At 41.7% G+C, this 56,115-nt stretch carries 65 protein-coding genes and 1 riboswitch (1 of these 66 cut by a window edge); of the genes, 27 read left to right on the top strand and 38 right to left on the bottom strand.

Annotated elements, in window-relative coordinates; all coding sequences use genetic code 11:
• The first annotated feature begins 140 nt into the window (after positions 1-140).
• Both TV75_RS07425 and TV75_RS07430 read left to right on the top strand, forming a co-directional pair.
• A complete protein-coding gene (locus TV75_RS07425) occupies positions 141-1,469 on the top strand; it encodes a sodium-dependent transporter (RefSeq protein WP_044338111.1) in 1,329 nt (442 codons plus the stop codon).
• A 130-nt stretch (positions 1,470-1,599) separates the two neighbouring features.
• On the top strand, positions 1,600-1,971 hold the full coding sequence (locus TV75_RS07430; RefSeq protein ID WP_044338112.1) for a helix-turn-helix domain-containing protein: 372 nt from the start codon (positions 1,600-1,602) through the stop codon (positions 1,969-1,971).
• 182 nt (positions 1,972-2,153) lie between these two features.
• On the opposite strand, the gene TV75_RS07435 is transcribed toward TV75_RS07430, so the two are convergent.
• Entirely contained in the window at positions 2,154-3,323 is a 1,170-nt protein-coding gene (locus tag TV75_RS07435; protein ID WP_044338113.1) for an aminotransferase, read from the bottom strand.
• Positions 3,320-3,820: an Lrp/AsnC family transcriptional regulator gene (locus TV75_RS07440; RefSeq protein WP_044338114.1), complete on the bottom strand. Its 501-nt coding sequence runs from the start codon at positions 3,818-3,820 to the stop codon at positions 3,320-3,322. The genes TV75_RS07435 and TV75_RS07440 overlap by 4 nt, the downstream gene beginning before the upstream one ends.
• 199 nt (positions 3,821-4,019) lie before the next feature.
• Here TV75_RS07440 and TV75_RS07445 point away from each other — a divergent pair, with 199 nt between their 5' ends.
• Entirely contained in the window at positions 4,020-4,928 is a 909-nt protein-coding gene (locus TV75_RS07445) for an alpha/beta fold hydrolase (protein WP_082051189.1), read from the top strand.
• A gap of 101 nt (positions 4,929-5,029) precedes the next feature.
• Positions 5,030-6,235 carry a MalY/PatB family protein gene (locus TV75_RS07450; protein ID WP_044338115.1) on the top strand — a complete coding sequence of 402 codons (1,206 nt, stop codon included), beginning with the start codon at positions 5,030-5,032 and terminating at the stop codon, positions 6,233-6,235.
• Between the two features lie 135 nt (positions 6,236-6,370).
• On the opposite strand, the gene TV75_RS07455 is transcribed toward TV75_RS07450, so the two are convergent.
• The 3 genes from TV75_RS07455 to TV75_RS07465 all read right to left on the bottom strand — a co-directional run bounded on the left by TV75_RS07455 (position 6,371) and on the right by TV75_RS07465 (position 8,249).
• Positions 6,371-6,901 (bottom strand): superoxide dismutase family protein, encoded by a 531-nt coding sequence (locus TV75_RS07455; RefSeq protein ID WP_044338474.1) that lies wholly within the window; start codon positions 6,899-6,901, stop codon positions 6,371-6,373.
• A gap of 174 nt (positions 6,902-7,075) precedes the next feature.
• Positions 7,076-7,279, bottom strand: coding sequence for a hypothetical protein (locus tag TV75_RS07460; protein WP_044338116.1), 204 nt, complete (start codon positions 7,277-7,279; stop codon positions 7,076-7,078).
• 232 nt (positions 7,280-7,511) lie between these two features.
• A complete protein-coding gene (locus TV75_RS07465) occupies positions 7,512-8,249 on the bottom strand; it encodes a peptidylprolyl isomerase (protein ID WP_044338117.1) in 738 nt (245 codons plus the stop codon).
• A gap of 95 nt (positions 8,250-8,344) precedes the next feature.
• Between TV75_RS07465 and TV75_RS07470 the strand changes: the two genes are divergently transcribed.
• A complete protein-coding gene (locus TV75_RS07470; protein ID WP_044338118.1) occupies positions 8,345-8,743 on the top strand; it encodes a kinase-associated lipoprotein B in 399 nt (132 codons plus the stop codon).
• Positions 8,744-8,788: 45 nt separating this feature from the next.
• Here TV75_RS07470 and kapD read toward each other — a convergent pair whose 3' ends face one another.
• Positions 8,789-9,409 carry a 3'-5' exonuclease KapD gene (gene kapD, locus TV75_RS07475; RefSeq protein ID WP_044338119.1) on the bottom strand — a complete coding sequence of 207 codons (621 nt, stop codon included), beginning with the start codon at positions 9,407-9,409 and terminating at the stop codon, positions 8,789-8,791.
• Positions 9,410-9,654: 245 nt separating this feature from the next.
• Here kapD and TV75_RS07480 point away from each other — a divergent pair, with 245 nt between their 5' ends.
• Complete coding sequence (locus TV75_RS07480) at positions 9,655-10,866, top strand: MFS transporter (RefSeq protein ID WP_044338475.1); 1,212 nt, start codon at positions 9,655-9,657, stop codon at positions 10,864-10,866.
• Between the two features lie 16 nt (positions 10,867-10,882).
• Positions 10,883-12,730 carry a transglycosylase domain-containing protein gene (locus tag TV75_RS07485; RefSeq protein WP_044338120.1) on the top strand — a complete coding sequence of 616 codons (1,848 nt, stop codon included), beginning with the start codon at positions 10,883-10,885 and terminating at the stop codon, positions 12,728-12,730.
• Between the two features lie 36 nt (positions 12,731-12,766).
• Here the strand turns inward: TV75_RS07485 and TV75_RS07490 are convergent, their stop codons facing one another.
• Both TV75_RS07490 and TV75_RS07495 read right to left on the bottom strand, forming a co-directional pair.
• Positions 12,767-13,342: a DUF5366 family protein gene (locus TV75_RS07490; RefSeq protein ID WP_044338121.1), complete on the bottom strand. Its 576-nt coding sequence runs from the start codon at positions 13,340-13,342 to the stop codon at positions 12,767-12,769.
• Between the two features lie 167 nt (positions 13,343-13,509).
• A complete protein-coding gene (locus TV75_RS07495) occupies positions 13,510-13,773 on the bottom strand; it encodes a hypothetical protein (protein WP_044338122.1) in 264 nt (87 codons plus the stop codon).
• A gap of 302 nt (positions 13,774-14,075) precedes the next feature.
• Here TV75_RS07495 and TV75_RS07500 point away from each other — a divergent pair, with 302 nt between their 5' ends.
• From TV75_RS07500 to mnhG, 7 genes are read left to right on the top strand one after another with little or no spacing between them, the layout of a single operon-like run.
• Entirely contained in the window at positions 14,076-16,481 is a 2,406-nt protein-coding gene (locus tag TV75_RS07500) for a Na+/H+ antiporter subunit A (protein ID WP_044338123.1), read from the top strand.
• Positions 16,478-16,906, top strand: a complete 429-nt coding sequence (locus tag TV75_RS07505) for a Na(+)/H(+) antiporter subunit B (protein WP_044338124.1) — start codon at positions 16,478-16,480, stop codon at positions 16,904-16,906. The genes TV75_RS07500 and TV75_RS07505 overlap by 4 nt, the downstream gene beginning before the upstream one ends.
• The gene (locus tag TV75_RS07510) at positions 16,906-17,247 is read left to right on the top strand and encodes a Na(+)/H(+) antiporter subunit C (protein WP_044338125.1); all 342 of its coding nucleotides are present in this window, start codon (positions 16,906-16,908) and stop codon (positions 17,245-17,247) included. Before TV75_RS07505 ends, TV75_RS07510 begins: the two co-directional genes overlap by 1 nt.
• Complete coding sequence (locus tag TV75_RS07515) at positions 17,240-18,721, top strand: Na+/H+ antiporter subunit D (protein WP_044338126.1); 1,482 nt, start codon at positions 17,240-17,242, stop codon at positions 18,719-18,721. The genes TV75_RS07510 and TV75_RS07515 overlap by 8 nt, the downstream gene beginning before the upstream one ends.
• Positions 18,722-18,727: 6 nt before the next feature.
• A complete protein-coding gene (locus TV75_RS07520; protein ID WP_044338127.1) occupies positions 18,728-19,204 on the top strand; it encodes a Na+/H+ antiporter subunit E in 477 nt (158 codons plus the stop codon).
• Positions 19,204-19,488 (top strand): Na(+)/H(+) antiporter subunit F1, encoded by a 285-nt coding sequence (locus TV75_RS07525; RefSeq protein WP_044338128.1) that lies wholly within the window; start codon positions 19,204-19,206, stop codon positions 19,486-19,488. Before TV75_RS07520 ends, TV75_RS07525 begins: the two co-directional genes overlap by 1 nt.
• Positions 19,472-19,834 carry a monovalent cation/H(+) antiporter subunit G gene (gene mnhG / locus TV75_RS07530; protein ID WP_044338129.1) on the top strand — a complete coding sequence of 121 codons (363 nt, stop codon included), beginning with the start codon at positions 19,472-19,474 and terminating at the stop codon, positions 19,832-19,834. The genes TV75_RS07525 and mnhG overlap by 17 nt, the downstream gene beginning before the upstream one ends.
• Positions 19,835-19,900: 66 nt before the next feature.
• Here the strand turns inward: mnhG and TV75_RS07535 are convergent, their stop codons facing one another.
• Both TV75_RS07535 and TV75_RS07540 read right to left on the bottom strand, forming a co-directional pair.
• Positions 19,901-20,269 (bottom strand): DUF2188 domain-containing protein, encoded by a 369-nt coding sequence (locus tag TV75_RS07535; RefSeq protein ID WP_044338130.1) that lies wholly within the window; start codon positions 20,267-20,269, stop codon positions 19,901-19,903.
• An 85-nt stretch (positions 20,270-20,354) separates the two neighbouring features.
• A complete protein-coding gene (locus tag TV75_RS07540) occupies positions 20,355-20,738 on the bottom strand; it encodes a PaaI family thioesterase (RefSeq protein ID WP_044338131.1) in 384 nt (127 codons plus the stop codon).
• Positions 20,739-20,915: 177 nt separating this feature from the next.
• Between TV75_RS07540 and TV75_RS07545 the strand changes: the two genes are divergently transcribed.
• Complete coding sequence (locus TV75_RS07545) at positions 20,916-21,302, top strand: hypothetical protein (protein ID WP_052504460.1); 387 nt, start codon at positions 20,916-20,918, stop codon at positions 21,300-21,302.
• Positions 21,303-21,404: 102 nt separating this feature from the next.
• Here the strand turns inward: TV75_RS07545 and TV75_RS07550 are convergent, their stop codons facing one another.
• The 3 genes from TV75_RS07550 to TV75_RS07560 form a co-directional block, all read right to left on the bottom strand.
• Positions 21,405-21,605, bottom strand: a complete 201-nt coding sequence (locus tag TV75_RS07550) for a hypothetical protein (protein ID WP_044338132.1) — start codon at positions 21,603-21,605, stop codon at positions 21,405-21,407.
• A gap of 171 nt (positions 21,606-21,776) precedes the next feature.
• A complete protein-coding gene (locus TV75_RS07555) occupies positions 21,777-23,093 on the bottom strand; it encodes a Na+/H+ antiporter family protein (RefSeq protein WP_044338133.1) in 1,317 nt (438 codons plus the stop codon).
• 486 nt (positions 23,094-23,579) lie between these two features.
• Positions 23,580-25,085 (bottom strand): leucyl aminopeptidase, encoded by a 1,506-nt coding sequence (locus TV75_RS07560; protein ID WP_044338134.1) that lies wholly within the window; start codon positions 25,083-25,085, stop codon positions 23,580-23,582.
• Positions 25,086-25,242: 157 nt separating this feature from the next.
• On the opposite strand from TV75_RS07560, the gene TV75_RS07565 reads away from it, so the two are divergent.
• Together TV75_RS07565 and TV75_RS07570 are read left to right on the top strand one after the other, a co-directional pair.
• Entirely contained in the window at positions 25,243-25,722 is a 480-nt protein-coding gene (locus TV75_RS07565) for a divergent PAP2 family protein (RefSeq protein WP_044338135.1), read from the top strand.
• Positions 25,723-25,732: 10 nt separating this feature from the next.
• A complete protein-coding gene (locus tag TV75_RS07570; RefSeq protein ID WP_044338136.1) occupies positions 25,733-26,524 on the top strand; it encodes a cobalamin-binding protein in 792 nt (263 codons plus the stop codon).
• Between the two features lie 41 nt (positions 26,525-26,565).
• Here TV75_RS07570 and TV75_RS07575 read toward each other — a convergent pair whose 3' ends face one another.
• The 5 genes from TV75_RS07575 to TV75_RS07590 all read right to left on the bottom strand — a co-directional run bounded on the left by TV75_RS07575 (position 26,566) and on the right by TV75_RS07590 (position 30,133).
• Positions 26,566-27,270, bottom strand: coding sequence for a 3D domain-containing protein (locus TV75_RS07575; RefSeq protein ID WP_044338137.1), 705 nt, complete (start codon positions 27,268-27,270; stop codon positions 26,566-26,568).
• Positions 27,271-27,537: 267 nt separating this feature from the next.
• Positions 27,538-27,855 carry a YuiB family protein gene (locus TV75_RS07580; RefSeq protein ID WP_044338138.1) on the bottom strand — a complete coding sequence of 106 codons (318 nt, stop codon included), beginning with the start codon at positions 27,853-27,855 and terminating at the stop codon, positions 27,538-27,540.
• 212 nt (positions 27,856-28,067) lie between these two features.
• Positions 28,068-28,193: a YuiA family protein gene (locus TV75_RS22490; RefSeq protein ID WP_172655674.1), complete on the bottom strand. Its 126-nt coding sequence runs from the start codon at positions 28,191-28,193 to the stop codon at positions 28,068-28,070.
• Positions 28,194-28,352: 159 nt separating this feature from the next.
• Positions 28,353-28,835, bottom strand: a complete 483-nt coding sequence (locus TV75_RS07585; RefSeq protein WP_437176703.1) for an NUDIX domain-containing protein — start codon at positions 28,833-28,835, stop codon at positions 28,353-28,355.
• Positions 28,836-28,915: 80 nt separating this feature from the next.
• A complete protein-coding gene (locus tag TV75_RS07590) occupies positions 28,916-30,133 on the bottom strand; it encodes an NAD(P)/FAD-dependent oxidoreductase (protein WP_044338140.1) in 1,218 nt (405 codons plus the stop codon).
• An 805-nt stretch (positions 30,134-30,938) separates the two neighbouring features.
• Between TV75_RS07590 and TV75_RS07600 the strand changes: the two genes are divergently transcribed.
• Together TV75_RS07600 and TV75_RS07605 are read left to right on the top strand one after the other, a co-directional pair.
• Positions 30,939-31,937, top strand: coding sequence for an NAD(P)/FAD-dependent oxidoreductase (locus TV75_RS07600; protein WP_044338142.1), 999 nt, complete (start codon positions 30,939-30,941; stop codon positions 31,935-31,937).
• A 261-nt stretch (positions 31,938-32,198) separates the two neighbouring features.
• The gene (locus TV75_RS07605; protein WP_044338143.1) at positions 32,199-32,843 is read left to right on the top strand and encodes an SDR family oxidoreductase; all 645 of its coding nucleotides are present in this window, start codon (positions 32,199-32,201) and stop codon (positions 32,841-32,843) included.
• A 51-nt stretch (positions 32,844-32,894) separates the two neighbouring features.
• Here TV75_RS07605 and TV75_RS07610 read toward each other — a convergent pair whose 3' ends face one another.
• Positions 32,895-33,257 carry a HesB/IscA family protein gene (locus TV75_RS07610; protein WP_044338144.1) on the bottom strand — a complete coding sequence of 121 codons (363 nt, stop codon included), beginning with the start codon at positions 33,255-33,257 and terminating at the stop codon, positions 32,895-32,897.
• A 296-nt stretch (positions 33,258-33,553) separates the two neighbouring features.
• On the bottom strand, positions 33,554-33,835 hold the full coding sequence (locus TV75_RS07615; RefSeq protein WP_044338477.1) for a YuzB family protein: 282 nt from the start codon (positions 33,833-33,835) through the stop codon (positions 33,554-33,556).
• A gap of 286 nt (positions 33,836-34,121) precedes the next feature.
• Between TV75_RS07615 and TV75_RS07620 the strand changes: the two genes are divergently transcribed.
• Complete coding sequence (locus tag TV75_RS07620; protein WP_044338145.1) at positions 34,122-35,189, top strand: NAD(P)/FAD-dependent oxidoreductase; 1,068 nt, start codon at positions 34,122-34,124, stop codon at positions 35,187-35,189.
• 103 nt (positions 35,190-35,292) lie between these two features.
• On the opposite strand, the gene TV75_RS07625 is transcribed toward TV75_RS07620, so the two are convergent.
• Positions 35,293-35,619, bottom strand: coding sequence for a YuzD family protein (locus TV75_RS07625; protein ID WP_044338146.1), 327 nt, complete (start codon positions 35,617-35,619; stop codon positions 35,293-35,295).
• Between the two features lie 197 nt (positions 35,620-35,816).
• Here TV75_RS07625 and TV75_RS07630 point away from each other — a divergent pair, with 197 nt between their 5' ends.
• Complete coding sequence (locus tag TV75_RS07630; RefSeq protein ID WP_034763763.1) at positions 35,817-36,053, top strand: NifU family protein; 237 nt, start codon at positions 35,817-35,819, stop codon at positions 36,051-36,053.
• Between the two features lie 57 nt (positions 36,054-36,110).
• Here the strand turns inward: TV75_RS07630 and TV75_RS07635 are convergent, their stop codons facing one another.
• Positions 36,111-37,070 (bottom strand): 2-hydroxyacid dehydrogenase, encoded by a 960-nt coding sequence (locus tag TV75_RS07635; protein WP_044338147.1) that lies wholly within the window; start codon positions 37,068-37,070, stop codon positions 36,111-36,113.
• 79 nt (positions 37,071-37,149) lie between these two features.
• The gene (yutH, locus tag TV75_RS07640; RefSeq protein ID WP_044338148.1) at positions 37,150-38,151 is read right to left on the bottom strand and encodes a spore coat putative kinase YutH; all 1,002 of its coding nucleotides are present in this window, start codon (positions 38,149-38,151) and stop codon (positions 37,150-37,152) included.
• 289 nt (positions 38,152-38,440) lie between these two features.
• Here yutH and TV75_RS07645 point away from each other — a divergent pair, with 289 nt between their 5' ends.
• Together TV75_RS07645 and sda are read left to right on the top strand one after the other, a co-directional pair.
• The gene (locus tag TV75_RS07645) at positions 38,441-38,941 is read left to right on the top strand and encodes a phosphatidylglycerophosphatase A family protein (protein WP_044338149.1); all 501 of its coding nucleotides are present in this window, start codon (positions 38,441-38,443) and stop codon (positions 38,939-38,941) included.
• A 312-nt stretch (positions 38,942-39,253) separates the two neighbouring features.
• Positions 39,254-39,376, top strand: a complete 123-nt coding sequence (sda, locus tag TV75_RS21420; protein ID WP_156142352.1) for a sporulation histidine kinase inhibitor Sda — start codon at positions 39,254-39,256, stop codon at positions 39,374-39,376.
• Positions 39,377-39,380: 4 nt separating this feature from the next.
• Here the strand turns inward: sda and TV75_RS07650 are convergent, their stop codons facing one another.
• The 3 genes from TV75_RS07650 to TV75_RS07660 form a co-directional block, all read right to left on the bottom strand.
• The gene (locus TV75_RS07650) at positions 39,381-39,632 is read right to left on the bottom strand and encodes a helix-turn-helix domain-containing protein (RefSeq protein ID WP_052504461.1); all 252 of its coding nucleotides are present in this window, start codon (positions 39,630-39,632) and stop codon (positions 39,381-39,383) included.
• Between the two features lie 585 nt (positions 39,633-40,217).
• Positions 40,218-40,982 (bottom strand): TIGR01457 family HAD-type hydrolase, encoded by a 765-nt coding sequence (locus TV75_RS07655; protein ID WP_044338150.1) that lies wholly within the window; start codon positions 40,980-40,982, stop codon positions 40,218-40,220.
• A gap of 648 nt (positions 40,983-41,630) precedes the next feature.
• A complete protein-coding gene (locus tag TV75_RS07660) occupies positions 41,631-42,068 on the bottom strand; it encodes a DUF86 domain-containing protein (protein ID WP_044338151.1) in 438 nt (145 codons plus the stop codon).
• A gap of 135 nt (positions 42,069-42,203) precedes the next feature.
• Here TV75_RS07660 and TV75_RS07665 point away from each other — a divergent pair, with 135 nt between their 5' ends.
• Complete coding sequence (locus TV75_RS07665; RefSeq protein WP_044338152.1) at positions 42,204-42,473, top strand: DUF3055 domain-containing protein; 270 nt, start codon at positions 42,204-42,206, stop codon at positions 42,471-42,473.
• 67 nt (positions 42,474-42,540) lie between these two features.
• Complete coding sequence (locus TV75_RS07670) at positions 42,541-42,843, top strand: hypothetical protein (RefSeq protein ID WP_044338153.1); 303 nt, start codon at positions 42,541-42,543, stop codon at positions 42,841-42,843.
• A 45-nt stretch (positions 42,844-42,888) separates the two neighbouring features.
• Here TV75_RS07670 and TV75_RS07675 read toward each other — a convergent pair whose 3' ends face one another.
• Positions 42,889-43,164 (bottom strand): YutD family protein, encoded by a 276-nt coding sequence (locus tag TV75_RS07675; RefSeq protein ID WP_044338154.1) that lies wholly within the window; start codon positions 43,162-43,164, stop codon positions 42,889-42,891.
• Positions 43,165-43,275: 111 nt separating this feature from the next.
• Between TV75_RS07675 and TV75_RS07680 the strand changes: the two genes are divergently transcribed.
• Positions 43,276-43,995, top strand: coding sequence for a YhcN/YlaJ family sporulation lipoprotein (locus TV75_RS07680; protein ID WP_044338155.1), 720 nt, complete (start codon positions 43,276-43,278; stop codon positions 43,993-43,995).
• Positions 43,996-44,140: 145 nt separating this feature from the next.
• Here TV75_RS07680 and lipA read toward each other — a convergent pair whose 3' ends face one another.
• On the bottom strand, positions 44,141-45,058 hold the full coding sequence (gene lipA / locus TV75_RS07685) for a lipoyl synthase (RefSeq protein ID WP_044338156.1): 918 nt from the start codon (positions 45,056-45,058) through the stop codon (positions 44,141-44,143).
• Between the two features lie 268 nt (positions 45,059-45,326).
• On the opposite strand from lipA, the gene TV75_RS07690 reads away from it, so the two are divergent.
• Positions 45,327-46,286 carry a M23 family metallopeptidase gene (locus tag TV75_RS07690; RefSeq protein ID WP_044338479.1) on the top strand — a complete coding sequence of 320 codons (960 nt, stop codon included), beginning with the start codon at positions 45,327-45,329 and terminating at the stop codon, positions 46,284-46,286.
• 40 nt (positions 46,287-46,326) lie between these two features.
• Here the strand turns inward: TV75_RS07690 and TV75_RS21425 are convergent, their stop codons facing one another.
• The 10 genes from TV75_RS21425 to TV75_RS07735 form a co-directional block, all read right to left on the bottom strand.
• Positions 46,327-46,434: a methionine/alanine import family NSS transporter small subunit gene (locus TV75_RS21425; RefSeq protein WP_082051191.1), complete on the bottom strand. Its 108-nt coding sequence runs from the start codon at positions 46,432-46,434 to the stop codon at positions 46,327-46,329.
• Between the two features lies 1 nt (position 46,435).
• Positions 46,436-47,962, bottom strand: a complete 1,527-nt coding sequence (locus TV75_RS07695; protein WP_044338157.1) for a sodium-dependent transporter — start codon at positions 47,960-47,962, stop codon at positions 46,436-46,438.
• A 321-nt stretch (positions 47,963-48,283) separates the two neighbouring features.
• Complete coding sequence (locus TV75_RS07700; RefSeq protein WP_044338158.1) at positions 48,284-49,849, bottom strand: Na+/H+ antiporter NhaC family protein; 1,566 nt, start codon at positions 49,847-49,849, stop codon at positions 48,284-48,286.
• A gap of 115 nt (positions 49,850-49,964) precedes the next feature.
• A riboswitch (Lysine riboswitch) is annotated at positions 49,965-50,147 on the bottom strand.
• A gap of 79 nt (positions 50,148-50,226) precedes the next feature.
• Positions 50,227-50,991 (bottom strand): sporulation protein YunB, encoded by a 765-nt coding sequence (yunB, locus tag TV75_RS07705; RefSeq protein WP_044338159.1) that lies wholly within the window; start codon positions 50,989-50,991, stop codon positions 50,227-50,229.
• A gap of 59 nt (positions 50,992-51,050) precedes the next feature.
• On the bottom strand, positions 51,051-52,163 hold the full coding sequence (locus tag TV75_RS07710) for an HD-GYP domain-containing protein (RefSeq protein WP_044338160.1): 1,113 nt from the start codon (positions 52,161-52,163) through the stop codon (positions 51,051-51,053).
• A gap of 628 nt (positions 52,164-52,791) precedes the next feature.
• Positions 52,792-53,238, bottom strand: a complete 447-nt coding sequence (locus TV75_RS07715; RefSeq protein WP_044338161.1) for a PH domain-containing protein — start codon at positions 53,236-53,238, stop codon at positions 52,792-52,794.
• 166 nt (positions 53,239-53,404) lie between these two features.
• The gene (locus TV75_RS07720) at positions 53,405-53,656 is read right to left on the bottom strand and encodes a hypothetical protein (RefSeq protein WP_044338162.1); all 252 of its coding nucleotides are present in this window, start codon (positions 53,654-53,656) and stop codon (positions 53,405-53,407) included.
• 409 nt (positions 53,657-54,065) lie between these two features.
• Entirely contained in the window at positions 54,066-54,368 is a 303-nt protein-coding gene (locus tag TV75_RS07725) for a YunC family protein (protein WP_044338163.1), read from the bottom strand.
• 56 nt (positions 54,369-54,424) lie between these two features.
• Positions 54,425-55,777, bottom strand: a complete 1,353-nt coding sequence (locus TV75_RS07730) for a bifunctional metallophosphatase/5'-nucleotidase (protein ID WP_044338164.1) — start codon at positions 55,775-55,777, stop codon at positions 54,425-54,427.
• Between the two features lie 27 nt (positions 55,778-55,804).
• Positions 55,805-56,115 carry the end of a sulfite exporter TauE/SafE family protein gene (locus TV75_RS07735; RefSeq protein WP_044338165.1) on the bottom strand. 514 nt of this gene lie beyond the right edge of the window, so 311 of the gene's 825 nt are visible here — the last part of the coding sequence; its start codon lies off the right edge, out of view; its stop codon occupies positions 55,805-55,807.

Here is a 56,115-nt window from a genome sequence, read left to right on the forward strand (position 1 = left end):
GAAATTGCTCTCAGACACTACTATTATGTCATTTCCCTCCATATTTCTTATATATTGAAAATTTAAAATTCCGGTGTACAGGGGGTGTAAAACATAGTACGATTGAAAAATCTTATTTTTTTGAAAGGAGGATCTTATGTATGGCCAAAAAAGAACAGTGGACTTCTAAGATTGGCTTTATTCTGGCAGCTGCCGGTTCTGCTATAGGCCTTGGTGCCATTTGGAAATTCCCTTATATGGCAGGTGCAAATGGAGGAGGTGTCTTCTTCCTACTCTTTATCCTTTTTACCGTTTTGATCGGTGCCCCCATACTTTTGGCAGAGTTTGTCATTGGAAGACGGGCCGGTGCAGACGCCGTTACATCTTATAAAAAGTTAGCTCCCCATTCCTATTGGCATTGGATCGGCTATTTAGGAACGGTTGTTTCTTTTATCATATTATCCTTTTACAGTGTTGTGGGCGGATGGATCCTTTCTTACTTGGCCCGAAGTGTGACGGGCTCTTTAATCGGGAAAACTCAAGCTGAGTATGGTACCTTATTCGAAAGCATCATAGCAAATCCTAAGGAAGTGCTGATTGCCCAATTCATCTTTATTGTGATCACAATCCTTGTGGTCCAAGGCGGGATTCAAAAAGGGATTGAACGTGCAAGCCGTTATATGATGCCGGCATTATTTATTTTATTTATTATTTTGGTGATCAGATCCCTTACCTTAGAAGGCGCAATGGAAGGTGTCCGCTTTCTATTATTGCCGGACTGGAGCTATTTGAATGGGGAAACGGTGTTACTTGCGCTAGGACAGGCATTCTTTGCCCTTACTGTCGGACTTTCTGTCATGGTGACGTATGCATCTTATCTATCAAAAGAGGATAGTATGCCACGGTCTGCAATCAGCGTATCCGGGTTAAATATCTTTATTTCACTTCTGGCAGGATTGGTCATCTTCCCTGCCGTTTACGCTCTTGGCTTCCAACCTGATGAAGGACCGGGGATTGCTTTTGTTGTCCTTCCAGCCGTCTTTAATGAAATTGCTTTCGGTGGCATTTTCTTAACAGTGTTCCTGATTCTACTGTTGTTTGCAACGTTGACTTCTGCATTCTCCATTCTTGAAATCGGAGTGGCCGCACTGTCAAAAGGAAATCAGTCGAAACGAAAGCCATTTACTTGGTTAATCGGAATCCTTGTGTTTTTTGCGGGTATTCCAAGTGCTCTTTCATTTGGTGTATTCGATGATTTCCTCATTCAAGGAAAGAACTTCTTTGACTTTGCCGATTATATAACGAGCAATTTCGGATTGCCGATAGGGGCATTACTGATCAGTATATTCGTTTCCTACAGATTAAAACGAGAAGATGTTTGGAGCGAAATCCAATCCGGTTCGTCTATATCCCCGGCCCTGTTCAACAGCTGGATCTTTCTTTTGCGTTACATCGTACCAGTAGCCATTCTGCTTGTTTTCATATCTTAAATGAGAGGTCCGTCCCTAAAGACGGGCCTTTTATTTTTAACATTTTGTTCACGGGAAGGCGGGCTATTTTTTTTCAAATGATGATAAACTATAGATATAAGGAAGTTATTCTATGGGGAGGGACTTTAGCATGTCACATTTTGGTGAGAATTTAAAACGGGTACGCGAAGAGCGCAAATTATCTCAACAGGAGCTTGCTTTAAGGGCCAGATTAGGCACCAAGACGATTGAAAAGTATGAATCCGATCTGCAAATCCCTGATACACAAACGATTCTAAAGCTGTCAACCGTTCTTGATATACCAGCTTCCGAGCTGCTTGAACGGGAAGTAAAGGATCATCACCCGACCGGAGTTGATGCTGAAATGGAGCAGCTGATCAAAGAATTGGGTCCCAAACGTACGAAGTTGATCCTCCGCAAAGCAAAGGAATTCTCTGAAGATGATTTCCTGCGTGTGATGCAAATGTTATATGAACTGAAATATGAAAAGAGCCAGCATTAAAAATTTTTTAATAAGTGATGTATAACCAATTAAAAAAGAGGTCATACTGAAAATAAGCTTTCTAAGTATTCCCCCTTTTGTTTTCATTTGTTGGACGATATTAATCGTCCTATTTTTTTTTGCCCAAATAAAATAGGTGCCAGGCACAAATATGTTCTTTTGTGCCTGGCACCCTTCATTTCTTAACTATGATTCTCAACGAACCTCTTCATCCGTTTCACGGCTTCCTGCAGCTGCTCCATACTTGACGCATAAGAACAGCGGATATATCCTTCTCCACCTTTACCGAATACATTGCCGGGTACAACTGCAACTTTTTCTTCCATAAGGAGCTTTTCTGCAAATTCCTCTGAAGACAACCCTGTTTTCTTAATGGATGGAAAGGCATAGAATGCTCCTCCCGGGGTATGGCATGTTAAGCCCAGTTCATTTAAGGAGTCTACAAAATAGTGACGTCGATGACGATAGCTTCGCTTCATTTCCATCACATCATCCATCCCTTTATCCAGTGCCTCGACAGCAGCATGTTGGGCAGGGGTAGAAGCGCACATCATGGCGTATTGATGAATTTTGAGTAATGAGGAAGCGATCTCTTCAGGTGCACAAATAAACCCCAGCCTCCAGCCCGTCATGGCAAACCCTTTTGAAAACCCATTGATCACAATGGTACGTTTTCTCATGTCCTTTAAAGATGCAATTGATACGTGGTGGTGATCATAGGCCAGCTCAGAGTAGATTTCATCTGAAAGGACCACCAGATCATGCTTCCGAATCACCCCTGCCAATTCTTCCAGGTTCTCCCTTTCAAGGACCGTCCCTGTCGGATTATTGGGCGAACAAAGCAAGACGGCTTTCGTCCGTGGAGTGATGGCTGCTTCAAGTTCTTCGGCTGTGACTTTGAAGTCATTTTCCGGCTTGGTTTCAACCGTTACAGGTACTCCCCCTGCCAATTGAACAAGTGGTACGTAGGAAACGAAGCTTGGCTCCACTACAATCACTTCATCTCCCTGATCAATGATTGCCCGCATACTGATATCAAGGGCTTGAGAGGCACCTACAGTCACAATGATTTCATTTTTCGCGTCATAGTCGACGGAGTATCCTTCTTTCATATACAAGCCAATCTTTTCCCGGAGTTCAAGTAGGCCTGCGTTCGCCGTATAAGAGGTGTAGCCTTGCTCCAAGGACAGAATCGCAGCTTCCCGAACCGTCCAGGAGGTAATGAAATCCGGTTCCCCAACCCCGAGCGATATGACACCTTCCATATTTGCAGCCAAATCGAAGAATTTCCGGATGCCGGAAGGCTTTAAGTTTTTCACTGATTGAGATATGTAAGAGGTCTTTGTTGTCATGGTGACACCACAATTCGTTTATCTTCACCATGATCACCAAAAATGGTTCCATCATGCTTGTATTTCTTTAATTGAAAGTGAGTTGTTGTAGATAATACAGAATCCAGAGTGGATAGCTTCTCAGAAACAAAAGTAGCCACTTCGTGCATGGAACGGCCTTCCACCGTCACAGAAAGGTCATACGCCCCCGACATTAGATAGACGCTTTTCACTTCTTTGTAACGATAAATACGATGAGCCACTTCATCAAATCCTACTCCTCTTTTTGGAGCGACTTTTACATCGATCATCGCCGTTACCCCTTCATGGCCTTCTACCTTGGACCAATCCACAACGGAACTGTACCTGACCAGAACATTGTCTTTTTCAAGCTTCTCAATCGCTTCCTCAATTTCATCAGTTGATACTTGAAGCATTTTCCCTAAACTCTCGGTGGAAATTCTGGCATCCTTCTGTAAAATCCTTACTAAATCGAGCTCCATTTCTCTCAGTTGCATTCTTCTTCCTCCTCATCACCACTAAATGGTTTTATTATATCAGAAGTCACTATTATGAAAAGAGGGATCATCACTTTAAGACTATTTTCCCCATTCCATCTATAATTACAATTGAATATGTTACAACTTTCAAATACAGGTGTTAAATGAGTAATTACGGGTAAAATACCTGTAAGCCAGTAGAGGGGAGTGACGAAGTATGCAAGAACAAGATTTCGCAAAAGTGGTTCAGGTGAATGGTGCCAATGTCTACTTTGAACATCATCAGCATCCTTCTGCCTCGGAAACCTTCGTCCTTCTTCATGGATTTCTATCGTCAACCTTTAGCTTTAGAAGGCTTACACCTCTTCTGAAACAAAATTATAATGTCATATCCATCGATCTTCCTCCCTTTGGGAACAGCGAGAAAAACAATCGATTTATCTACTCTTACGACAACCTGGCCAACACGGTCATCGCCTTGCTGGACCACTTGGATGTTAGGAATATCCATTTAACGGGTCATTCAATGGGTGGTCAAATCGCTTTGAACGTGATGAAAAAAGCACCTTCATTAGTCGAAAAAGGTGTTCTCCTATGCAGTTCCGGCTATCTCAAGAAAATGAAGTGGCCTGTCACGATGCTGAGTCACATTCCCTTTTTCCATCTGTATGTAAAGCTGTGGCTTACTCGATCAGGGGTACGAAATAATCTTGAAAATGTGGTACATGATTCAAAAATGATTGATGATGAAATGATGTTTGGGTATTTGAAACCTTTTCTGGAAGATGATATTTTCAAGGCCTTAACAAGGATGATTCGAGATCGTGAAGGAGATTTATCAGGGAACGACTTGCGTAACATCCAAACACCTTGCCTCCTTGTTTGGGGAGAACATGACAGAGTGGTACCGCTCTCCACCGGACATAAGCTCAAACAGGATATCCCTAACTCAAGGCTGGTGGTTTTAAAGGAAACCGGTCATCTCGTTCCTGAAGAAAAACCTGAGGAAGTATTGGAACACATTCATCAATTTGTATCAGCAAGTACAGCAGAGTTTTCCGACGATACTCAGACACAACCACTATACAAAAAAGGACTTTCCCAAGCGCTCATTTCTGAAACGTAGGGAGAAGTCCCTTTTTCTATTAGACCGTTAAACCGAACACGAACCTTTGTACTCCGGATCACCTCTGAACAAATCATTTTCATCTTTTACGATTACATCTTATGATTATACTGACAAATACATATTGGAAAGGGGAATATCCTGTGAGTAAGTTCGAAGAGATCATCAATCGAAAAGGGTCATCCTCCGTCAAGTGGGATCTGACGAAGACAGTATTTGGAAAAGACGATGTCCTTCCCATGTGGGTGGCAGATATGGATTTCCTTCCTCCACAAGAGGTATTGGACGCCCTGCAGGAACGGTTGAAGCACGGAATCTTTGGTTATACCTTCGTCGGCGATGAAACGGCGGCAAGCATTAAAGGCTGGCTACAAAAGCGTCACGGCTGGGACATCGAGAATACGTGGCTGCAGTACAGCCCAGGAGTCGTGCCGGCCATTTCAACCATTATTCAAGCCCTCACCATACCCGGTGACAAAGTACTCATTCAGTCCCCCGTCTATACACCGTTTTTCAGCCTGGTGGAAGACAATGACCGGGAAATAGTCAATGCTCAATTAGAGTATAAGGACGGCAGCTATTCCATCGACTATCATGCCTTTGAAGAAGCACTGAAAACAGGTGTAAAGCTATTTTTACTATGCAATCCACACAATCCGAGCGGACGTGTATGGAGGAAAGAAGAGCTTACAAAAATGGCTGAATTATGCCAGCAGTACAATGTCGTAATTGTCTCGGATGAAATTCATTCAGATCTGGTTTACGACACGCACAAGCATTTCCCATTAGCGTCCCTGAATGACTCGTTCCGGGATATGACGATTACATGCATCGCACCAAGTAAAACCTTTAATCTCGCAGGATTGCAGGCTTCAGCCATGATCACCCCCAATCCGGATCTAAGGGAAAAAATCGCCGCCATTCATAAAAAACAAGGCTTCTTCACTCTCAATACCTTTGGGATTGTTGGAATGGGGGCAGCCTATCGCTTTGGTGAAGAATGGCTGAAGGAAATACTTGCGTACCTGCAGGAAAATGTGAGGGTGACGAAGGAATTCATCCGGAAGCATTTACCAGGGCTTCAAGTGGTGGACGCGGAAGGAACGTACCTGCTCTGGATCGATTGCACAAAGATGGATTTATCAGATGAAGAACTGAAGGAACGTCTATTGAGTAAAGGAAAGCTCGCATTGGAACCCGGAACGAAATACGGGCCTGGCGGGGAAGGTTTTGTACGTATGAACATTGCCTGTCCACGAACGACGCTGATGGATGGGTTGGAAAGATTGCGAAAAGCGTTAAGTTAATAGTAAAAACGGGAAGAGTTGCCGGCAACTCTTCCCGTTTTTTGTTTTTTCAACTTTTCAATTTTGTTGTACCTGGTACAATACAAGTCAGTTGTACCTGGTACAACATATATATTGAACACCCTACGACTTACTCTACTTCTTCTTATCGCTCACAATCTCCCCGCAGGCAATCCGTTTACCGGAATCACCAGAAGGCTGTGTCATGCCATCATCCTTATTTTCATCAATGATCAAAGAAGTACCTTCTTTTGTAAATAGAGATGTCTTTCCTTTTGTCAAGGTGACCCCTCCTGCCATCAGCTTTGCCTTTGTTGTACCGTCATCCTCCACGATGATATTAGGCAGGTCTCCTCCATGGGCCCCTTCAGGATGAAGAAGTCCATGTTTGGTGTCATCCGGATTGAAGTGATTGCCCGCAGAGACAAAGTCCGGACGTTTACATACTCCTTTTTCGTGGATATGAATCCCGTGCTCACCCGGTGGCAAACCTTCAAGATCCAAGTCGACTTCAACTCCGTCTGATTTCTCTTGCAGAATGGCTTTCCCAAGTGAATCCCCGTTCTCATTTTTCATTTCCACTTCGACCTTTTTAGGGTTTTCAATGGCACATCCCCCAAGTAATACGCTCATGATGACCATATATAATAATGATGCTTTTTTCATATCGCTCTTCCTCCAAATCTGCATACTCTTCCTCCATTGTTGACGTTTGAGGGAAAATGTATTCCTTTTTTTGCGCGAAAAGAAGGAACAGGCAGGAGGTGGTATCCGAAGGAAATTGCACAGAATCAGCACAAAAAAAAACACGCCTAGATATTTAAGCGCGTTTCACTCTTATTATTCTGATTCCCTTTTATGCTGCGCCGCTTCCTCTTCCATCTTCTTCGTTTTCAATTCTTCACGTTTTGAAACCTTTATAATTAAACGGAACGTCAATAAGGCAGCTATTAAGAAGATGGCCATTGTAATGCTTGCCGGGATATATTCCGACTTGTCTTCAGGAAAGTATAGAAATAGATTTAATACAAAAGAAGAAAGCATCGTAAGCTCCTTTCAAAAAACAAACTCTTCGTTTATTATATCAACACTGTAAAGGACAAACCAACTTGAAATTGTTCTGTTTTTAACGATTTATTGAACTATCATTCGAACAACCCTCGACAATTTCCGAGGAAATACTTGTATAATCCTGCATTTCTAGCACCTACAGGACCTACATGCTATAAACAAAGAGCGATGGACCTCTAATAGGGTCCATCGCTCTCTCTCATTACTATTTTACAACCTTAATGCTTTCGATGACAATTTCTTCTTTTGGAAGGTCGTTCGCACCAACTTCTACGTTAGCAATTTCATCAACGATTTCCATTCCTTCAACCACTTGACCGAACACGGTATGCTTTTGATCAAGCCAAGGGGTTCCACCATTTTTCATGTAGGCATCAATGATTTCTGATGGGAAACCGGCTGATTTCATTTGCTCTTCAAATTGTGGATCGATGTCATCCTTTTGCACGATGAAGAATTGACTTCCATTCGTATTAGGACCTGCATTGGCCATGGAAAGGGCGCCACGAAGGTTGAATAATTCAGGTGAGAATTCATCTTCAAAGGATTCGCCATAAATACTTTCTCCACCCGTTCCATTTCCATTAGGGTCACCCCCCTGGATCATGAAGTCTTTGATCACTCGATGGAATTTCAGTCCGTCATAATAGCCGTTTTCACTATGAGTGATAAAGTTTTCAACGGTTTTAGGTGCCTGCTCTGGGAATAGTTTTATTTTAATCGTTCCCATTGATGTTTTCATTTCTACTAATTTTTCGTTTTCAGCAACTTCTGTTGTAAGCTGAGGGAATGTCATTGGGTCATCTCCTTTTGTTTCTTCTGTAGTTTTCTTTTCCTCTGTTTGTTGTGTTTCTTCTTTAGTGGCATCTTCCTTCTCTGTTTGTCCACAAGAAGCAAGTACTAAACCTAGTAAACACAGGATCACGATCATCAGACGCTTCATATATGTACCTCCACATGTTACCTTTATAGTAGTTATTTCTCAATTCATTCCGCTTTCATTATAATAGAGTTTGAAGTATTAGAGGAGGTTTTTTTATGAAAAACATACAAATTGGTGATTATGTCACAGCTTTTTATAAAACCGGGAAATATATCGGGGAAGTGACCGGAGAGCGGCCCGGTGCCTATGTAGTGAAGATCCTTTCAGTGTTGAAGCACCCTCGACAAGGGGACCTTCATAATCCTCAGGAGGTTGATGTTCCACTGTTCCACGAACGAAAAGCCCTTGCCCACCGTGAGCAGGCAAACATGCCGGAAAAAATGGTCAAGCCCTTTGATGGCGATATACCAGACTATAATGAATCATTAGTGGCTGCCTACCTAACTCTTAAAAATGAGCTGGAAGCAGACTCTTCCCCTCACGCCCAAAAGAGCCTGGAAACCCTTCAATCCGTTCAGAGAGAATATGAACTGATGTATAGTCTGACATTTTAATCGAAAATGAGGGACGGACCTCGGTAAGGTCCGTCCCTCATTTCGTCATGCAAGCTGATTGTAAAATTTGGAGAGGTCGATTCTGTCCCCTATGGTGGTGGGTTCAGCTTTATCGAGGTATTTTTTGTCTTTTTCGACCAGGTTGTAGATATGGTGGGTGGTGAGAGCATCATCTAATGCTTTATGATGTTTTCCGACTCCTTCTCTCCCGTATTCCTGGACTGCTTTCCATAGTCCCGTTTGGTTTTGATCACCAAAGAAGCGTTTATATTCCATGGACAAGTCGACAAATTGAGCTTGGAAAGGAAATGGAATATCAGACTGGGTACAATTATCCCTCAGTACCTTCATATCCATGTTTCCCCACGTCACTACCTTCTCGACTCCCCTTGCATTTAAACCGTTGAAATAGTCAATCAAGCACTTAAACGATATTCCCGAATCCACTTCCTGCTGATTAATTGATAAGAACCGTTTACAGCGATTGGTTAGTTTGGGAAACGCAGTCGGTTTTACATAAGATGAAAACGTATCGGACACTTTCCCTTTCTCAACCACCACGACACCGGCTTCAATAATTTCAGGAAAAAAACCTTTGGGGACTCTATGTCTTTCCGGCATAGAAAACTCAAAATCTATGAACACAAGCTGATCCGCTTTCGCCACTATACTCCCTCCTCAAAATGTGGATAAGACCCCAATTTATCTAAAAAAAATAGAATTCATAAAGTGGTACACTCGTCACTTTCCCATACTTCTTATTCTTACATTATATCATGCTGGACCTAGAAAATATGACTAATTCCAGGTTTTCAGCGTGAATAAATGTTATTCGGTGGACTGGCGACTGTTTCTTTAATAAAATGAATATTTAGTTATACGAAATAAATATCACATAGAAGGTGTTAACCATTTCAATCAAAAAAAAGAATCTAATGATCATGCTTTTGGCCAATTTCATGGTAGCTGCAAGTGCCACAATGGTCTTGCCGTTTTTATCCCTTTATATTGAAACCTTTGGTACATACAGTCACGAATATGTACAGCGATGGTCAGGGTTTGTTTTCGGGGTTACCTTTTTAACGGCTTTCTTCATTTCCCCTTTATGGGGACGAGTCGGGGACCGTTTCGGGTATAAACCGATCCTCTTGATCACAGGTTACGGAATTGCAGCATCCATTTTCCTGATGGGCCTTATGGAATCGGTATGGGGACTCTTTCTACTTCGAATGGTCATGGGTGCTGTGACAGGCTTCATCCCTACCTCAATGGCCCTTATTTCCTCCCAGACCCCAAAGGAGGAAGCGGGTCGCACATTAGGGACCTTGCAAATGGGAACCGTATCAGGAGGGTTATTCGGTCCGGTCATTGGTGGGATCCTCGCCGATAATGTGGGCTTTTCCTATACGTTTATTTTCACCTCCATTGCCATCGCTGTAGCAGCGACTGTTGTATGGGCAGGCATTAATGAGCAACGGAGCAAAGAGCAGCGTAATCAACGAAACCAGTATTCAAGTAAAGAAGTGCTTCAGCATATTTTCAGTCATAAATTATTAGTGACGGTTATCTTACTGTCATTCCTAATCCAGGTAGCGAATTTTAGCATCCAGCCTCTTCTCGCCCTTTATGTAGACGAACTTACCTCTTCTACGAACCTGGCATTTTTGGCGGGAATTGCTTTCTCTGCTACGGGATTTGGAAATCTACTCGCGACGAGACGATGGGGTCAGCTTGGTGATGATATCGGTTATGAGAAAGTTTTATCGATCCTCCTGATCCTGGCCGCTATTTTCATCGTTCCCCAGGCACTGGCTGTTGAACTGTGGCAGCTCGTCCTGTTCCGTTTCTTGTTCGGAATCGCGATTGGAGGGATGATTCCTTGTGTGACGGCTTACATCCGTCAGGAAGCCCCTGTAAGCATGCAAGGGGAAGTGCTTGGATACAATCAAAGCTTTCGTTTTCTGGGAAACGTGGTTGGACCTGCTTTCGGAGGAATTGTATCAGGATATATTGGTATTTCTTCCGTTTTTTATGTAACAGGTGCTTTATTCTTAGGCGCATTTGGATTATTATGGTGGAGTATACGTCATTCTGAAACAACCAGCCATGTGAGAGATTACTAGAAAAGTAGAGTGAGAAATGAGAGTTTTCGCAGGTTATATAACGGTTATCAGTTTTATGCTCATATTTTTTACCACATTATTTTTTACAACGGATGAATTAAACAAAGTACAAAGCTTTCAAAAGGAACTGGAACTCGCAGTAAGTACAGATACTATAGACCTGAACCGGACGAGCTTGCTCCTCGACCAAAACGGGCGTGTTTTTTCAGAGGTTAACCGTCCCTATCGCTTATATGTTTCGGATGAACAGATTCCTCCCTTTATAAAGGATATTCTTGTCGCGTCAGAAGATCAGCATTTTTATGAACACGTTGGATTTGATGCCGGAGCGATTCTTCGGGCTGTGGTGAAAAATTTAGTGTTTACCCACATTCAACAGGGTGGAAGCACGATTACACAGCAGCTCGCAAGAAATTTATATCTAGGTCAGGAAAAAACCTACAATCGTAAATTGACCGAGTTATTTTATGCCCATGAAATTGAAAAATCATTATCAAAAGATGAAATTTTAGAGCTTTATCTGAATGTCATTTACTTCAGTAACGGCGTTTACGGGATTGAAACAGCGTCACAGTATTACTTTCAGAAGAGTGTAACCGAACTGAACCAAGCAGAGATGGCATTTATTGCATCAATTCCCAATAACCCCGGAAAATATGATCCCATCGATCATTTCGATCAGACGAAAGTTCGTCAGGAGCGCCTCCTGGATATACTGGTGACTACGTCCAAGCTTTCCAAAGATCAGGCGGAAAAACTAAAAAAAGTTCCGATTTCCTTAAACGTCCGCAAGAAGACAGACTTATACCCTGATTACGCTTTTTACGTTGAAAACGAATTAAAAGAACTGATTTCCATGCACGAGGGGTTCAAAGTAGAGTTTGATAACGCAGCATCTCCTGAAGAAAAAGAGAGGATCGGTCAGAAGCTTGAGGAACGTTTTCAGGAAGTGATCTCCTCAGGTGTCCGGATTCAAACTGCTTTAAGCCGTGATCTTCAACAAAGAAGTGTTCATGCCTTAAATGAGAACTTACAGGGAGAGCTGCAGGGTGCCACTATCACCATCGATAACAAGACTAGGACCATTGTGGCATTGTCCGGCGGAAGGGACTATCAGAAATACAATTTTCATCATGCATTCCAAGCCTTCAGGCAACCGGGTTCAGCGATAAAACCACTCCTCGTATATGGGCCGTATATCGAGAAATACCAGGCCTCCATTACAGACAGAGTGAATGCAAACCGGTACTGCATCGGTGACTATTGTCCTATGAATTATGGAGGGGTTCAACCTGGTGATGTGACCTTGAAACAATCGCTGGCACAATCCTATAACAGCCCGGCACTTCGATTGATGGAGAGAGTCGGCATAGATGAAGCCTTCAACTACCTATCCGCTTTTTCTTTTAAAAAGGTCTTAAAAGAGGACAAAACGTTTGCTTCATCTGTTGGAGGATTCACTTATGGAATGACACCCTTAGAATTAACCGATGCCTACACATCCTTTATTGATGGGAATTATCGGGAGAGTCATGCCATTATCCACGTGAAAGACACCAACGGCAAGGTCCTTTATAAATGGAAGAATGATCAAAAGAAGATATGGTCCGCAGATACTACAGCCAAAGTAAGGAATATGTTGACCGAAGCAGCTACTTCGGGAACCGGAAGAGCAGCTTACGTTTCAAAACCTTATGTGGGGATCAAAACCGGAACCACCAATAACTATCATGACTACTGGGTGATGGGATTAACAGACACCTTCACCACTGGGGTATGGGTCGGGCACGACATCCCCCGGAACATGAGTCAAATCGAGCAACAGCGTCCAAGCCATAAGGTTTGGAAAAGGATCATGGAATAACAAAAGAGTCTGCAACATGTGCAGACTCTTTTGTTATTATAATTTCACCTTCGACATCACCGGCAAACTCGCCATCACCCCATTATATAATTTCAAAAAAACAAAGAATATCGTTAAGAATAAGGATGACCACGAGAATATTTGTAAACTGACGACTCCGATTATTCCCATTTTTGAGAGGGACGGACTTATTTTATAAACAAAATAAACAAAGTACACCATGGAGCTTAAAGTAAATATGATCAAAAGTCCCAGGAAGGATTTCAGGCTGAGGACAGACACCAGGCCACCGATAAAATATATCATCGAGCCTGTTCTAACACGGTTATACAATAAGCCATTTGAATCCATGGAGAAAAACAGCATGGATACGCCATTGATCGTCTCCGCTATCAGCTTCAAGGCAGCAAACACCATAAAAAAAGCGACCATTAACAAAATCATGATGGCGAGCTTTAATTGCATATCCGATAAAAACTCCCTCATTCCTGGATAGACACCAATTTTCTTGAAGATGTCCACAAACACTTCCACACCATATACGGAAAAAGTAAGGCTAAATAATAATATAGAAAAAAGAGGCAAATAACTTGTTAAGTATGTATTTTTCACTCAAAACTCTCCCATAACGATTCTTCAACCACTCTCATCATAATCGTTTATGAGTATCTTGAAAAGGGTATACAAACAGAAGGAACAATGACTAAATACCTATCATCCCTTTACTATCATGACAAAAAAGAATGCCCCTTCAGTTCATCTAAAGAAAGGACAGACTCTTATTGTTGCGTTCCGGGATTGGAATGTGGCACGACCCGGATATATTCCCGAGATCGAAATGGTTGTCTTTGACGAATCGGCTCTCTCGTTACTTCTTCTTCCACTTCTTCTGTTTCACCGTATTGAACCGGTCTGATATTCATACTGGTCGGGTCTTCCACTTCAATGATCCCTCTATTAAACCGATCTTGTGATTCAATTAACCACGCAAAGCCAAAAAAAGTAAAGAATATGGTCGTAACCGCTACAGTTTTCTTTTTCATAACTTCACCACCTTATGGATAGGATTCTCCAATTAGACCGAAACTATTCTTAAGCTCTCAGTAATACAGAAAAAATCTAACAATTTTTCAGGTGTATTTTCCGTCTATCTTCATATTTAATACTTCAAGAACAATCTGATACGAACGGAATCCTGAGTAATGCAAGCATTTATTTTTTACGTTATAATGCTCTTTGAGGTTCAGCTTCGGTCGAGGTTTTTGAAAAAGATGCTTATTTAAAATCTGGAAAGACATTAGACCATGCTTTAGAATAAATGAATTTTACATGAGGGGGGTTTTATATGACTTTGTTACATTGGGCTATTGTATCGCCTTTTTTATTTGCCATACTCATTCCATTTCTTTATAAGGCGTTCCGGAATGTACATACCGGCTGGTTCGTATTACTGCTGCCAGTCGCTTTATTTACTTACTTTTTTCAATTCATCTCCATCACCAAAAATGGAGACACCGTCAAGGAAACCTTGGAGTGGATGCCGTCATTCGGAATCGACTTCATCGCCTATGTCGACGGTCTTGGATTACTTTTTTCCCTTCTCATCACAGGGATTGGTTCACTGGTAGTCCTGTACTCGATTTACTACTTAGATAAGAAGAAAGAACAACTACATAACTTTTATGTGTATCTAATGATGTTTATGGGAGCGATGTTGGGAGTTGTTCTTTCCGATAATTTAATCGTTCTTTACATGTTCTGGGAGTTCACTTCCATCTCCTCATTCTTATTGATCGGTTACTGGTACCACCGTGAGCGTTCGAGATACGGTGCACAGAAATCCATGCTCATTACCGTATTTGGCGGACTGAGTATGCTTGGAGGATTCTTACTTCTTTATCTTATGGGCGGGACCTTCAGCATCAGGGAATTAGTCATGCAAGCAGATCAGCTCATGACTGAAGCACTGTTCCTTCCGGCATTATTGCTTGTCCTTTTAGGGGCATTTACGAAGTCCGCTCAATTCCCGTTCCACATTTGGTTACCTGACGCCATGGAGGCCCCGACACCGGTCAGTGCGTACCTGCACTCTGCCACAATGGTTAAAGCCGGTATTTATCTGGTGGCCAGAATGAGCCCGGTATTTGCAGAATCAAGTGTATGGCTGTGGCTTGTGGGCGGATTCGGTATCTTCACCCTATTCTGGGGTTCCTTTAATGCGGTGAAACAAACGGACCTTAAAGGAATACTTGCATTTTCAACCGTCAGTCAACTTGGTCTTATCATGTCTTTATTGGGAGTCGGAGCAGCGGCTCTTCACTATAGTCAATTGGAAGACAATATTTATATGGTTGCAACCCTAGCAGCCGTTTTCCATCTAATTAACCATGCGACCTTTAAAGGAAGCTTGTTCATGGTTGTCGGCATCATTGACCATGAAACAGGCACGAGGGATATTCGTAAGCTTGGTGGATTGATGAACTTTATGCCGATCACTTTCACCATCGCGATCATCGGGGCCTTCTCCATGGCTGGACTTCCTCCATTTAATGGATTCTTAAGTAAAGAGATGTTCTTTACAGGTATGGTAAGGGTCCTTGAAATGGATATTTTCAACTTGGATACACTGGGCATGATTTTCCCCATCCTTGCATGGACAGGCAGTGTGTTCACGTTTATTTACAGCATGATTCTTGTGTTTAAGACCTTTACAGGTAAGCACCAGCCGGAAAAACTTGAAAAGAAACCACATGAAGCTCCACTTGGAATGTTGATTCCACCAATCATTCTGGCTTCACTTGTGATCATTTTTGGTTTCTTCCCAAATATCCTGTCAGAACGAATCATCGCTCCGGCAGTGGCTGCCATTACTCCAAGCCTGATCCAGGAAGGACATGCGGTCGAAACTGATATTTATTTCTGGCATGGCTTTACTCCTGAACTATTTATGACTTTCGGAGTCATTCTATTTGGGATCATGTTATATCTCCTGCTTCCAAAATGGAGAAAAGTATACTCATGGATCCCTGATCGTTTCACATTGAATTCATTTTATGATGGTGGATTGATCGGATCCGAACGCGGAGCTTACAACTTTACAAAAGGCTATATGACAGGATTTATCCGTACGTATCTTGTATATATCTTTTCCTTCTTGATTGCCGTATTATTGTTTAGTTTGTGGTTTAAAGGTGCATTTGCGATCAATACAGATGACCTGGCTCCGATTGGAATCTATGAGGTAGCCATAGCGCTTTTACTTGTTATCAGCTCTGTTACCATCCTGTTTGCAAAATCACGATTGACGTCCATCATTTCGCTGGGTGCTGCCGGATATACGGTTTCTTTATTCTTCGTATTATTCCGTGCACCCGACTTGGCTCTGACACAGCTTGTGATCGAGACCGTGTCTGTTGCTCTTTTCTTACTCTGCTTCTATCACCTGCCTCCATTAAGCAGGCATGAAGAACGAATGAGATTCAAGCTTGGAAATGCCTTGATTGCCATCGGAGTCGGGGCGGTCGTCACCTTATTTGCGATTTCTGCATACAGCACAAAGCTTTCCGAGTCGATTTCAAGCTATTACATCAAGAATGTGTATGAAGAAGCGGGCGGTAAGAATATGGTAAACGTTATACTCGTTGACTTCCGTGGATTTGATACATTATTTGAAATCTGTGTATTGGCGATCGCCTCACTTGGTATTTTCTCCATGATTAAATTGCGTCTGACAAGGGGGAAAGAAGGATGAAAACAAAAACGAATGACGTCATCTTACAAACCGTAACGAACGTTGTCGCATTCATCATTATCCTGTTTTCTCTGAGACTTTTCTTCGCCGGGCACTATACCCCGGGTGGAGGCTTCATTGGAGGATTGATGACTTCGGCTGCGATTGTACTACTGTTGTTGGCGTATGATATCAAAACGGTAGCCAATATCCTGCCGGTGGATTATAAAATCATTACTGCGATCGGTTTACTCCTGGCAGTAGCGACTTCTGCGGGGGCACTTCTGTTCGATGTCCCTTTCCTGACTCATGCGTACGATTATTTCCATCTTCCACTGTTAGGAAAGACATCCCTGCATACAGCCGTTTTATTTGATACAGGAGTGTATCTGGTTGTTATCGGTGTCACGATGACCATTATTCAAACGATTGGGGTGAGCGAATAATGGAAATATTAATGGCCATTGTTGTCGGTATTCTTATTACGATCGCCGTTTACTTAATGTTATCCAAAAGCTTGCTCCGAATCATTATTGGAACAGCATTATTGAGTCACGGCGCACATCTTTTGCTTCTTTCCATTAGCGGTCTAAAAGGAGGAGCTGCACCTCTTCTTGGAGAACACGCAAAATCTTATGTCGATCCGTTGCCACAAGCATTGATTTTAACAGCGATTGTTATTAGCTTTGGAGTGACCGCTTTCTTCCTTGTTCTAGCTTATCGTGCTTATCAAGAGCTTGGAACGGATAATATGGATCAGATGAGAGGAAACGAAGGAAATGACTAACTTATTAATACTACCCATTTTAATCCCGTTATTTACGGCGATTATCTTAATGTTTATCAGCAAATATGTGAAGGTGCAACGAGGGATTTCGGCCGTTTCGACTCTGGCCACCATTGCAGCATCCCTTGTACTCATCAACACCATCTATATTGATGGAATACAAACGATTGACTTAGGAAGCTGGGTGGCTCCTTTTGGGATTACACTCGTTTCTGACATGCTCTCTGCATTACTGGTGACAACGACAAGTATCATCACATTGGTCGTGTTACTCTACTCCTTTAAGTCGATTGGAGCAGACAGAGAAAGATTCTACTACTACCCTGTTGTGCAGTTCCTGCTGGTAGGTGTGAACGGTGCATTTACAACCGGGGATATTTTTAACCTTTTCGTCTTTTTTGAAGTGATGCTGATGAGCTCTTACGTACTATTGGTCCTCGGTGGAACAAAAGCTCAATTGCGTGAAGGGATCAAATACATTCTTGTCAATGTCATCTCTTCTGCTTTATTCGTTATTACCGTGGCCTATTTATATTCTGTAGTCGGTACGCTGAATATGGCAGATATTTCGAGAAAGATTGCAGAAGTCGATCAACCGGGAATTCTTACAGCGATCGCTATCATGTTTCTCTTAGTCTTTGGACTTAAGGGTGCGATCTTCCCGCTTTACTTTTGGTTACCAGGCTCATACTATGCTCCACCGACACCGGTGCTGGCTTTATTCGGAGCCTTGCTGACAAAAGTAGGGATCTATTCGATTTTACGGACGTATACACTATTTTTCTATCATGATACTGGGTTTACCCATGTAATCCTAAGCATGTTAGCCATCCTGACAATCGTTCTTGGCTGTATCGGCGCCATTGCGTATTGGGATGTTAAGAAAATCATTATCTACAACATCATCATTGCGGTTGGGGTGATATTATTCGGGGTATCGACCATGAACCCTGAAGCATTGGAAGGAGCCATTTACTATCTGGTTCATGACATGTTCATTAAAGCCGCTCTCTTCCTCCTTGTCGGGGTGATGATCGCGATAACGGGCACGACTGACCTTAAGAAGATGGGCGGTCTCATCAAGGAGTACCCGTGGCTCGGCTGGACATTCCTGGTCGCTGCATTCTCCTTGGCAGGAATCCCTCCTTTGAGTGGATTCATTGGAAAACTATTAATTCTGAGAGGAAGCTTTGCAGCAGAAGCCTATGTAGGTGCTGGTGTCATTCTGGCATCAAGTCTTTTAGTACTGTATTCTGTTATTAAAATCTTCCTGAACGGTATATGGGGCACTCCGAAAGAATACAAAGGGGTTTCAAAAGGACACGCTCGTTACTTATGGATGACCTCCGCGATACTCGTCGTGTTAGCTGTATGTTACGGCTTTGGTGCCGAAGCGATCCGTCCTCTATTCTCACAAGCAGCGGAAGTACTGGTGAATCCGAATCTCTATATAGACGCAGTGTTAAAGGAGTAATGTAGAATGGCTTTTCAAATTTTATTAAACTTTTTCATGGCCTTTGTCTGGATGTTTCTTTCGGTATCCTTTACTTCTCAGTCATTTATAATTGGCTATTTGCTAGGATTGCTTGTGATTTTTGCATTCAGAAGGTTTTTCAGCTCACGGTTTTATTTATTGCGCGTGACTGCCGTGATCAACTTATTTTTCTTGTTCTTAAAAGAACTTATCCTTGCTAACATATCGGTCCTAAAAACGATTCTGAGACCGAAGCTTGATTTCAAACCTGGAATCTTCGCTTTACCGACAGAATTAAAAACCGATTGGGAGATTACTTTATTGGCTAATCTTATCACCTTAACACCGGGTACACTGGTGATGGATGTATCGTACGATAATAAGATCCTTTATGTCCATGCCATCGATATCCCCGATAAGGATCAAGCCATTGATGAGATTAAAAATTCCTTTGAGAAAGCCATTATGGAGGTGAGTCGCTGATGTTACACACGATTTTTCAAATCACATTACTATGCGTCTCTCTATCCATGCTGGGACTTGTATACAGGGTAGTGAAAGGACCTACAACTCCAGATCGCGTAGTTGCCCTGGATGCAATCGGAATTAACCTTATTGCCATCATTGCCCTGGTGTCCATGATGCTCGATACCTACGCCTTTCTGGAAGTCATTCTCCTTCTTGGGATTCTGGCTTTCTTAGGAACCATTGCCTTTTCAAAGTTCTTAGAGAAAGGGGAGATCATCGAACGTGAGCGAGATCATTAGATTTTTCATCGGGTTCTTTTTAGTAATAGGAGGGTTTCTCAGCCTTGTCACCGCCTTTGGGTTACTGAGACTACCAGATGTATATACGAGGAATCATGCAGCATCTAAAAGTGCGACACTGGGCGTGATGTCGATTCTGCTCGCTACATTCCTTTACTTTTACCTGGAGCATGGGCATTTTAACTCGAGAGTGATTCTGACCATTGTCTTCATCTTCGTAACAGCACCTGTTGCCGGACATCTTATTGCAAGAGCTGCCTATAACTCAGGTGTTAAGCTTTGGGACCAAAGCGTGCAAGATGATTTAAAAGATAAAAAAGAATACGACCGTCAGAACAGTCAATAAAAAGCATATGATGAAACAAAAAGGCTTGACCTCACGAGCATTCCCTCGATTGGTCAAGCCTTTTTATTATTGTTGATATAAGTGATTCTCGACGCTTCCATCCTGCTTGTGCACAATCAACGTACCGGAATGATCCGTCACATAGTTTTTTGCTTTTGTAAGAAGCTTATCCTTCGTCTCTTCTACCATGATTGCCCGCTTTCCGTCTGCTTTCTTTAACTGCCATCCATCATCATGGGGGCTTACATGATACTCCGTTTTATCTGACGTGCTTCCCTCTTCAGACTTATGGGCCTGGTCAGTGGCAATCGCAATGGCTCTTCCTTCTTCATACCCTTCATCGAGAAGAGCATTGGCAATCTCAATGGCTTTGTTTCGAACATCAGCAGGCAGGTTTTTCAGTGAATCAGGATAATCATTTTTGGTCCAGCTCATTAAATCAAGCCTCCTATTTTAAATGGTTAGTTATTGATTTCCCATTTATTCACTTATTAAACGTATGGATATGTAAGGATTTCGATTATCTCTTAGGTACAACCGCCATCGTACATCTTGATACACAAATTAATTGGTCATCTTCATCTGTGATCTTAATCTCCCACACCATAGTCGTTCTTCCTTGATGCATCACCGTTCCTGTTGCTGTGACAAGTCCTTCCCGCTTTGCTTTAATGTGGTTCGCATTGATCTCCAAGCCAAAGCAGATTTCTTTATCAAGATCAATCAATTGCACTGCTCCCACGCTCGCCACTGTTTCTGCAAGTGCCACTGATGCTCCTCCATGAAGGAATCCGAATGGCTGCCTGGTATTTTCATTTACCGGCATCGTCGCAATTACTTTCCCTTTCCCGAGTTCTACAAACTCAATCCCTAATGTACTGATTAATGTATTTTCCATATTCATGTGCATCACCTCATCATAATATTCTTCTATACTATCTGTTCGAGAAAGGCTCGAAAAATCCTTTATTTTCCCTAAAAGGGCTTGCCTGCCCTCCCCTTCATTCTTTTTGTTTCACGAATAATTCCTTCTTCCATTTCATACATTTCCTTAGAGCATTCATAAGAAAGGGGTTATATTATGTATCGATACCATCCTTTTTACCAGCCTGTTCAACGCCCCTACCCGCCTACTTATTCAAGGACACAGCCTGTTTTTTCATATAATCGAAATTATCCCCCCGTTGATAGCAATACGTTTATGTCTTCAGCAGGTAAAACGTTAAGCCTGATGGATGATGCCCAAAAGGTCCTGCGCAGGATTAACAGTTCAAAAGATTTTTCATCGAAGTTCATGAAAGCTGCCCAACAATCCAATCTGCCTGAAGTACATAAGTTACTTCAAACTATCGGCACAAAAGTACAACCCGTAGTCTCATTTAATCCTGACGGTGTGCGTCTAGTCTTCGATGAGAAGCTTGGCCAGGTGGATTGTTGTCACTTGATTGTGATTGTCCGGTGGATGTAGGAAAGTTGTGAGAGAATTGAGACCGCCATTTATTATAACCATAACAAACAATAGCAGTGTCTATTTACGACACTGCTATTCTCATATATTTTTTTCCTGCTCTTAATAATATGGGTAATAACCCGGGTACCCTCCATACCCATACGGTGCATAGTACGGATAATAATACGGTCTTGGAGCTAAGAGTGCCGAACCCAATAACCCGCCGAGTACCCCTCCTACGAATGGTGCGCCGAAGAAACCTCCGCCATAAAATGGCCTTCTTCCCCACGGTCTTCTTTCATACACAACACGGTGATTCATCTGGCTGCCTCCTCCTTCTCTTTTCAAACGTTTATAGCCACTATTTCTTTTTAGGCTTCACTATTTTGTATGCGGAAGAATGAAGTTTGGAGTGGGCGATGACCTATTTTCCCGGTGATGGGGTACACATGCAAAAAAAAGCAGGGAACACATCCCCTGCTTTTTTTACGTTTATAAAATGATTGCTGCAATCCAACCGAATAGGATCAGTGGAATATTGTAATGTAAGAATGTTGGTACACATGTATCCCAGATATGATTATGCTGTCCATCTGCATTTAATCCTGCTGTCGGTCCAAGCGTACTGTCTGATGCCGGAGAACCTGCGTCACCAAGTGCCCCTGCTGTTCCCACAATCGCAATCGTTGCGAGAGGGCTGAATCCAAGCTCCATGGCAAGTGGTACGAAAATGGCTGCAATGATTGGAATCGTAGCAAATGAAGATCCGATTCCCATTGTCACAAGAAGCCCTACAATCAACATGATTAGAGCTGCTAATGCCTGGTTTCCGCCGATTACGTCAGCAGTCGCCTCAACCAATGTTTCGACATCGCCTGTGGCTTTTACCACTTCAGCAAAACCTGATGCAGTAATCATCACAAAGCCGATGAAGGCCATCATTTTCATTCCTTCGTTCAGTAACCCGTCGGCCTCTTTCCATTTAACCGATCCAGATATATAAAGTACAGCAATTCCGGCTAATGCACCAAAGATCATTGATTCCAGTTGAAGCTGAACATATAAAGCGACAACGATAGAAACGAGGGCGAAAATCATCGCTCTCTTATTATAAACGACCTTCTCCTCAGCGATCACTTCTTCTGCTTCATTGTAGTCCCTTGGTTTACGGTAGCTCACAAATACGGCGATGAGTAAACCGATCACCATGCCCCCTACCGGGAGGAGCATCGCTTTGGGGATATCGCCTAATGCGATTTCCATGCCGCTTGTGCCCATGTTTTGAGCAATGATTTCATGGAACTGCAAGCCGAATCCTACTGGTAAAAGAATATAGGGAGCCGTTAAACCAAACGTAATCACGGATGCGATTAAACGTCTGTCTATCCGTAACTCTGTCATCACCTTCAATAAAGGCGGAATCAAAATAGGAATAAAGGCAATGTGAATCGGAATCACATTCTGTGAAAAACAAGCCATAATTAAAATAGATAATACAATAAGTGCTTTGGAAAGGGCTGTTTTTCTGGAATCACCTTTTTTCCCAACTACCTTCAGTACCCAGTCAACAAGCAGATTTGGGATTCCCGTGTAGGAAATCGCCACCGCGAATCCACCCAGTAATGCATAACTTAACGCGATATTTGCCCCGCCGCTGATTCCTTCAGAAAATACGGCTATCGTCTCGTCTAATCCCAATCCCCCGGTCAATCCTCCGACTAACGCACCAGTGATCAGGGCGAATACGACATTCACACGTACCAGGCTCAGTACAAGCATGACAAGAACCGCTATAACAACTGCATTCATAACTAACTTCCTCCTCAAAATTCTCCATACAACGATATATCATTTGCTTTAGTTCGCTAAATTGGTAGAGTAATAAAATCACGATTTCAACTTTAACAAGATAAAGAGAGTTTGTCAACACTTTAGCAGGGTAAAAGATGGGTTGGGAAATTTTTCAGGAGAGCAGTGGGTAGAGGTTGGCGTTGTTGGCGTTGTTGACGTTGTTGGATTTCCATTAAATGTTAATCGTCTGGATTTTGATTGAAAACGGCTGGATTTTCTTCCTTTTCGGCTGGATTCTGAAGTGAAACGGCCGGATTATTGCCCATTTCGGCCGGATTATAAAAGAAAACGGCCGGATTACCCCGCTTATCCTAAACTGGATCCCGGTTTCACATACACTTTCAGCTATCCCCCTACTTCTAATCAGGAATTCTCATAAAAAAAAGCCTTTTTTCAGTGTCATCGTGCTTGAACACTGAAAAAAGACTATCCATTCCATCACATTTATTTCTCTAAAGGCACAAAACGTTCAACCAATAGTGCCAGTGTTCTTGCCATGACACCCGTTCCGCCTTTCGGACCAAGTTCATAGCTTCCTTTCGTCGTAGCCGTACCGGCGATATCAAGGTGCACCCAAGGAAGACCTTCAGCAAATTCTCCGACAAATGCCCCACCCATGATGGCGTGACCCGCTCGTCCCGGAGAGTTGTTCAAGTCGGCAATATCACTTCCACGAACACGTTTCTTGTCGTTTTCCGTATATGGAAGCTGCCAAATGTATTCGCCTGATTCACCTGACGCTTCCAGCACTTGCTCAAAGAACGCTTCATTATTCGTGAGGGCCCCTGTTTTGTCTTCACCCAGAGCAATGATGACTCCCCCTGTTAAAGTTGCAACGTCCACTAAATAATTTGCCCCTTGATGCTTCGCATAGGTCATACCGTCAGCAAGAGCAAGACGGCCCTCAGCGTCTGTATTTAACACTTCAATGGTTTTACCACTCATAGAGGTAATCACATCGTCAGGCTTGAATGCAGAGCCGCTCACCATATTGTCTGTTGAAGGAATGACGGCAACTACATTTTGTTCAGGTTTGATTTCTCCGATGATTTCCATGGCACCAAGAACAGCTGCAGCTCCTCCCATATCGGTTTTCATTCCGACGATTCCATCTTTAGGCTTAATGGAGTAACCGCCTGTATCAAAGGTGATTCCTTTTCCGACTAAACCGATGACATCTTTCCATTCATCTTTACCGCTGTATTTAAGAACAATCATTTTCGGTGGTTCGACGGACCCCTGATTGACTGCGAGCAATGCGCCCATTCCCAGATGCTCCATCTCTTCTTTATCCAAAATCTCAACTTCAAAGTTGTATCGCTCAGCTAATTCAAGGGCGTATTCGGCTAATTTAGTCGAGGTTAATAGATTACCAGGAGTGTTCACCAGCGTACGCGCTGAATTGACTCCGTTACCAAAGGCAGAGCCGATATGTAAAGCCATCTCTACTTCTTTAGAGTCTGAGCCCGTAAAGAACTCGATCGACTCCACCTGTACCTCCGGTTGATTAGATTTCTTTTTATAGCCGTGGAACTCATATGTAGACATCGTAAAGGCTTCCATGAAGGCATGAGCTGCATCTGTTGCTGCCATTTCATCAGAAACAAACGTATCCAGTGCAACTGAAAATGAAGAAACCTTCATATCCTTTAACGTTTTTGATGCTACGCCTAACGATTCTTTTAAAGAATCAAACGTAAGCTCTTTTTGTTTTCCAAGACCTACGAATAATAACCGCTTCGTTTCCAGCTTTCCAAATGTATGTATCTTTGACACTTTCTTTGCTTCCGAAGAAATGTCTCCGTCTTTTACCAGTTGTGTAAGATAGCCTTCAAACGTGCGGTCAAGCTCTTTCAGCTCTCTTTCAAATGTTGGCTGATGATAAATCCCGACGACCAGGCACTCTTGATTTGCGGTCCTTACTTCATTTTGATTAATCGAAAATTTCATTTTAACCGACACCTCCATTCTCTATTATAGCGAAGATGTCCCATTATTTCGACTATCTACCAAACCACTCCATAAAGTTAATTCAGTGGTTAATAGGGTATGATATAATGAGAACATTATTTTTATTCAAACAATTGAAAGGGTGGCATTTAACAGCATGGAAGTATTTTTAAATTTTCCATTATGGGCATCTTTATTTTCAATCTTCTTTGCTCAGTTTGTAAAGGTTCCCATACAGTTTATCGCGACCAGGGAGTTAAATTGGTCATTGATTACCTCAACAGGTGGGATGCCAAGTTCCCATTCAGCGGCCGTAACGGCATTATCTACTGGAGTGGCCCTGGAAGTGGGCGTGGATTCACCGATCTTCGCCGTATCCGCCATGTTTGCCATCATTACGATGTTTGACGCAACGGGGGTCAGGAGGCAGGCAGGAGAACAAGCGATTGTTTTGAATCGGTTGATGATTGATTTCCAGAAGTTCATGTCAGAAGCAAAAGGCTGGCAGAACAAGCCTGAACAAGAAAAGCGCAAGGAGCTGAAAGAATTACTCGGTCACAAACCCATTGAAGTGTTCTTTGGGGGACTTTCGGGGATCATTCTAACGCTTCTGCTTCATTATTTTTTAAATGCTTAGGAGTGTCACGATGAGAATTGTTTCAATCTGCCCCAGTAATACAGAAATAATCGATTATCTTGGATTAACATCGAATCTTGTAGGAGTTGATGATTACTCCGATTATCCTAAAGAGGTCGATTCCCTTCCCAGGCTTGGACCGGACCTCTCTATTAACATGGATAAGGTAGAGGCCTTGAAACCTGATTTGGTGTTCTCTTCATTAAGTGTACCCGGTATGGAAAAAAACATAGAAGAACTGGAAAAGCGGAACATCCCCCACATTACGTTAAATCCTCAGAACTTTTCTGACATTGCCGAAGACCTTTTAACGGTTGGGAAAGCTTGTGGAATAGAAGAACACGGAATTCGGCGTCAGAAAGAATTTTTACAGACCGTAAATCGCTTAAAAGCGATCAGTTCAGGGGTTCAAAATCCACCATCTCTCTACTGGGAATGGTGGCCAAAGCCTGTTTTCACCCCTGGTAAGATCAACTGGTTAACCGAGTTGAGCGAGATGATCGGTGCTCGAAATCTTTTTGATGATGTGGATCTGGCGAGTGTTCAAACGGATTGGGACGACGTACTGAAACGTGATCCAGACTATATCTGTCTTGCATGGGTCGGCGTCCAGCAGAAACGGGTTAACCCTGATATCGTGAGGAAGCGTACTGGATGGAACGAAATGAAGGCTATTCAAAAAGACCGGATTTTCGTTCTGGAGGAAGCCCTCTATTGCAGGCCATCACCCCTTCTTTTAAAAGGTGCTGTCAAGCTTGCAGAAGTTCTTCATCCTGAATTGTATAAAGAGGTCCGATGGTAGAAAAAAGCTCGCAGTTCAACGTGTGAACTGCGAGCTCTTTTCTATTCTTCTTTTGGTGATAATATCTGCTGTCTAAACACTTGCATGGATTTATTTTCATTTAGATCTACTAATTGCTGTTCAGATAACTCACCTGAACCCATCTGGATTACGTATACGTCCAGAGTCTGTTTTCCCCATTCATTATACACATCGTCCACTGTCTCGTAATAGAGGTCCAGTCTATTCCCCTTAATAGCGCTCCCTTTATCGGCTACTACCCCATATCCATAATGGGGGATAAAAAGAATGGTACCAATAGGATAAACGGAAAGATCGGCTGCAATCGTAGAATATAAATCACGTTTCACTTTCACACCAGAATATGTAATTCCATAGAGTGGATGCCCCGGGTTTTTCCCGGTCGATTCAATCCCGGCTGTGTAGCCTGTCGCTACAACCTCATGCTTCGTATACTGTTCCCAATCAACCGACTCTTCCAACGTCCTCGGTTCAACAGGTGTACTTGCAGAGATTTGAGTCTCAAAACCTGCCAGCCTCTTAAGAAATTTAAATGACAAACCTAAACGATTTGTCTGATGCTCTTTATAATTCAAACTGGTTTGATCATGGTCACCCTTGTCCATCAACCAGGCTTTAAAGGTTTGGGCCTCTACTCCCGAAACTGATTGAAAAGTAGTTCCCAGTGCCAGGACAAATAAACTGACCATAACGAATCTCTTCGTCCATGTTTTAAACAAATTCATGTATTCACTCCTCCCACCCTTATTACTTCCCAACCAGGAGGAGATATATGCATAAATTGAGAAAAAAATCGAATAGTTTCAATATTTGGAAATTATTAGGGTGGTAGTTTTGAGAATCCCTTATAAAGGAATTTCACCGCCCATATGCGACCTTGCAGGCGGTGGCAATGATATTACCTACATCAACTAGTATGTACAATTTTTATAAAAAGTCATAATAAAAAAACCGTTCAACTCGAGAAAGATACCTCGGCTAAACGGATTTGATTAAAACATACGATATCCTTTTGCTCTTAAAATCCTCATTACGACTCCTGCCAGAATCGCTCCTGCCAATCCACTTCCTAAAATCACAAGATCGGCTATAGCCAAGTGGCTGATTTTCGTACCTAACTCAGAAAAAGACTCGCCTGAATTTCGGAAATAATCTATAAAACGAACATCGTCTACAATAAAAATGACAACAATTGGATAAATGATGGCCATGATCCACGTCATACGCAATAACATATTTAACAAGAAACCTATCCCAAAAAATAGAACAAAAAATAAAAGCATCGAAATAATCATTACATGTATAGGCATTTTACCGATTACACCTCCATAAACACTAAATAATAGTGTACCTCGAGTGAAATGAAAGCGTCAATATTTTCAAGGAAGATTTGTGGCATATTCACAAAATAAACTTATTTTCCATGCGGACATAAAAAAACAGACCCAATATCAGGATTCATACTTCACAAGTGAAGTATCCACCCACATTAGGCCTGCTTTTATCATCTATCCTTTAGGGCTTATTTCTGTTTCCCGCTGCCTCCGCAGCACGGACACGTTTCAGAACCACCCAATACTAACTGAAAGTATCCTTTTCCTGAACAATAAAGACAGTATTTCGTTTTAGTACTTGCAGTAGCTCTCATCAAATCCCTCTCCCTTTTCTTTAATTTCTTAATTTTCTGATAATATATCATCTATCCAGAATAAAGAAAAGGGACATTAGAGGGGATGTACCTCTAAGAAAGCGAATACATTTATGTTTTTCTTTCATTATCTCTTTTTTTCTTAAAATTTACAGAATTTTATAAAAATAAACGATACCGTGTGTATGCAAATTGGTCCCCAGGATTGATTCCTTCAATCATGTTTAACTCATGTTGAGATTCCATTCGTTTGATCATCTCATGCACCATAACGGATGTCTTCTCATCCTCCAATAATTCTTGAGGCGACTTCCACTGGACATCCCACAATTCAGCTTCTTCTATTTCAATAGAAGAATTTCCCTCATTCTCCAGCAGAAAGATCATCATGTTATCACTAATGTCATGTTGGATGACTCCTGATCTTACACCGATGATTCCTTTGATAGCCGTATGTAATCCTGTCTCTTCCCTCACTTCTCTTATCACCGCTTCATCAACTGTTTCACCAGCGTTGACAAATCCTGCAGGAAGGGACCACATTCCTTTCAAACCACTGTATTTCTTTTTCACCACAAGCCATTTACCGCTTTCATCAATGACCAGTCCAGCAACCGCCAGCCAAACCTTCCCTCTTTTCACTGCAAACACCCCCATCAACATTTTCCCATAATAAAAAGCAGAGCGGAAACCACCCTGCTTTTTCACTTATGATTTAAGACTTAAAAGAACTTGAACTTTCCTTTTTTGAAGACAAGTGATGGTCCACCAACCATGTAAAGAGCGCGGTTGTCGACTACTTTCTTCATGAAGGAAGCTTTTGTCCCAGTGATTTTCTTACCATAAACGACACCGATTGCGTCATCTTCACCAAGTGAACATACTGTTCCTTTGATGTCTGGAGTGAATTCTTCCAAGTGATCTTTCCCGTGTAGTAAAGAAGCAATGTTACGGGCACATACTTCCCCTTGCTGCATCGCAATTTGTGCAGTTGGAGGGTATGGACGCTCTGTCTCTTCATTGATCATCAGTGAACAGTCACCGATGATGAAGATGTTGTCATGTCCTGGTGCGCGAAGATCTTTGTTGATTTTAACGCGAGCACGCATGTTTTCGATTCCAGCTCTTTCGATGATGGAGTTACCACGTACACCGGCAGCCCATACGATCGTACCTGCTTTGATTTCTTCCACTTCGTCTTCACCTTTAGCGATGAGTACGCTGTCTGCTTTTGCTTCTTTAAGTGGAGTTCCGATATGGAATTCAACACCTTTTTTCTCAAGCTTGGCACGTGCGTATTTCACTAACTCTGGATCAAATCCAGGAAGGATCATTGGGGCAGCTTCCACGCATACGATGCGTACTTTCTTGCGGTCGATATCATATTCATGACAAAGTTCAGGAACACGGTTACCTAATTCACCTAAGAATTCGATTCCTGTGAATCCTGCTCCCCCTACAACGATTGTAAGGCGGTCATCCTTTTTCTCTTCTTCGTTTTTATACGTGGCAAACTGTAATTCAATGTGCTCACGGATTTGACGGGCAGAGTTGATGTTTGAAATCATGAATGCATGCTCATGAAGACCCTGGATACCAAATGTCTCTGATTCTGCACCTAATGCAACGACGAGGTAATCGAATTCTACTTCACCGTCACTTGTGATGACTTTCTTTTCTTCTACTTTAATGTCTTCAACAGTAGCTTGTAAGAAGTTTACTTTGCTTGTGTTAACAACATCTTTAATGTTGTAACGAACACGATCATGATGAAGTGTACCTGCAGAAGCTTCGTGTAACCAAGTAGTCTCGTAGTGATAATCATTTTTATTTACTAAAATAATTTCTGCTTCATTTGTACCTAATTGCTTCTGAAGACGAGTTACCGTCATTAATCCACCATAACCTGCACCTAATACAACGATTCTTGGCTTTCTCAACTGAATCACATCCACCTTTTTTGATAAATTTGCTTTGGATACTCTTAGAGTCCTCCACATCTTGCGTTTTTATCCCGTTCAATCTGATGCTATTACCTTTTTCCCTATAGGAAAGAAACTGAAACAAATTAAACGAGACTGTTTTCCTTCATTCATGAGGAAATAGTGTATGAAAAATAAATAAAAACGAATAAATAAGAAAGTATGTGACGTATTTCACGAACTACTACATACATATGCGAAAATTGTCATAAATTCTTAACAATATGCCTACATTACATAATATTCTTTTTGCCAGGTATTTTCAAGATATATATAGGAAATTAAAAACTTAAGAATATTCGAAAAGCGGAAGGGGCTCGCCCTGGGGCGACAAGCATAAGACGAGTGACCCGGAAAGGCGCACTTTGCCTTTTTGGGTCACTTGGCTTATGACCTCGAGCCCCAAGCCCCTGGAGCTGGACAAACCGAAAAGCGGAGGCGGCTCGCTCAGAGGCGACAAGCATAAGGCGAACCAGCCGGAAAGGCGTTCTTTGCCTTTTTGGCTGGTTTGACTTATGACCTCGAGCCTCTAGCCGCCGGAGCTGGACAAACCGAAAAGCGGAAGGGGCTCGCCCTGGGGCGACAAGCATAAGACGAGTACACCGGAAAGCGGATGAAATCCCATCTCCTCCAAAAGTCTGAAACTCCACTCCCCAAAAAGACTGATTATTCCCAATTATAATTTCAAATATTGTGAAGAATCGAGAGCTGTATGATAGAATAAATTAAAGTGAAAGACATCTTAATTGTTGGAGGGATCTAGTTGAAGGAAGATCAAAAAGTGTATGATATTACGATCATAGGCGGCGGTCCTACAGGGTTGTTTACGGCGTTCTATGGCGGCATGAGAAAAGCTTCAGTTAAGATTATTGAAAGTTTACCACAACTCGGGGGCCAGCTGGCTACTCTATATCCTGAGAAATACATATATGATGTTGCAGGTTTTCCTAAAGTGAAAGCCCAGGACCTTGTAAATAATTTAAAAGAACAGATGGCAAAGTTTGAGACGACGATTTGTCTTGAGCAAGCTGTGGAAGGGGTAGAAAAACAGGCTGATGGCATGTTTAAGCTCACGACAGATAAAGAGATTCATTTTTCCAGAACCATCATTATCACAGCAGGGAACGGTGCGTTCCAGCCTCGACGTCTGGAACTCGAGCATGCGTCCGAATTTGAAGGGAAGAATCTTCATTACTTTGTTGATAATTTAGAGCATTTCAGGGGTAAGAAGGTTGTGATTTGCGGTGGTGGCGATTCAGCCGTTGACTGGGCTCTTATGCTAGAGCCGATTGCAGAAAAAGTCTACCTCGTGCACAGAAGGGATAAATTCAGGGCACATGAGCATAGTGTGGAAAACCTGCACAATTCTACTGTGGAACTTAAAACACCTTATGTCCCGTCAGAACTGGTTGTTGATGATAACAAAATCAATCAGCTGATTCTAGAAGAAACAAAGGGTGATGAGAAGGAAATCCTTGATCTCGATGAGTTGATTGTAAACTTTGGATTTGTTTCTTCTCTTGGTCCGATCAAGGATTGGGGACTTGAGATTGAAAAGAATTCCATCGTGGTCAACTCAAGAATGGAAACGAATATTCCCGGTATCTATGCAGCAGGTGACATTAGTACGTACGACGGTAAAGTGAAACTCATTGCAAGCGGATTTGGTGAGGCACCGACAGCCGTTAACAATGCAAAAGCATATATGGATCCTAAAGCAAGAGTCCAGCCGATGCACAGTACATCCATGTTTACAGACTAAAGACGATTATGAGGGAGGTTTTAGGATATGTCATCCTATGCCTCTTTTTCATTTGGAGAAGAACAACCAATTATACAGAAAAAAGATCGCAGCTCTTATGAAAGTAAACTTTCAATTTAAGAAGTAACGTGACCTGGTCTTCGTCAAACACCCTCTCGCATACTAAACTTTTCCATCAACACCCATTGATTTGTTTATTTTAGCAATGAATGGGTAGACCAATAATAGGACAAAAAACATAGATAAAGGATGATGGATGGAATGAATGTATTAGTTATTGGAGCAAATGGTCACACTGGCCGTCATATAGTGAAAGAACTTTCAAATAGCAGTCAGCATTTTGTGAGAGCCATGATTCGAAAAACAGAACAAGCGAAAGATATGGAAGACTTGGGGGCAAGACCGATTGTTGCAGACCTGGAGCAGGACTTTTCGTACGCTCTTGAAAATGTGAATGCCGTTATTTTTGCAGCTGGAAGTGGCGGATCGACCGGTGACGATAAAACACTTGCCATTGACCAGGAGGGTGCAAAAAAAGCAGTGGACTATGCGAAGAAGATGGGAATTGAGCGTTTTGTGATGCTCAGCTCAATGGGTGCCGATAACCCGTCAAGCGGCCCGGATGAATTGCAATTCTACTTAAAAGCAAAAGGTGCAGCAGATGCCCACTTGAAGGAAAGCGGCTTAAACTACACAATTGTCCGACCTGGATCCCTTTCCTTCGATGATGCGACCGGTAAGATTGAAGCGGCTACCAGCATCGAAGATAAAAGCCGTGACATTTCCCGTGCAGACGTCGCAAAGGTGCTCGTCGATTCCTTGACCATCGAAGAAACGAATCACAAAGTATTCGAAATCTTAAGCGGTGACACACCTGTGGAAGAAGCGTTAAAGAATATTCATTAATACTTGAAAAGGGGCGGACCTCCAAAAATGGAGGTCCGCCCCTTTTAATCATTAGCAATTCTCCGGCGTACCCTTATTCGTCGCCGTCACGAATGATGATCCGCATCCGCATGAAGCGATGGCGTTCGGATTGTCGATGGTGAATCCGCCGCCCATCATGGACTGCTTATAATCTATTTTAGTGCCGTTCAAGATAGCAGCATCATTTTTAGCTACCACAAGCTTGATTCCATGCTGCTCTGTTGTTGTATCTCCATCTTGAATCTCATGTTCAAAACCCATTCCATAAGAAAGACCGCTACAGCCTCCCCCTTTAACCGCTACTCTTAACATGGCATCCGTTTCGTCATGTTCCTTCATCATATCTTTAATCTGAAGGGCTGCGGCTTCGGTTAGAATGACAACTTCACTCATTCACTACACCCCCAACCTTTTCATTTCTTACTACTTAGTATACTCCTTTCTATTTTACTACTCAACCAAAGGGGCTTTGGTGAATGAATGGAAGAAAACTTTTTTTTGAGAATCTTTTCATCATGTTTGCTTGCTCCTTTAGAGGAGAAAGCCGAAGTATGAGGCTATCGGTACGCAACCTGCAAATGCAGCGGACCTCCTCAACATAAAGCGCACATCCGCCCCCAGAACCCGAAAGAACTTATGTGCCAAATCAACTAACAAAAAAATAAGCCGGTCATATGACCAGCTTTTCTTTAGAACATTGGGTTGTCTTCAAGAAACTGATAGATATGATCCACCAGTTCTTCAGGTGTGTCCCCTGTCACGACTTCACCATTTACGAGTGCATAAAAGGATTGGGCGCATTTTCCGCAGTAGCCCAGGCATCCGTACTCAATGACATCCAGGTTAGGGTCTCTTTCTAATATCTCAAGCGCTTTTTGCGCACCACTAGCAAGATTGCTTATACAAAATTCTATAATAGGTTTCAATACTATCACCTCACTACTCTTTGTTATGCTACCTTTTTTTATCATTATCGTCAATCATTTGAATTCCATGTAATGGTATAACAGATTGTGAACATTTTCGCTTATTTCTGTTGTGAAAACGCCACTATTTCGATATACTTTTAATGTTAATAGGTTTATTAATGTGATAATTGCCCGAATTATGCTTCATATTGAAAATGCTTACTTTTTCAGGACCCGTATTAACGTGAATGTCCTTTAAATCCTGTCCCATACAACTATAGGGATATAAAACATATACAAACACACTATTTCAACGATAATGAAGAGTGCAAAAAAGGGGAAATTTTTCATGAAACAATTAGTGCTGCTTGGCGGAGGATATGGGAACATGCGCGTTCTTCTTCGCTTATTACCCAACCAATTACCTGAAGATGTGTCGATTACCCTGATTGATCGAAATCCTTACCACTGCCTTAAAACTGAGTACTACGCATTAGCTGCAGGTACGATTTCAGATCAACATGTACGCGTATCATTCCCGGAACATGCCCGTTTATCCTATGTATATGGAGATATCTCCGGAGTCGATATGGAGAACAAACTTGTTCATATGAAAGATCAAGACCCTGTGCCTTACGATGATCTGGTCATTGGACTTGGTTGTGAGGATAAATATCATAATGTACCTGGTGCAGATGAACATACCTACTCGATTCAAACGATTGAAAAGTCCCGTAAAACGTACCAAACCCTATGTAACCTTCCGGCGGGTTCGATCGTTGGAATCGTCGGAGCTGGTTTAAGCGGGATTGAGCTTGCCAGTGAGCTTCGAGAAAGCCGTTCTGATTTGAAAATTAAACTTTTCGATCGCGGTCCACGTATCCTTAATGCCTTCCCTGAACGATTAAGCTCTTATGTTCATGGGTGGTTCGACGAGAATGATGTAGACATCGTCAATGGCTCCAATATTACAAAAGTGGAGCCAAACACCCTTCATAACCATGAAGAACAGATTTTCTGCGATGCCATCGTTTGGACGGCTGGGATACAGCCAAGCAAAGTCGTTCGTGATATGGATGTTGAAAAGGATGCAAGCGGTCGCGTTATTCTAACAAAGTATCATAACCTGCCTCAGGATGAAAATGTTTACGTGGTTGGTGACTGCGCAAGCCTCCCTCAAGCTCCAAGTGCCCAGCTTGCTGAGGGACAAGCAGAACAAATCGTGACAGTCTTACTTAAACGTTGGAAGAATGAGCCGCTGCCGGCAGAACTGCCTAAGATTAAGCTAAAAGGAATTCTTGGTTCACTCGGGAAGAAACATGGTTTTGGTCTGGTAAATGAGCGTTCCATCACAGGCCGTGTCGCTCGATTGTTGAAATCCGGTGTGTTGTGGATGTATAAATATCATAATGGATGATGTAAAAAGAACCGCGATCGGGCGGTTCTTTTTTTAGGTACAGCGTCATTATTTTCAATAAAAAAGACTCTCCCCAAAAGAAGAGCCTTTCTAACCCGATCAATCAAACCGCTTTATACCCATATTTCTCAAGCTCGGAGTAAATCGTTTTTAACCGGGGATTCCCTTCTCCGATAATATTACCTTCTAACAGGACAATCGGATAAAACATATCCTCTTCGATCACTTTTGAAGCAAATTGCTTAACGAATTCATCTTCAGGAGGATTGTGGATGTCCACATATTTAATCACGAAGGGCTGATCCGGATACTTTCGACTAACAGCAGCCTCAAGCCATTCGTACGTTTCTTTCGATGATGGTAAATTCACGCAGCTTGGACACAGTATTTCTGCCCCATACACGTAAAGTTCAACAGGTTTACGCTCCATATGACTCTCCCCTTTGTTTCCCTCTTTAGTTTATTTTACAAAAAAAACAGCAGGGTTGGAACAACAATGTGCCAATTTCTATACTGGAAACTGCATTTAGACTTTTTATTAAAAAGAAATTCCCAATAGTTTGCAGGTTGATAGATTTTTTGTGAATATGTCATTATAATAGAGAGTAAGGAAAGGAGTAGATAATTATGGCTGAAAACGAAATGATTGCACCTGTTCAGGAAGTATTAGATAAATTACGTCCGTTCCTACTTCGCGATGGTGGAGACTGTGAACTAGTGGACGTTGAAGATGGTATCGTAAAATTACGCCTTCTCGGTGCTTGTGGAAGCTGCCCTAGTTCAACCATCACATTAAAAGCAGGAATCGAACGCGCATTAGTGGAAGAAGTTCCTGGTATCGTTGAAGTAGAACAAGTATTCTAATGGACCATTGACGAAACAGCCTAAATCCTTTAATGGATTTAGGCTGTTTCTTTTTCATTATAGAGATGTCCGCGGTTTGTTTCCCTTTAATGAGGCATGAATATTCTCTACACATAACGTCATCATCTCATACCGTGTTTCTTTCGAAGAACTGCCAATATGAGGAAGTGCGACCACTTGATCTAACTTGATAAGAGGATGGTCTGCATCGATCGGCTCCACTTCGAATACATCTAAACCTGCCCCTGCAATGTCTCCCCTCTTTAACGCTTGTTCTAAAGCCTCTTCATTTACGATCGGGCCACGGGCTGCATTGATGAAAATCGCTGTATCTTTCATCAATAAAAATTGTTCCTCTTGAAACATACCTTTTGTGTCTTCATTTAAGGGAGCAAGAACCACGACAAAGTCCGATTGAGTAAGGAGTTCCTCAAATGGTGTATAGTGAACACCAAGATCTCGTTCCACTGCATGCTTTCTGGAACGATTATGATATAGAACATTCATATTGAACCCCTTCGCCCTTCTTGCCACAGCTTCACCTATACTTCCCATTCCCACAATGCCAATGGTTTTGTGATAAATATCTAAACCAGCTAACAAAAGGGGTGACCAGCTTTTCCACTTTCCTTCTTTAATATAACGGTCTGCCTCGACGATTCGTCTTGCCGTTGCCATTAATAGTCCAAAGGTTAAATCAGCCGTTGTCTCGGTTAAAACATCTGGCGTATTGCAAATGGTTACGCCTATTTCTTTTGCAGCTTCAAGATCTATATTGTCATGACCGACAGCCAGATTTGCCACAACTCTTAATGAAGGGGATTTCTGTAATAGCTCCCGATCTATCTTGTCCGATAACATCGTAAGTAAAGCAGAAGCACTCTCTGCTTTATGGAGAAGGATGTCTCTTGGTACCGGAACATCTTCATGCTCCCACATGTCAACTTCGAATTCTTTCTGCAAAGGGGTAATGACTGATTCCGGCAATTTTCTTGTAATATAGATGGATGGCTTCATATGTAGTCCCTGCCTTCACTCTTTTTCTACAGTTTAGCATAAAAGTGAAAGCCTTTCAGATTAGGGATGGTCGTCGATGTTACAGCCATGCAACAAGTGGGATTCCCCATTTTTTTATGGGAACCTCAGACAAATGATAAAAATCAGAAAGGAATGCTTCATATTGGTGTGAAGTCTTCAGATAGCGCTCCAGCTTATCTTCAACTACCTTCTTCTTCTGTTCCGATTGTGAAATATAATATTCCTCTATGCACTCAAAATAGTGAAGGGGAAACAAGAGCCTTGAATACAGCAATCTCCATGAAAATGGCGAGAGTGAGGTAATGGATTCATATTCTCTGATGAATTCCTGAAGCTCAGGATGAAACGTTTGGCTTCTCATGAAATAGCGTTCTCTCATCCACTCTGCTATGTCCCGGGTGCAGTGATCGAACACCCATTGAAACGGAAAATGGATGCACACTTCCGTCCCCCATGTGGATTGAAGAAAACGCTCATGGCAAACCGTTCCCGCATCCTCTGGCTTCGGATCCTCATCAAGCTCCGTATCCACAAGGTACTGGATAGCATTTTCCGCCAGGGCACTGTAATAAGGGTAGCTCTCAACAAATCGACGTTCAAACTCGTCAGCCGGCTGGTCCTGAATAACCTGATAGTAAGCCTTTTCTAACTGGGCAAGCCTCTTTTCCCACAGACTTTTCCATTGTCCCATACGATTTATTTTCTCTACCTTTTCCTCAAAGGTCCGTCCCCTGAAATGGAATTTGCTAAGCTTCCTCCCCAGCTTTTTATCAGGGGGAGATTGGATGCTTTCATTTCGCAGGACCACATAATCTTTATCTTTTTCCACCACGAGGAATCTTCCTTCGGTGCTCTGGACGAAGGTTGAAACATGTCGATCTCCCTGACCTTTTAGGTGTTCTGCCAATTTGTAGAGTTCCACTAAGGTTTCTTGTTCCATATTCGATACGCCCACAATAGTATATACTAATCCCCCGACCATATATCGATCCATCATTCCATCAAAAAACGCCCGCTCTGGATGCACTCCAAAATGATTGACTAATATTTCTTGTGACATGCTGATCTCTCCTATCTAAAGTGACCGTTTTTTTTCACAGGGTGATCCGTGTTAAACAAAAACATTTTCATAATGTCATTTTATTCAAAACCACTTCATTACAAAGAACGCACTCTATATAAAAATAACCTTTAAAGACAATTATGAATATCTAAAACTGGAGATGGGCAAGAATGAGAATAGGAGCTATTATTATGTCTATTTTTCAAATGGGAATCATATGTGTAAAACAAGGCTTCGTCTAATCGAAATAGGGGTTTTATAATCTTTCAAAGAAAAGGTGAATAGGATGAAGGATAAAGAATCAATGGATTTATTAGAGAAAACGGCACGTAAATGGCTGCATGAAAGAGGAGTAGAGATTGAAGATATCGCTCAATTGGTCATGTACCTTCAACAAAAGTACCATCCTGATCTGGAACTAAAGGAATGTGTCTATAACGTTGAACGTGTTTTAACGAAGCGGGAAGTGCAAAATGCGATACTAACGGGTATTCAACTTGATATATTAGCTGAGAAAAAGCTGCTGGAAGAACCACTTCAGGCGATTATCGAAGTAGATGAAGGATTATATGGTGTGGATGAAATTCTAGCCTTTTCGATTGTTAATGTATATGGATCGATTGGATTTACCAACTACGGTTATATCGATAAACAAAAGCCGGGAATCCTGGAGAGGTTGAATGATAAATCATCTGGTATGTGTCATACATTCTTGGACGATATCGTGGGTGCTATTGCAGCAGCCGCTTCAAGTCGACTGGCACATAGGGCTAAATGCGCAGAATAAGCGCTAACCTTAATAAAATACGTATCCAAATCAGACGACAGGGGTCGTCTGATTTTTCAGTGAAAGAAGAAGTGTATTTATCCGGTGATAAAATAAATCATACTGTATTCCCTAAATAATTACATACTAAACATTTTCACTAACTTTTTTATTGCACATCAATGAATAGTTTTATATAATTACAATTATAGTTGTAATTATAAATAATATAGTTGTACCAGGGACTTTTTCTAAAATTACACAGCAAATAAAGGCTGCCACTTAAAAGAGATTAGACACGTTTCATACATACATAGCAATAAAATAAACGACGTGAATTCTCATCCAGCCTTAAGTGAACATGCCCTTTTTGCTGCCTACCAGAAAGCAAAACAGTTAAAACTCAGCAATGATACAATCATTCTGATCGAACAAGAAATAAAAAGAGTAAATTAGTTCATTAAAGAATCGTTTGATTGTAGATTTCTTCGTGCTCTTCACAAGTCGGCATAATGTCTTCCCACTGAACGTCAAGAGCACATACAATGGCATTCAACTTGTTCAGGGACGGATTAGCCTCACCCTTTTCAATCAACGAAATATAATTTACCGTCAATCCACATTTGTGACTTAATTCTTGTATGGTGATTTCTTTAGCTCTTCTATGGTGCCTTATTTTCTTTCCGACAATTCCTGTAACTGTAATACTCATTACCTCACTACCCTTTTAAAAATTCTTTAGAAATGACGACGCAGAATGTTTCGAAAATCAATTAAGAAACAGTGACTTTCATTCTTAAAGTTGATTGCATTCGTAAAGAATAGTTAGAAATTGAAAAGGTATCAATGGCTAATAGTCCCCTACTACCTTTGATGTTTACCCTAGATTAATATCTTTACACTTAATTTTGTAATATTTTTTTAAAAAATTACATTCATACTGTTTTTTAAAAGAAACAGTCTTCCTGGTCCTTCTGAGTACTCAAATATGTGTAATGGAAAAGTTAGTTAGAGGCAAAAAACACATAATACTTTAGGAGTATAATTCTCTTTCCTGCTATCATTATACTTGCTTCAATACCTATAGAGGCATAGATATTAGCAAAAAGGACCAATTGCATAGGTCCTTAAGTATAAATAGTATTTTGATTACTTCTTTTAACACTAGTTCTATTTTACTTATACGAACGAAGGTTGTCTATTAGGAATGTGTTACTAATTTAAGACATTTTTCTATTTGTGTATTCAGAAGGGTTTGTAGGTAGTGGGGGCTGCAAGAACAGCCTCCACTTTATTATTAAATATCCCATTCGTCCAGTGTTTCAATTGTGTAGGTTGGCTGAATATCCTTTGAACTTAAAGCCTCTTTGGTTGTGACCCCCGTGTGGACAAGCAGCGTATCGAGTCCGGCGTTAATTCCAGCCAATATATCGGTATCGTAGTTATCTCCAACCATTAACGTTTCTTCCTTCGGGACTCCTAATACAGATAGTGCTTGCTCCATTATGATCGATTCGGGCTTTCCGATAAAGATCGGTTCTGTTTGTGTGGAAACGGTGACAACTGACGTCAGTGAACCATTCCCTGGAAGCAGCCCTCTTTCAGTCGGTATCGCGATATCTCCGTTGGTTGAAATAAAGGTAGCTCCATTTCTCACACCAAGGCAAGCGAGAGACAGCTTTTCGTAATTAATGTCACGATCAATCCCCACTACTACGAAATCCGGTTTCACATCCTGAAGAGTAATTCCATTCTCCTCCAGTGCTGAACGGATCCCTTCTTCACCGATGACATATGCCGTCCCATTCGGCTTTTCTTTTGCTATATACTGAGCTGTCGCCATTGAAGTGGTAAATACCTGTTCCTTTGTGGCAGGTATATCAAATGACTGCAATTTTTCAGCAACCTGTTCAGGTCTTCTCGAAGAATTGTTGGTGACAAACAGATAAGGCAATCCTTTTTCTTGTAATCGTTTAACAAAATCTCCTGCTTCTTCAATTTTCTCTTTTCCTTTATACATCGTGCCATCTAAATCGATCAAGTATCCTCTATATTCTTTCATAGTTTACCTCCATAAGTTGTTTTAGTATGCCCAAACACCGGTGGGAACTGTTGATTTTCGATACGCTCTTTTCGCAAAGATTGTTGTTTTTAACATGAGTTCTGCAAGGCTCTGTCAATTAGTGTGTGCTGGATGGTGAGGGGAACTGCTCCGCTTTCCGCGGACGTTCGGCCGAGCCTCCTCAGCTTCGCTTCCGGGGTCTCGGCACGCCCGTACTTCCGCAGGAGTCTACGCAGTTCCCCTCACCATCTTTTACAGTTTCTTTGTGACAGAGCTTCAACGTGTGCTAGAAAACAAAATTACTTGAAAAATTCTTTCTTGAGACAAACAATCTCTCCTTACCTTCAATGAGATTGTTTGCTAGAAAGCTTCTTTTTATTGTTTTCGAGTAAGGATTCATGCTGAGAAAGTTGATTGGAGCGGAAGGATGGTCGACTCCTGCGGGAATAGCTGGACAGGTGAGACCCCGGAGGCGCAGCCGAGGAGGCTCACCGCCGGCCCCGCGGAAAGCGAGCATCCTGGAGCGGAAATCAACTAGTACTTTCTTATCTACAATAGCCCCAAACTTTACGAAAAGAGCTTTTCGATAAAATGCAGCTTTAAACAGAACAAAACGCTCCCTGAATTAGAAAGCGCTGTCATATCTTATTAATTTTTAAATGCAGAAACAGGTCCCAGTTCATTTTCAAGATAGCTCCGAACCTGTTGAGGAAACTTCTCTAATGAGAAGAATACTTCGTTTAAAACCTTATGTAATTGATCATGATTGACGGCTGTATACTCTTGAACAAGAACCTTACGCTGGCCTACAAGAAGCTTAAGGTCTCCACTCATCTTGTCATCGATCACCTTTTCATCCAAAAGGATATCAATAATGTCTTCATAGCTTCCCGGATCTCTCATAATGAACCCATCGATCATGCTGTTCCCTACATCAAGTACGGATTCAATGATCGTATGAGCCATTCTTTCCAAGGCCAGTTTTTCTAATATGGAGCTCCATTTCTCATTGGAACGAACGATGTTTAACTGCTCACTCATATAAAGTAACGTCACTTCAATCTTTTCTCTATCTACGAAATACATGATGGCACCCTTTCTTAAACGAAATCATTCAGTCTTTATTTTAACATAATTTCATCTCCTCCATACAGGTACATCCTGCAATTCTCTACTCAGTTTGTTATGATGAAATAAGCAGAAAAAGAGGAGGACATCGTCATGAGTGAACGATTTTATTTATACGATGATACAGAAAATACAAAAACACGCTTTGTGAGTTTTATGGGAGAAAATCAGCGGTACGACTTAGCCATTACCCAAACAGATCGCTATTATGGTAAATCTTTGGTATTAGATCTTCAAGGTAGTCGATTCGCGATCGTTGGCAGAGATGACCTTGATGAACCCGGATATGTAGAAAGTGTATTCAAGTTAACGCATGAAGAAGCCGATGAATTAAGGGACTTCTTAGGAGAAATCATCATGTAGAACGCGCTCCAAGGAATGAAGTCCACCCCACTCTCACATACTATAAGTACGAAAGGTGGGAGATAAAATGAGTAAAGAACCTAGAGACAAAGAAGAAGAAGTATATAGTGACTTCTCTAATGTTGAAACGTATCGCAATTTTATCGTTCCAGAAACACTTCCTGAAGGACCTTACGGATCTCCGCGGGGAAAACATACTCCCGTTGAGAACAAAAGCACTCCATGGGAAGAAGGACAACGATATTACAGTGCCTTCAACTATGAAAATAAATCACTCCATCAGGATATACCACGTCAAGAGCCCGGATCACATCCTGTTCATGCCGATCCCGATGTGAATGAAGAACCCCCATATACTGAAAATAAGTAAAAAAGACAAAAGGAACAAACGAAACGGTTTGTTCCTTTTTCACCATTATTTATTGACTTTTTTCACAAGAAAATAAGCGCAGCCGAAATTACAATATTCATACAAGTAATCCTTATGCGTGCTCACCTTTGTGTCAAAAGAAGCTTTTTGATTGTGATCATCGAAAAATCCCTTTAAACGAAGCTGACCATATCCCCAATCCCCAAGGATATAATCATATTTGCTTAAGATATCGCTATATCTTTCCTTAAATGCTTCCTCGTTGAATCCGTCTCTAAATTCCTCAACGATTTCGTAGCATGTATTCTGCACACAAATCATCTCGTCCACCCACTTTCATTTCCTTATCTTAAATTATAACGGATTGTCCATTAATTACTATGAAAAATTGTAATAAGAGATGGTCACCCTATCAAATAGGGGGTGTTTAAATTGAATAAATTCATTCTTGGTACAACTGTACTAAGTATTGCGCTAATCGGAACTGCCTGTGATGGAATCGACACGGCCAACGAGGAAATGTTTCACGACAATGGGAATACCATAAATGTGAATGACCGTGAGGACCTGTACAACGAAAATAGCTGGACCAAAAAAGGAGCTCACCGCGGTGAGGACTTCGGTTATGTACGTCAACAAAAAAGTCCTACAGGCGGTCAAACCATCTCGACAAAAGATATGTACAGCATCAACCGCGAACAAGTGGCCGACACGATCAGCAAAATGAGTGTCGCTCTCCCTGACGTGAAAGATTGTTCCACTCTCGTCACTGATGAAGAAGTATTGGTTTCATATGTGACGGACAAAAAGGACAAAGATGGCCGCTTTGAAGTAGCCGATCAGGTAAAGAAAACAGCCATGTCTGTTATTCCCCGTTGGTACCACGTCTATGTGACCGATGACAAGAGCCTGATGCGGAATGTAGAAAACCTGGCCAAGATGGATAGCGATAGCCGTAACGCAAACACGGCCATCGATGATACCATCAATCTCATGCTGCAGGATTCTCCTCAGGGAAGAAATGTAGACGCGGGTGAAAATCCAAATGGTGAAATGACATCTGAGAAATACGAAATGCAGGACGACGATGTCCACAAAATTAACAAAGACCGCCAAAAACGAAAAGACAACACAGACAACATGGTCGATTAATAGTAAGGTGGAGGCTGCAGAGAGACGAAGCGTTTTGGCGTAAATGCCCGGTAAAAGCACTCTCTGTCATCCTCTCCTTCTCTGCAAAAAGGACTGACTGTTGGAGATTTTCTCCTTCAGGTCAGTCCTTTTATATATGAAAAGATTATGCTTTTTGAACTTCTTGCTCTCCGGCTGCTTGTCTTGCTTTGGCAGCTGCGTTCACTTGCTCATCTGCATGGTAAGAAGAGCGAACAAGTGGACCTGCTTCACAGTGACTGAAGCCTTTTTCCATCGCTGCTTCACGTAGTTCAGCAAACTCATCCGGGTGATAATACTTCTGAACTTTCAAGTGTTTCTTAGATGGCTGAAGATATTGACCTAATGTCACAATATCAACATGGTTTGCACGCAGGTCATCCATTGTTTCAAGGATTTCTTCCTTTGTTTCCCCAAGACCGACCATGATACTTGATTTTGTTGGGATATCCGGGTTTAATTCTTTAGCTCGGCGCAGGAATTCCAATGTGCGGTCATAAGTAGCACGGGCTCGAACTCTTGGAGTCAAGCGGCGAACGGTTTCGACATTGTAGTTCATAATATCTGGTTTTGCATCCATCAATGTTTTGATGTTATCGAATACTCCACCCATATCGGAAGGTAATACTTCAATGGAAGTGAATGGACTTTTACGACGAATCGCACGAACCGTTTCAGCAAAGACCTGTGATCCACCATCTTTCAGGTCATCACGGGCAACCGCTGTGATTACGACGTGCTTTAGATTCATTAATTGTACGGAATCAGCAACTCGTTCCGGTTCTTTCAGATCCAATTCAGTCGGAAGTCCTGTTTTAACGGCACAGAAACGGCAGGCACGGGTACAAATGTCCCCAAGGATCATGAATGTAGCTGTCCTTCTGGTTCCCCAACATTCATGGATATTAGGACAACGAGCCTCTTCACAAACTGTGTGAAGGTTGTTTTCACGCATCATCTTCTTCAAGCCCATATAATTATCGTTCGTATTCAGCTTAATTTTAAGCCAATCCGGTTTACGAATATGTTCATCTTTCTTGCTCATACCCCTCATCTCCAATCCTAAATAATTCTGACTTAGGCAAAGAGTGAAACGCTTTCTAGATCGTTCATCTTATGTAAAAAAAGCCATCATCAATATACTTCTTTTGTCACTTTATCATACTAAAAATGTGAAAACAAGCATGTGATACCCTATTACCATTTATTGATGATTATGAATCCCGATGAACGATACAAACTAGAAGTAGGCCCCTAAAAATGGAGGGATTATTTTGTACAAAAGATTGGTATTTACCTTTGTAGCTTTTTGCATGTTCATAAGTCCTTGTCAAACCTTTGCAGCAGAAAAGCTGACAGACGAACAGATCCACACAAAGAGAATGGAGTTATTTCAGAAAGGCGAGGCACTTACCCAAATTCCCTGGTACTATCTTGCTGCCGTCGATCAGTACGAGCGGAGTCTTCGTTTTGCCCGTAAAGATCGGGAAAAACCCTCTTCTCTTATATCTATTTATATGGAGCCTGAAAAGTGGGTCGGCCCTCTAAACCCTGATCCGGAAGATGACAATCCCGAAACCATCACTCTATTCAATGGTATGGGCCGGGATGGAGACTTCGATGGAAAAGCAAGTCTGAAGAGCGATGAAGATATATTGGCTTCTTTGACAGAGTATATATTGCAGTACGGAATTGACCGGGATAATTTCAAGCTTGCTCTTTGGGACTATTACAAGCGTGATAAAACGGTCAGTATCATCATGGGAAATGCAAAAATCTATAAGCAATACGGTACAATCCATTTAAACCAAAAAGCCTTCCCCCTTCCCCTCAGGTTCAACTACAGCTACCGAAACACTTGGGGTGATGCCCGCGGCTGGGGAGGAAGACGAATACACGAAGGGACGGACCTCTTTGCTGATTATGGTGTCCCTGTAAGAGCGACATCGTATGGAATCATCGAGATGAAAGGATGGAATCGATATGGAGGCTGGCGGATAGGGATACGTGACATTAATAATACGTATCATTATTTTGCTCACCTTAGCGGCTTCTCTAAAGACCTTCACGTAGGACAAGTGGTTGAACCAGGAATGGTTATAGGCGGTGTTGGGAGCTCAGGATATGGACCTCCTGGAACATCGGGAAAATTCCCTCCTCATCTGCACTATGGGATGTATAAGGATAATGGCTTGACGGAGTGGTCCTTTGATCCATACCCCCACTTAAGAATTTGGGAGCGTCAAGACAGAATTAAAAGCAAAAAACGTTAAAAAAGCAGACAATGGTTATCCCATCGTCTGCTTCATCTTTTTACACCTGTTTTTTTGATTTGGAAACAGCGTTCATGATACTAGCTGCTAATCCACCCCAGATAATGACCATCCCAACAATCATCATTATAATTGCACTACCAGTCATGTCAGCTTACCTCCTTATAGCTCTCAGCTTCTGTTTTTGCATGCCAGCGCTTAAAGGAGAAAGCAACACCGGCAAGGATCGCGAATCCTGCAACAAACCAACCACTGTAAAGAATGAAGGCATCTGAGTAACCTCCGTAGTTTCCAGTTTCAGTTTCAAATTCTTTTAGCAGGTTCATTTTGAATAACCCGAACATCATCCATCCAAGAACGATTGGTGTGATGACACCCAAACATATCTTCCACCATGCACCCAGCTGAATATCAGATATTCCATTTGCGTGGGATTGGAATGCACCTAACTTGCGCAGGAACCAGGCAATCACTACAACTTCAACTAATCCAGCGAATGCTACACCGAACTGGTTAATAAAGTAGTCTGCCGCATCCAGGAAGAGTAATCCGCCTTGAGTGGCAAATAAGATAGAGATGATCGCAGAAAGTCCTCCACCGAATAGAACGGCTTTTGTACGGGAAATTCCGAACTTTTCAGAAACACCCGCTACATACGTCTCTGTAATCGAGATGAGTGATGACAACCCTGCTAATACAAGTGAAGCAAAGAACAAGAATCCGAATAAACCGTTAAGGGCCGGAAATTCATTAATGATTTGCGGGAATACCACAAACGCCAATCCAACTCCCCCGCTTACTACTTCCTGAACGCCTACACCTTGGGATTGAGCCATGAAACCTAAAGCAGCAAATACTCCAATACCTGCTAATAATTCAAACCCCGAGTTACTAAATCCTGTAATGAAAGCGTTATTCGTAATATCCGATTTCTTCGGAAGATAGCTTGAATACGTAATCATGATTGCAAAAGCGATTGATAAACTGAAGAAAATCTGTCCATATGCTGCCACCCATACACTTGGATCAGCAATTTTGCTGAAATCCGGTTTGAAGAAAGCATCAAGGCCATCCAATGCTCCAGGCAAGGTTAGAGCGCGAACAACAATGATTAAGAACAAAATGACTAATGCCGGAATGAAAATCTTATTCGCTACTTCGATACCCTTCTTTACACCCTTGAAAAGGATCCCTAATGTAATTACCCAAACCAATACAAGTGGAATGAATACTCCAGGAACGATACTGCCTGTCTGGCCTGGATCAACGGTAAGCTTTAAATAGTCATTGAATAGGAATGTCTCTGTATCCTTCCCCCAACCCAGATTGAAAGAAAATACACTGTAGGACATCGCCCATGCGATAATGACGGCATAATAGGTGGAAATGACAAATGCGATTAATACCTGCCACCAGCCAAGCCACTCTGATTTTCTATTAAGACGGAAATAAGATAGCGGTGCTGAGCCACGATACTTGTGACCTAATGTAAATTCAAGTACTAATAATGGAATTCCCGCTGTTAGAAGAGCGAATAAATAAGGAATAAAGAATGCTCCTCCACCATTTTCATACGCTACTGCCGGAAAACGCCATATGTTTCCCAAACCGATTGCTGACCCGACAGCAGCCAGAATAAATCCTGCTCGTGTTCCAAACTGGGCACGATTCTCCATCTTGGTCCCCCCCCTAGTTCTTTTCAACTACCATATTAAGGTATTTGAAATTTTTATATTTTCAGATTATTTGTAATCTAAAGTCAGTATAGCTAGTTCCAAGACAATTGTCAAAGCTATTTTTAAGCTTAGTGTAAGTTTTTTTTCAGTTGGGGACAGGTACTATTTCACTATATGAATTTTGTCGAAACATGAAGAATTGACGTTCGGAAAGGTAGAGAGGGCTTTTGGGATACCACCATAGGTTTAAACACCCTCCTGACAACAAGTAAGAATGTATAAAAAAACCAGAAGCCAATGAGCTCCTGGTTCTTCATTTAATTATTGTTCTGAAACAGCAGGTTTTGCTTTTTCACCAAACAGAAAAGCGAATGCCACGATTAAAATAATCACAACTCCTAAACCAAATAACGTGCTGCCTGTGAATCCAAGTACAAGATATCCAATTGAAGCAGCAACCGCTCCGATCAATGCATATGGAAGCTGTGTAAGAACGTGATCGATATGATTGCTTCCTGCCCCTGTAGAGGAAAGGATGGTTGTATCCGAGATTGGAGAACAGTGATCTCCCAATACGGATCCTGCTAATACAGCTGCCATAGCAGGAAGTAAGATACTTACATCTGTCGCTGCAGCAATTTCCCCGGCGATTGGAAGTAAGATTCCGAAAGATCCCCATGAAGTTCCCGTCGAGAATGCCATGATTCCGGCAACTAAGAACAAAATGACTGGAAGTGCCTGCATCGGTAAGCTTGATTGTTCAACCAGACCCGCAAGATACGTACCTGTTTGCAATTGATCGATCAATGTGACGATCGTCCAGGCAAAGATAAGGATGTAAACGGCAGGTAACATGGATTTGATTCCTTCCACTACTGCTACTCCAACTGCTTTACCTTCGATTCCTTTCAAGCTGACTTGACGGATGAAGAAGATCAGCGCAACAAGGAGACCGAATAATCCACCATATAATAAAGATTTCGTTACATCTGTATTTTCAAAAATCGGAAGGATGTCAAATGATCCGACGGCTTGATATCCTGTCCAGAGCATCATTCCAATTGTACCGACAACAAGTGCTACGATCGGCCAGACAAGATCACCAACTGATCCTTTCGAGCTGACAGGCAGATCATTTTTTAATTCTCCTGGAATCTCTTTTTCAGGGTCATAAAGGGCTCCCGTTTCAAGGGCTCTTACTTCATGCTCTTTCATCTTTCCAAAATCCAGGCCTTTAGCAGCAACCATGATTACTAGCAGAACAGCTGCCCAGACGTAGAGGTTCATCGGAATCATTTGAACGAATGCTGAAAATGCTGTGTATTCTGTGATGCTGTGAGCAGCCAAAATGGAACCGATAATCCCGATGATGTAGGCTCCCCAGCTTGAGATTGGAGAAACGACACAAATCGGTGCCGATGTCGAGTCGATGATATAGGCTAGTTTGGCTCGTGAAATTTTGTGACGATCCGTGATGGGTCTCGAAACCTGGCCAACAGCAAGGGCGTTAAAATAGTCATCAATGAAAATTATGATACCTAAAACAGCAGCAAGAAGCTGTGCACCTTTTCTTGTTTTCACACGTTTCATCGCCCATTCACCAAATGCGCGGCTACCGCCGGAAATGTTCACAAATGCTGTGATCACACCTAGAATGAGTAAGAAGAAAATAATATAGACATTCCATGTGTTGAGTGCTCCATCTGCGACAAAGATGCCTTTAAAGGCGTCCCACATAAAGCTGAATGTTTTCGTAATTGAGAAATCTGCTAACAGAAAGGCAGAAGCAACGATTCCTACTCCCAATGAAAGTAGAACCCGTCTCGTAAGAATAACCATAAGAATGGCTAAAAGGGGTGGTAATAGTGAGTAAATCGTGTTTTCCATAGTGTCCTCCTCCTATTTGATAGGGGGGAACCATCGTAGCATGACAGAGGATAATAAAAAAAGGCAACGATAGAGAAACTATCATTACCTTAGTAAGTAATTTAAGTGCTCCATCACGATCTGTAGCTCCCCATTATAGAGATTCCCCTATAATGACAGTGTTATCCTTCTTCAAGATAACCCCAGCAAATACACCTTCGACATGCATATTTACTTCGGCAAAAGTTCCCTTTCATCTGTTCTCCCAGTTGTCATCCTCAAACAGCATACTCTTGAACTCTGCGCCTCTACCCCATCGGACTGATGATGTGGTGTGTTATAAAATTTTCTTTATTAATATAACAAACTATCATTCTTTTGACAACTTTTTTTCCTGACTAATTTGTGGGAATTTCAATGGATGGGCTGGATTCCCCTCCACCATTATTATAAAACTGTGGTACATCCAGGTGAACGGTACCCATGGCAACCAGGATATCCTGCTTGATGGTTTCCGTTTTCGTTGCAAATGGAATGATGATCTGGACATTGACTTCAAGCTCAACAAACACTTTTACAACGGCATTATTGATCCCGAATTGCTCAACGGTCGTTTTAATATCGGAACGGACATCTCCGATCGAATGAAAGCGTATTGGTACCTTTGGACCCAGATTACCGAGTAACACGTTGTTGGTCGCCTGGCCAAGAGGCACCGAGTAAGTGATTCCCTTCGATGTTTTAGATTTCCCTTCATCAATTTCAACTTCGGTTATAAATTCAAGGTTTTCTAGATTTCCTTCCTCTGCTTCTTGCAGGTTTTGCTGTACTAAGTTTGTGATTTCTGCCTGAACCCGGTTGATTGTTTGAGTATTATATTTAAATGAAACAATATCGCCTTCTGTATTCTTCACTTCTTCGGTTATGTCCGAAATATCGAGAACATCGGCAATTTTTTTGTTAATTGCTTTATTGATAACCAGCGTACCGATCCTGCTGGTCTGGGTTTCGGCATAAGCAAGAAGTGTCGGTTTTAAACCTTTATTAATGATCCATAACCCGAATCCAGTAGATATCATAAAGAATAGGATCGTAATGATCATCACATATCGAAAAGGTAGCGGCCCTCCTCTTCGGGGTTTGTATGTTTTGAACTTTGACAAAAAAATCCCCCCTTACAAGCTATTTGTATGCACAGTAAGAGAGGTTTAACGCAAAAAAATTATTTAATTTTCAGGGATTGAGGTTCATAATCCGGATCAAACCCGGTAATTACCTTATCTAATTCCGTACTTAAATCAATGGGATAAGGAGTTTGTAATTCCTGTCCGGCCTCTTCGATGATCCGAATCACCGGTCGATCCGTCACCCCTTTATTTTGTTCTGTCACTATTCCTTTTCGGCCGTCATTCAGCTCCACGACCATCCCATTTGGATAGATGGCAACTGAAGCCCTGAAGGCTTCGATCACGTTTGTATCAAACAGGGTGCCACTGCCTGCGTATAATATCTCCAGAGCTTGATGTGGAAGCATGGCTTTTCGATATACACGATTGGACGTCATGGCGTCAAACACATCCGCCACGGCGATGATTTTTGCGAAAGGATGTATATCCTCGCCTTTGATTCCCCGTGGATAACCGGATCCATCAAGGCGCTCATGATGCTGATAAGCGCAATGAGCAATGATCAAAGACACAGAATGAAGCTGTCTCAGAATCTCAAACCCGTGTTCTGAATGCTTCTTAATTTCAGAGAACTCACCTTCCGTCAGCTTACCCGGCTTCAAAAGAATCTCCTCGGGCACCAGCATCTTACCGATATCATGTAAAATCGCTCCCACCCCTAACTGCTCGAGCTGTTTAGTAGAAAGCTTGAGTTCGAGACCGATGGAGAGCGTATACAATGTAACATTAAATGAATGGTGAAAGATATAGGAATCATAGGTGAAAACATCTGTCAAAATGGTTAGGAGATCATGATTCGCCTTTACTTCAGACAAAACTACATCTATCACCTGCTTCAATTGTATAGCACTATCTTCGATCATGAGCGTGCTAGGGGGCGCATTCGATGCGCTTAATTGATTAAAGGCCATTTCAATGTTGTTTACAGCCTGCTGTCTCACCTTATTTGAAACGGTTCCATTTACATGGATTCCCCTTGAAAGCGAGTCTTCAATATAGACATACTGAATACTAAGCTCCTGCAATCTATAAATCATGCGTTCTGTTATCGGAACGTTATCATGAATTAAAGCTTGACCTCTCATGTTATATACGGTTGTAGCTAGAACCATGCCCGGTTTCAAAGCCCTAGTTGATATAAGCCTCATAGAATTCTCCTATGTAATTCTTTCATTTTTCGACAAAATTTCCTAGTATCTCCATTATAAAGGATAAAAACGTACTTGCAAGGTGTATTTCCTTATATATTGTTAATTATTCATGAAAGAATATTGACGGTGATCCCCGCCAAAACAAAAACCAGCCCCTCAAAAATTACTGGTTTACTTGTGAGGTGCAAACATCAAAAACATAGACCTAATCACGCCGGAAACCACATAATTTCCATTCTATGATTTATAGTGTATTTCACTCAAATTCGGACTGGGCCATAACTTAAAAACCACCATGTAGATACGGACTATTTCAGTGTAAGCTCTTAATACCGCTAATGATTTCCGTGCAAGACTACGCTTTCCGCGGGTAGCCCGTGAGCCTCCTCGGCAAGCCTGCGGGGTCTCACATAAGCTACATTTCCCGCAGGAGTCTTCGTCTTGCACTCCAATCAAACGCTGGGAAGAGCTAAATTGAAATGACATTTGAACAAATTAAAAATCCGAACTAATTTGCCTCATAAAAGACAAATTAATTCGGGTTTACTTGGTCTAAAACACGTTAATCCCAGCCTCTATTTTTAAACGCTTTCTTCCATTAACGCTCCCTTTAATTTAATTGCATTTATTCACAATCTTGTATTTTTACGTTTTGACATCTTTTTTTTAATTCAGAAATAAACTCTCTTTTATTTCTGGGTGAAATTTTGATACTCCCCATAAAAGTTGTATTATTTAAAATTTCAATTGCATCTCTGGATGACAATATTCTATGTCCAATAAAGATTGCAGTTGTAGGTGATACCTTTATAACACTTTCATATGGAATGCGACTCCTAAATGGTCCACCTTTTATAAGTAAATAATCAGGATGAAAAATATACTTAACCGAAAAAGCAGTCCATAAAATAAAACTTATCACAATAAGGAATGATGAACTAAGAATTAGAACCACTGGTAATTGAGTGCCGCCTTCCGTGAATAATGGAAAGAATGATACTAAAGCAATAACGAGTACTACAATCAACATAAAATTGATAAAAAAGGCATCTACTTTTGAATGAAAAACCATAAAGTAATATCACTTCCAATATATATATTATCTTTCACTTGAATACGTTTCGAAAATTTAAAGTTTCATCTTGTTAAATTAAACTACCCATTAATTTAAGATGGGCAATAGCCGGAGATCAATCAGCTGTTCTCCAGCTATTCCCCCCTATAATGGAAGATAGTTCTTATAGTCCTCCGTTCATCATAAAACCCAAAACAAGCATAATAAATCCTCCAACAAGAATTCCTAATATTGATATTGAGATTGTCTTTGGTTTCCCTTTTTTGCTTAACAAGGCAGTCGCCAAAGCTAGTACTATCCCAGTAATTAACACGGTGGTTCCTATATAGCCACTAACTTTTCCCCTCATAAGGAAAAGGAGTATAAAAGTAACCCCTATAATTCCGATAGGTGCCCAACCTAGATGCTTTCTCATTTTATCCTCCTCCCAAGACCATTATTAATCTGTTTTCTAACTCTATATTTATTAGACGAAAACCCGACTATTTAAGTTTCGGATATCAATCAACCTGCCCGTTAATTGAATAGTGGTAATTAAATTATTATTACTAAACTTTAACATTTTTTTCGATAAACTTTTGTTGTTACTCTACAAAATCAAAATGTTAATCTCACTAAATTTACATACCCTACAACAATTACTTCCGCCCTTGTGAACTGGGAGGTTAACCCGCATATGATTTAGCAACCGAAACTCATGTGACACCTTTTATCTCAATAAAAAACGCACTGTGAATTTCATTGTGAAATACAGTACGTTTTGCTTTGATATTTACTTGTTTGCACCTCTGAAGTTACCAAAAGTGCAGCTGATCCTCTGACACTTATATCATTTTTAACAACGCATCCCGGCCGATCATGCCCGGTGTGATGCCACGATTTTCTGCTTCAATGGTGATGGATTCCAGAGGGGCATCAAGAAGCTGGTCGATTGTTTTCACACCGACTGCTCTTCCTGCGATGATTCCTCTGTCTTTCAATTTCTCATTTAGTAATGCTACGTCCAGTGCTCCACACATTATATATCCTATATCACTCGTCACAACGAGGAGATTGGTTTTTGGCAGTTCAACAGAAATCGCTAAAAAGGTATGTCCCTGAATGGTAATCGGAGATACATTCATCATGTTTCATCGCTCCTTTCACTCATATGTATGATGCGGAAAAGGAAACGGTGAAACATTTACTGCTTTAATTTCCATTCCAGGACATCTCGTAAAAACTCAGGCATAAAATATTTTTTTTCGAGTCTTTGAAGGTCAGGAAAGAAGTGTCCAAAAGTGAACATATCAGGCAAGGCAAGCTTGTACACTTTCTCTGAATCGATCGGCTTGTGATCGATTAAGATTTCATGGTCTTCAAATTGAATATTCGTGTATACAAATCGACCCATCACTTTGCCCCTGAATCCTAACCCTTTCACTTGAAGATGAGGCCATTCCTCATTAAATGTTTGTTTAATGATTTCCTTAAGCTCGGCTCCCTTCACCTTAATGAGGCATGGATTGATCGGATGGGGGAGGATCCGATGTAAATCCTGTTTCGTCACCGGTCCCTCATCCAGTCCATGGATAAGCAGGCCAGAATTAAGAAAGGCACAATCAGCCCGGCACCATTCAGCAAGGGCATCACATAACACGTTCGGAAGCGGGGATGGATTGAACCAATCCACGGATAAGGATTTCGTAAGAGATGATACTTCTTTTCTTAACAAATCCTCCCCCGCCTGATACCACTCCAGGCTTTCCTGTTCTTCCTTTTCAACAGAGGGAAGCTCGTGTTGTTCATAGAGCTGAGCTTTTTTCCCTACAATGTTTTTATTGGTTATATCGACCTCAATCATCATATGCCCAACATAATGACCAAATTTTCCTGCTGCCCCAAGCATCGTCCCCTTAATTTCTTTTCCTTGATGAAGGACGTGATGGGTATGAGCCCCGAGGATAACGTCAATCTCAGGAAATTGTTCCGCAATCACCTCGTCATCCCTTATCCCTAAGTGTGAAAGAAGGATTATCATATCCACCTGTGGATGAAGCTCTTGAACTAATTTCTGCAGTTCATCCATTGGAGAAGTAATATTCCAGCCGAGGGTTTTGTAGAACGGTTTGAAATAGGCTGTCAATCCAATGACACCTATCTTCATTTCACTATCCGTTTGAAAAATATGATAAGGCTTCACCCAGCCGGGATGTTGTGCAGACTGATCAAATAGATTGCCTACAATCACGTGAAAATCCGCTTTATCATAGAGGCTGTTTAAATCTTCATAATCCATTGTAATTCCTTCATTGTTCCCAATCGTTACAGCATCAAAGCCAACTTCATTTAGAAATTCGATGTTTCCTTTTCCTAAAGTCGCTTCACTTAATGGATGCCAGCGGTCTACATGGTCTCCGATATCGAATAGATAAACAGGTTCCCCTTCATCTATATGCCATTGTTTTCTCATCTTTAGAAAATCACGGATCCTTGACCAATGCTCAAAATGACTGTGAAGGTCGTTTGTATGATAAATATGAATGGTTTCTCTCACTATTTGCTCACTCCTATTGGAGGTATGTTATCCTGTAATCCCTTGGTAAATCAATCGAATTCCAATTAATATCAAGATAATGCGTAAAATACTCACTAATACTTTTGACTCAAGTTTCGTATTTAAATAGGCTCCGAACTTAGCTCCAATCCATGCCCCTGGAATAAGGGCAAGAGCATACAACCACTTTACATTACCCAGCATGATATGTGTACCAGAGCCGACCAATGCCGATAGAAAAATCATGAACATGGATGTGGCAACGGCTACATGGGGCGGAAAAAGAAAAATTAAGATCATGGCAGGTACCATTAACGATCCGCCGCCAATGCCAAATA

Source organism: Rossellomorea aquimaris (assembly GCF_000935355.1).
Taxonomy (GTDB): domain Bacteria; phylum Bacillota; class Bacilli; order Bacillales; family Bacillaceae_B; genus Rossellomorea; species Rossellomorea aquimaris_B.

What these genes read in the sequence shown, in the direction of transcription:
- TV75_RS07710 (WP_044338160.1), bottom strand. Translation starts at nt 52,163, where the DNA reads ATGAGGCTTATATCAACTAGGGCTTTGAAACCGGGCATGGTTCTAGCT.
- TV75_RS07570 (WP_044338136.1), top strand. Translation starts at nt 25,733, where the DNA reads ATGAGAATTGTTTCAATCTGCCCCAGTAATACAGAAATAATCGATTAT.
- TV75_RS07690 (WP_044338479.1), top strand. Translation starts at nt 45,327, where the DNA reads ATGTTCATAAGTCCTTGTCAAACCTTTGCAGCAGAAAAGCTGACAGAC.
- TV75_RS07550 (WP_044338132.1), bottom strand. Translation starts at nt 21,605, where the DNA reads ATGAATCACCGTGTTGTGTATGAAAGAAGACCGTGGGGAAGAAGGCCA.
- TV75_RS07630 (WP_034763763.1), top strand. Translation starts at nt 35,817, where the DNA reads ATGGCTGAAAACGAAATGATTGCACCTGTTCAGGAAGTATTAGATAAA.
- TV75_RS07500 (WP_044338123.1), top strand. Translation starts at nt 14,076, where the DNA reads ATGACTTTGTTACATTGGGCTATTGTATCGCCTTTTTTATTTGCCATA.
- TV75_RS07555 (WP_044338133.1), bottom strand. Translation starts at nt 23,093, where the DNA reads ATGAATGCAGTTGTTATAGCGGTTCTTGTCATGCTTGTACTGAGCCTG.
- yutH (WP_044338148.1), bottom strand. Translation starts at nt 38,151, where the DNA reads ATGTCACAAGAAATATTAGTCAATCATTTTGGAGTGCATCCAGAGCGG.
- TV75_RS07645 (WP_044338149.1), top strand. Translation starts at nt 38,441, where the DNA reads ATGAAGGATAAAGAATCAATGGATTTATTAGAGAAAACGGCACGTAAA.
- TV75_RS07445 (WP_082051189.1), top strand. Translation starts at nt 4,020, where the DNA reads ATGCAAGAACAAGATTTCGCAAAAGTGGTTCAGGTGAATGGTGCCAAT.
- TV75_RS07485 (WP_044338120.1), top strand. Translation starts at nt 10,883, where the DNA reads ATGAGAGTTTTCGCAGGTTATATAACGGTTATCAGTTTTATGCTCATA.
- TV75_RS07605 (WP_044338143.1), top strand. Translation starts at nt 32,199, where the DNA reads ATGAATGTATTAGTTATTGGAGCAAATGGTCACACTGGCCGTCATATA.
- TV75_RS07515 (WP_044338126.1), top strand. Translation starts at nt 17,240, where the DNA reads ATGACTAACTTATTAATACTACCCATTTTAATCCCGTTATTTACGGCG.
- TV75_RS07670 (WP_044338153.1), top strand. Translation starts at nt 42,541, where the DNA reads ATGAGTAAAGAACCTAGAGACAAAGAAGAAGAAGTATATAGTGACTTC.
- TV75_RS07650 (WP_052504461.1), bottom strand. Translation starts at nt 39,632, where the DNA reads ATGAGTATTACAGTTACAGGAATTGTCGGAAAGAAAATAAGGCACCAT.
- TV75_RS07625 (WP_044338146.1), bottom strand. Translation starts at nt 35,619, where the DNA reads ATGGAGCGTAAACCTGTTGAACTTTACGTGTATGGGGCAGAAATACTG.
- TV75_RS07525 (WP_044338128.1), top strand. Translation starts at nt 19,204, where the DNA reads ATGTTACACACGATTTTTCAAATCACATTACTATGCGTCTCTCTATCC.
- TV75_RS07520 (WP_044338127.1), top strand. Translation starts at nt 18,728, where the DNA reads ATGGCTTTTCAAATTTTATTAAACTTTTTCATGGCCTTTGTCTGGATG.
- TV75_RS07545 (WP_052504460.1), top strand. Translation starts at nt 20,916, where the DNA reads ATGTATCGATACCATCCTTTTTACCAGCCTGTTCAACGCCCCTACCCG.
- TV75_RS07425 (WP_044338111.1), top strand. Translation starts at nt 141, where the DNA reads ATGGCCAAAAAAGAACAGTGGACTTCTAAGATTGGCTTTATTCTGGCA.
- TV75_RS07675 (WP_044338154.1), bottom strand. Translation starts at nt 43,164, where the DNA reads ATGATTTGTGTGCAGAATACATGCTACGAAATCGTTGAGGAATTTAGA.
- TV75_RS07460 (WP_044338116.1), bottom strand. Translation starts at nt 7,279, where the DNA reads ATGCTTTCTTCTTTTGTATTAAATCTATTTCTATACTTTCCTGAAGAC.
- TV75_RS07660 (WP_044338151.1), bottom strand. Translation starts at nt 42,068, where the DNA reads ATGTATTTCGTAGATAGAGAAAAGATTGAAGTGACGTTACTTTATATG.
- TV75_RS07725 (WP_044338163.1), bottom strand. Translation starts at nt 54,368, where the DNA reads ATGATGAATGTATCTCCGATTACCATTCAGGGACATACCTTTTTAGCG.
- TV75_RS07695 (WP_044338157.1), bottom strand. Translation starts at nt 47,962, where the DNA reads ATGGAGAATCGTGCCCAGTTTGGAACACGAGCAGGATTTATTCTGGCT.
- TV75_RS07665 (WP_044338152.1), top strand. Translation starts at nt 42,204, where the DNA reads ATGAGTGAACGATTTTATTTATACGATGATACAGAAAATACAAAAACA.
- TV75_RS07610 (WP_044338144.1), bottom strand. Translation starts at nt 33,257, where the DNA reads ATGAGTGAAGTTGTCATTCTAACCGAAGCCGCAGCCCTTCAGATTAAA.
- TV75_RS07575 (WP_044338137.1), bottom strand. Translation starts at nt 27,270, where the DNA reads ATGAATTTGTTTAAAACATGGACGAAGAGATTCGTTATGGTCAGTTTA.
- TV75_RS07720 (WP_044338162.1), bottom strand. Translation starts at nt 53,656, where the DNA reads ATGAGAAAGCATCTAGGTTGGGCACCTATCGGAATTATAGGGGTTACT.
- TV75_RS21425 (WP_082051191.1), bottom strand. Translation starts at nt 46,434, where the DNA reads ATGACTGGTAGTGCAATTATAATGATGATTGTTGGGATGGTCATTATC.
- TV75_RS07540 (WP_044338131.1), bottom strand. Translation starts at nt 20,738, where the DNA reads ATGAATATGGAAAATACATTAATCAGTACATTAGGGATTGAGTTTGTA.
- TV75_RS07470 (WP_044338118.1), top strand. Translation starts at nt 8,345, where the DNA reads ATGAAAAACATACAAATTGGTGATTATGTCACAGCTTTTTATAAAACC.
- TV75_RS07440 (WP_044338114.1), bottom strand. Translation starts at nt 3,820, where the DNA reads ATGCAACTGAGAGAAATGGAGCTCGATTTAGTAAGGATTTTACAGAAG.
- TV75_RS07450 (WP_044338115.1), top strand. Translation starts at nt 5,030, where the DNA reads ATGATTATACTGACAAATACATATTGGAAAGGGGAATATCCTGTGAGT.
- TV75_RS07615 (WP_044338477.1), bottom strand. Translation starts at nt 33,835, where the DNA reads ATGATAAAAAAAGGTAGCATAACAAAGAGTAGTGAGGTGATAGTATTG.
- TV75_RS07435 (WP_044338113.1), bottom strand. Translation starts at nt 3,323, where the DNA reads ATGACAACAAAGACCTCTTACATATCTCAATCAGTGAAAAACTTAAAG.
- TV75_RS07465 (WP_044338117.1), bottom strand. Translation starts at nt 8,249, where the DNA reads ATGAAGCGTCTGATGATCGTGATCCTGTGTTTACTAGGTTTAGTACTT.
- TV75_RS07700 (WP_044338158.1), bottom strand. Translation starts at nt 49,849, where the DNA reads ATGGAAAACACGATTTACTCACTATTACCACCCCTTTTAGCCATTCTT.
- TV75_RS07505 (WP_044338124.1), top strand. Translation starts at nt 16,478, where the DNA reads ATGAAAACAAAAACGAATGACGTCATCTTACAAACCGTAACGAACGTT.
- TV75_RS07635 (WP_044338147.1), bottom strand. Translation starts at nt 37,070, where the DNA reads ATGAAGCCATCCATCTATATTACAAGAAAATTGCCGGAATCAGTCATT.
- TV75_RS07560 (WP_044338134.1), bottom strand. Translation starts at nt 25,085, where the DNA reads ATGAAATTTTCGATTAATCAAAATGAAGTAAGGACCGCAAATCAAGAG.
- TV75_RS07580 (WP_044338138.1), bottom strand. Translation starts at nt 27,855, where the DNA reads ATGCCTATACATGTAATGATTATTTCGATGCTTTTATTTTTTGTTCTA.
- TV75_RS22490 (WP_172655674.1), bottom strand. Translation starts at nt 28,193, where the DNA reads ATGAGAGCTACTGCAAGTACTAAAACGAAATACTGTCTTTATTGTTCA.
- TV75_RS07510 (WP_044338125.1), top strand. Translation starts at nt 16,906, where the DNA reads ATGGAAATATTAATGGCCATTGTTGTCGGTATTCTTATTACGATCGCC.
- TV75_RS07430 (WP_044338112.1), top strand. Translation starts at nt 1,600, where the DNA reads ATGTCACATTTTGGTGAGAATTTAAAACGGGTACGCGAAGAGCGCAAA.
- TV75_RS07495 (WP_044338122.1), bottom strand. Translation starts at nt 13,773, where the DNA reads ATGAAAAAGAAAACTGTAGCGGTTACGACCATATTCTTTACTTTTTTT.
- TV75_RS07455 (WP_044338474.1), bottom strand. Translation starts at nt 6,901, where the DNA reads ATGAAAAAAGCATCATTATTATATATGGTCATCATGAGCGTATTACTT.
- TV75_RS07535 (WP_044338130.1), bottom strand. Translation starts at nt 20,269, where the DNA reads ATGAGCTGGACCAAAAATGATTATCCTGATTCACTGAAAAACCTGCCT.
- TV75_RS07655 (WP_044338150.1), bottom strand. Translation starts at nt 40,982, where the DNA reads ATGAAAGAATATAGAGGATACTTGATCGATTTAGATGGCACGATGTAT.
- lipA (WP_044338156.1), bottom strand. Translation starts at nt 45,058, where the DNA reads ATGAGCAAGAAAGATGAACATATTCGTAAACCGGATTGGCTTAAAATT.
- TV75_RS07565 (WP_044338135.1), top strand. Translation starts at nt 25,243, where the DNA reads ATGGAAGTATTTTTAAATTTTCCATTATGGGCATCTTTATTTTCAATC.
- TV75_RS07620 (WP_044338145.1), top strand. Translation starts at nt 34,122, where the DNA reads ATGAAACAATTAGTGCTGCTTGGCGGAGGATATGGGAACATGCGCGTT.
- TV75_RS07715 (WP_044338161.1), bottom strand. Translation starts at nt 53,238, where the DNA reads ATGGTTTTTCATTCAAAAGTAGATGCCTTTTTTATCAATTTTATGTTG.